Source organism: Trichococcus sp. (genome assembly GCF_049684335.1).
Lineage (GTDB): Bacteria > Bacillota > Bacilli > Lactobacillales > Aerococcaceae > Trichococcus.
In genome coordinates this window covers 1-57,671 of the sequence record NZ_JBAVFV010000020.1, presented here as the reverse complement: position 1 = coordinate 57,671, position 57,671 = coordinate 1, and the positions used below count along the sequence as shown (strand labels likewise).

The 57,671-nt window shown below is 44.0% G+C and carries 57 protein-coding genes (1 of these 57 running past the window's edge); 38 read left to right on the top strand and 19 right to left on the bottom strand.

Annotation, left to right across the window (positions count from 1 at the left end):
• Positions 1-956, bottom strand: partial view of a Y-family DNA polymerase gene (locus WBM30_RS04675; protein WP_424899607.1) — the 5' portion only. 430 nt of this gene lie to the left of the window's left edge; only the first 956 of its 1,386 coding nucleotides appear in the window; it begins with the start codon at positions 954-956; its stop codon lies off the left edge, out of view.
• A 959-nt stretch (positions 957-1,915) separates the two neighbouring features.
• Between WBM30_RS04675 and WBM30_RS04670 the strand changes: the two genes are divergently transcribed.
• From WBM30_RS04670 to map, 3 genes are all read left to right on the top strand, one after another.
• Positions 1,916-2,299, top strand: a complete 384-nt coding sequence (locus WBM30_RS04670) for a hypothetical protein (RefSeq protein WP_424899606.1) — start codon at positions 1,916-1,918, stop codon at positions 2,297-2,299.
• Positions 2,300-2,362: 63 nt separating this feature from the next.
• Positions 2,363-3,163, top strand: a complete 801-nt coding sequence (locus WBM30_RS04665) for a hypothetical protein (RefSeq protein WP_424899605.1) — start codon at positions 2,363-2,365, stop codon at positions 3,161-3,163.
• A 124-nt stretch (positions 3,164-3,287) separates the two neighbouring features.
• Positions 3,288-4,031, top strand: a complete 744-nt coding sequence (map, locus tag WBM30_RS04660) for a type I methionyl aminopeptidase (RefSeq protein ID WP_424899604.1) — start codon at positions 3,288-3,290, stop codon at positions 4,029-4,031.
• Between the two features lie 118 nt (positions 4,032-4,149).
• Here the strand turns inward: map and WBM30_RS04655 are convergent, their stop codons facing one another.
• Complete coding sequence (locus tag WBM30_RS04655) at positions 4,150-5,016, bottom strand: DMT family transporter (protein ID WP_424899603.1); 867 nt, start codon at positions 5,014-5,016, stop codon at positions 4,150-4,152.
• 646 nt (positions 5,017-5,662) lie between these two features.
• Between WBM30_RS04655 and WBM30_RS04650 the strand changes: the two genes are divergently transcribed.
• From WBM30_RS04650 to WBM30_RS04635, 4 genes are all read left to right on the top strand, one after another.
• Entirely contained in the window at positions 5,663-6,508 is an 846-nt protein-coding gene (locus tag WBM30_RS04650) for an FTR1 family iron permease (protein ID WP_424899602.1), read from the top strand.
• Positions 6,509-6,808: 300 nt separating this feature from the next.
• Entirely contained in the window at positions 6,809-7,507 is a 699-nt protein-coding gene (locus WBM30_RS04645; RefSeq protein ID WP_424899601.1) for a triose-phosphate isomerase, read from the top strand.
• 276 nt (positions 7,508-7,783) lie between these two features.
• Positions 7,784-9,169: a M24 family metallopeptidase gene (locus tag WBM30_RS04640; protein WP_424899616.1), complete on the top strand. Its 1,386-nt coding sequence runs from the start codon at positions 7,784-7,786 to the stop codon at positions 9,167-9,169.
• A gap of 79 nt (positions 9,170-9,248) precedes the next feature.
• Positions 9,249-9,554 carry a hypothetical protein gene (locus WBM30_RS04635; RefSeq protein ID WP_424899600.1) on the top strand — a complete coding sequence of 102 codons (306 nt, stop codon included), beginning with the start codon at positions 9,249-9,251 and terminating at the stop codon, positions 9,552-9,554.
• 107 nt (positions 9,555-9,661) lie between these two features.
• Here WBM30_RS04635 and mgtE read toward each other — a convergent pair whose 3' ends face one another.
• The 5 genes from mgtE to WBM30_RS04610 all read right to left on the bottom strand — a co-directional run bounded on the left by mgtE (position 9,662) and on the right by WBM30_RS04610 (position 13,735).
• Positions 9,662-11,014, bottom strand: a complete 1,353-nt coding sequence (mgtE, locus tag WBM30_RS04630) for a magnesium transporter (RefSeq protein WP_424899599.1) — start codon at positions 11,012-11,014, stop codon at positions 9,662-9,664.
• 116 nt (positions 11,015-11,130) lie between these two features.
• The gene (locus tag WBM30_RS04625) at positions 11,131-11,508 is read right to left on the bottom strand and encodes a RidA family protein (RefSeq protein WP_424899598.1); all 378 of its coding nucleotides are present in this window, start codon (positions 11,506-11,508) and stop codon (positions 11,131-11,133) included.
• A gap of 92 nt (positions 11,509-11,600) precedes the next feature.
• The gene (locus tag WBM30_RS04620; RefSeq protein WP_424899597.1) at positions 11,601-11,849 is read right to left on the bottom strand and encodes a helix-turn-helix domain-containing protein; all 249 of its coding nucleotides are present in this window, start codon (positions 11,847-11,849) and stop codon (positions 11,601-11,603) included.
• A gap of 59 nt (positions 11,850-11,908) precedes the next feature.
• A complete protein-coding gene (locus WBM30_RS04615; protein ID WP_424899596.1) occupies positions 11,909-12,304 on the bottom strand; it encodes a hypothetical protein in 396 nt (131 codons plus the stop codon).
• A 183-nt stretch (positions 12,305-12,487) separates the two neighbouring features.
• Positions 12,488-13,735, bottom strand: a complete 1,248-nt coding sequence (locus WBM30_RS04610; RefSeq protein WP_424899595.1) for a helix-turn-helix domain-containing protein — start codon at positions 13,733-13,735, stop codon at positions 12,488-12,490.
• A gap of 199 nt (positions 13,736-13,934) precedes the next feature.
• On the opposite strand from WBM30_RS04610, the gene WBM30_RS04605 reads away from it, so the two are divergent.
• The 3 genes from WBM30_RS04605 (at position 13,935) to WBM30_RS04595 (ending at position 17,995) form a co-directional block, all read left to right on the top strand.
• Positions 13,935-16,241, top strand: coding sequence for a glycoside hydrolase family 2 protein (locus WBM30_RS04605; protein ID WP_424899594.1), 2,307 nt, complete (start codon positions 13,935-13,937; stop codon positions 16,239-16,241).
• Between the two features lie 545 nt (positions 16,242-16,786).
• On the top strand, positions 16,787-17,074 hold the full coding sequence (locus WBM30_RS04600; RefSeq protein WP_424899593.1) for a putative quinol monooxygenase: 288 nt from the start codon (positions 16,787-16,789) through the stop codon (positions 17,072-17,074).
• Positions 17,075-17,722: 648 nt separating this feature from the next.
• Positions 17,723-17,995 carry a winged helix-turn-helix transcriptional regulator gene (locus WBM30_RS04595; RefSeq protein WP_424899592.1) on the top strand — a complete coding sequence of 91 codons (273 nt, stop codon included), beginning with the start codon at positions 17,723-17,725 and terminating at the stop codon, positions 17,993-17,995.
• A 42-nt stretch (positions 17,996-18,037) separates the two neighbouring features.
• On the opposite strand, the gene WBM30_RS04590 is transcribed toward WBM30_RS04595, so the two are convergent.
• Positions 18,038-19,366 carry an FAD-dependent oxidoreductase gene (locus WBM30_RS04590; RefSeq protein ID WP_424899591.1) on the bottom strand — a complete coding sequence of 443 codons (1,329 nt, stop codon included), beginning with the start codon at positions 19,364-19,366 and terminating at the stop codon, positions 18,038-18,040.
• A gap of 211 nt (positions 19,367-19,577) precedes the next feature.
• Between WBM30_RS04590 and WBM30_RS04585 the strand changes: the two genes are divergently transcribed.
• Complete coding sequence (locus WBM30_RS04585) at positions 19,578-19,826, top strand: GlsB/YeaQ/YmgE family stress response membrane protein (protein ID WP_424202106.1); 249 nt, start codon at positions 19,578-19,580, stop codon at positions 19,824-19,826.
• Positions 19,827-20,187: 361 nt separating this feature from the next.
• Positions 20,188-21,456, top strand: a complete 1,269-nt coding sequence (locus WBM30_RS04580; RefSeq protein WP_424899590.1) for a RidA family protein — start codon at positions 20,188-20,190, stop codon at positions 21,454-21,456.
• Between the two features lie 163 nt (positions 21,457-21,619).
• Here WBM30_RS04580 and WBM30_RS04575 read toward each other — a convergent pair whose 3' ends face one another.
• Both WBM30_RS04575 and WBM30_RS04570 read right to left on the bottom strand, forming a co-directional pair.
• Positions 21,620-22,180, bottom strand: a complete 561-nt coding sequence (locus tag WBM30_RS04575) for a TetR/AcrR family transcriptional regulator (RefSeq protein WP_424899589.1) — start codon at positions 22,178-22,180, stop codon at positions 21,620-21,622.
• Positions 22,177-23,388, bottom strand: a complete 1,212-nt coding sequence (locus WBM30_RS04570) for an MFS transporter (RefSeq protein ID WP_424899588.1) — start codon at positions 23,386-23,388, stop codon at positions 22,177-22,179. Before WBM30_RS04570 ends, WBM30_RS04575 begins: the two co-directional genes overlap by 4 nt.
• Before the next feature lie 144 nt (positions 23,389-23,532).
• Between WBM30_RS04570 and WBM30_RS04565 the strand changes: the two genes are divergently transcribed.
• The gene (locus tag WBM30_RS04565; protein WP_424899587.1) at positions 23,533-23,709 is read left to right on the top strand and encodes a hypothetical protein; all 177 of its coding nucleotides are present in this window, start codon (positions 23,533-23,535) and stop codon (positions 23,707-23,709) included.
• A 199-nt stretch (positions 23,710-23,908) separates the two neighbouring features.
• Here the strand turns inward: WBM30_RS04565 and WBM30_RS04560 are convergent, their stop codons facing one another.
• Entirely contained in the window at positions 23,909-25,111 is a 1,203-nt protein-coding gene (locus tag WBM30_RS04560; protein ID WP_424899586.1) for a helix-turn-helix transcriptional regulator, read from the bottom strand.
• Positions 25,112-25,273: 162 nt separating this feature from the next.
• Between WBM30_RS04560 and WBM30_RS04555 the strand changes: the two genes are divergently transcribed.
• From WBM30_RS04555 to WBM30_RS04545, 3 genes are all read left to right on the top strand, one after another.
• Positions 25,274-26,719, top strand: coding sequence for an MFS transporter (locus tag WBM30_RS04555; RefSeq protein WP_424899585.1), 1,446 nt, complete (start codon positions 25,274-25,276; stop codon positions 26,717-26,719).
• Between the two features lie 120 nt (positions 26,720-26,839).
• Positions 26,840-28,579, top strand: coding sequence for a glycoside hydrolase family 3 protein (locus WBM30_RS04550; RefSeq protein ID WP_424899584.1), 1,740 nt, complete (start codon positions 26,840-26,842; stop codon positions 28,577-28,579).
• Between the two features lie 252 nt (positions 28,580-28,831).
• Positions 28,832-30,261, top strand: a protein-coding gene (locus tag WBM30_RS04545; protein WP_424899583.1) for an IS3 family transposase whose coding sequence is annotated in 2 segments (ribosomal slippage) — positions 28,832-29,344 and positions 29,347-30,261 — 1,428 coding nt in all. Because the reading frame shifts where the segments join, the coding sequence is not laid out codon by codon here.
• 222 nt (positions 30,262-30,483) lie between these two features.
• Here WBM30_RS04545 and WBM30_RS04540 read toward each other — a convergent pair.
• Positions 30,484-31,335: a VOC family protein gene (locus WBM30_RS04540; protein ID WP_424899582.1), complete on the bottom strand. Its 852-nt coding sequence runs from the start codon at positions 31,333-31,335 to the stop codon at positions 30,484-30,486.
• A 286-nt stretch (positions 31,336-31,621) separates the two neighbouring features.
• Here WBM30_RS04540 and dnaX point away from each other — a divergent pair, with 286 nt between their 5' ends.
• From dnaX to WBM30_RS04465, 15 genes are all read left to right on the top strand, one after another.
• Positions 31,622-33,565 carry a DNA polymerase III subunit gamma/tau gene (gene dnaX / locus WBM30_RS04535; RefSeq protein WP_424899581.1) on the top strand — a complete coding sequence of 648 codons (1,944 nt, stop codon included), beginning with the start codon at positions 31,622-31,624 and terminating at the stop codon, positions 33,563-33,565.
• A gap of 72 nt (positions 33,566-33,637) precedes the next feature.
• Positions 33,638-33,952 (top strand): YbaB/EbfC family nucleoid-associated protein, encoded by a 315-nt coding sequence (locus tag WBM30_RS04530; protein WP_086986555.1) that lies wholly within the window; start codon positions 33,638-33,640, stop codon positions 33,950-33,952.
• Between the two features lie 118 nt (positions 33,953-34,070).
• The gene (gene recR, locus WBM30_RS04525) at positions 34,071-34,667 is read left to right on the top strand and encodes a recombination mediator RecR (RefSeq protein WP_424899580.1); all 597 of its coding nucleotides are present in this window, start codon (positions 34,071-34,073) and stop codon (positions 34,665-34,667) included.
• 35 nt (positions 34,668-34,702) lie between these two features.
• Positions 34,703-35,014: a YaaL family protein gene (locus tag WBM30_RS04520; protein ID WP_424899579.1), complete on the top strand. Its 312-nt coding sequence runs from the start codon at positions 34,703-34,705 to the stop codon at positions 35,012-35,014.
• A 306-nt stretch (positions 35,015-35,320) separates the two neighbouring features.
• Positions 35,321-35,761, top strand: coding sequence for a MarR family winged helix-turn-helix transcriptional regulator (locus WBM30_RS04515; RefSeq protein WP_424899578.1), 441 nt, complete (start codon positions 35,321-35,323; stop codon positions 35,759-35,761).
• The gene (locus WBM30_RS04510; protein WP_424899577.1) at positions 35,758-37,575 is read left to right on the top strand and encodes an ABC transporter ATP-binding protein; all 1,818 of its coding nucleotides are present in this window, start codon (positions 35,758-35,760) and stop codon (positions 37,573-37,575) included. The genes WBM30_RS04515 and WBM30_RS04510 overlap by 4 nt, the downstream gene beginning before the upstream one ends.
• 435 nt (positions 37,576-38,010) lie before the next feature.
• Positions 38,011-38,652: a dTMP kinase gene (gene tmk, locus WBM30_RS04505; RefSeq protein WP_424899576.1), complete on the top strand. Its 642-nt coding sequence runs from the start codon at positions 38,011-38,013 to the stop codon at positions 38,650-38,652.
• A 64-nt stretch (positions 38,653-38,716) separates the two neighbouring features.
• The gene (locus WBM30_RS04500) at positions 38,717-39,046 is read left to right on the top strand and encodes a cyclic-di-AMP receptor (RefSeq protein ID WP_424899575.1); all 330 of its coding nucleotides are present in this window, start codon (positions 38,717-38,719) and stop codon (positions 39,044-39,046) included.
• Positions 39,047-39,060: 14 nt separating this feature from the next.
• Positions 39,061-40,050, top strand: coding sequence for a DNA polymerase III subunit delta' (holB, locus tag WBM30_RS04495; protein WP_424899574.1), 990 nt, complete (start codon positions 39,061-39,063; stop codon positions 40,048-40,050).
• A gap of 25 nt (positions 40,051-40,075) precedes the next feature.
• Positions 40,076-40,867 (top strand): PSP1 domain-containing protein, encoded by a 792-nt coding sequence (locus WBM30_RS04490; RefSeq protein WP_424899573.1) that lies wholly within the window; start codon positions 40,076-40,078, stop codon positions 40,865-40,867.
• A gap of 59 nt (positions 40,868-40,926) precedes the next feature.
• Positions 40,927-41,277 (top strand): DNA replication initiation control protein YabA, encoded by a 351-nt coding sequence (locus tag WBM30_RS04485; protein ID WP_424899572.1) that lies wholly within the window; start codon positions 40,927-40,929, stop codon positions 41,275-41,277.
• A gap of 169 nt (positions 41,278-41,446) precedes the next feature.
• The gene (locus WBM30_RS04480) at positions 41,447-42,199 is read left to right on the top strand and encodes a tRNA1(Val) (adenine(37)-N6)-methyltransferase (RefSeq protein WP_424198751.1); all 753 of its coding nucleotides are present in this window, start codon (positions 41,447-41,449) and stop codon (positions 42,197-42,199) included.
• Positions 42,186-42,476 (top strand): GIY-YIG nuclease family protein, encoded by a 291-nt coding sequence (locus WBM30_RS04475; protein ID WP_424899571.1) that lies wholly within the window; start codon positions 42,186-42,188, stop codon positions 42,474-42,476. Before WBM30_RS04480 ends, WBM30_RS04475 begins: the two co-directional genes overlap by 14 nt.
• Positions 42,477-42,524: 48 nt before the next feature.
• Positions 42,525-43,397, top strand: coding sequence for a 16S rRNA (cytidine(1402)-2'-O)-methyltransferase (gene rsmI, locus WBM30_RS04470; RefSeq protein ID WP_424899570.1), 873 nt, complete (start codon positions 42,525-42,527; stop codon positions 43,395-43,397).
• A 16-nt stretch (positions 43,398-43,413) separates the two neighbouring features.
• On the top strand, positions 43,414-44,436 hold the full coding sequence (locus WBM30_RS04465) for a YdcF family protein (protein ID WP_424899569.1): 1,023 nt from the start codon (positions 43,414-43,416) through the stop codon (positions 44,434-44,436).
• Between the two features lie 84 nt (positions 44,437-44,520).
• Here WBM30_RS04465 and WBM30_RS04460 read toward each other — a convergent pair whose 3' ends face one another.
• Positions 44,521-45,411: an HAD family hydrolase gene (locus WBM30_RS04460; protein WP_424899568.1), complete on the bottom strand. Its 891-nt coding sequence runs from the start codon at positions 45,409-45,411 to the stop codon at positions 44,521-44,523.
• Positions 45,411-46,286, bottom strand: coding sequence for a MurR/RpiR family transcriptional regulator (locus WBM30_RS04455; protein WP_086630087.1), 876 nt, complete (start codon positions 46,284-46,286; stop codon positions 45,411-45,413). The genes WBM30_RS04460 and WBM30_RS04455 overlap by 1 nt, the downstream gene beginning before the upstream one ends.
• Before the next feature lie 174 nt (positions 46,287-46,460).
• On the opposite strand from WBM30_RS04455, the gene WBM30_RS04450 reads away from it, so the two are divergent.
• The 7 genes from WBM30_RS04450 to WBM30_RS04420 all read left to right on the top strand — a co-directional run bounded on the left by WBM30_RS04450 (position 46,461) and on the right by WBM30_RS04420 (position 52,305).
• A complete protein-coding gene (locus WBM30_RS04450; protein WP_424899567.1) occupies positions 46,461-47,465 on the top strand; it encodes a D-isomer specific 2-hydroxyacid dehydrogenase family protein in 1,005 nt (334 codons plus the stop codon).
• Positions 47,466-47,480: 15 nt separating this feature from the next.
• Positions 47,481-48,584, top strand: coding sequence for an iron-containing alcohol dehydrogenase family protein (locus WBM30_RS04445; protein ID WP_424899566.1), 1,104 nt, complete (start codon positions 47,481-47,483; stop codon positions 48,582-48,584).
• Between the two features lie 3 nt (positions 48,585-48,587).
• A complete protein-coding gene (locus WBM30_RS04440; protein WP_106450980.1) occupies positions 48,588-49,412 on the top strand; it encodes a PTS mannose/fructose/sorbose/N-acetylgalactosamine transporter subunit IIC in 825 nt (274 codons plus the stop codon).
• 31 nt (positions 49,413-49,443) lie between these two features.
• A complete protein-coding gene (locus WBM30_RS04435) occupies positions 49,444-50,313 on the top strand; it encodes a PTS system mannose/fructose/sorbose family transporter subunit IID (RefSeq protein ID WP_424899565.1) in 870 nt (289 codons plus the stop codon).
• A gap of 29 nt (positions 50,314-50,342) precedes the next feature.
• The gene (locus WBM30_RS04430; protein ID WP_424899564.1) at positions 50,343-50,846 is read left to right on the top strand and encodes a PTS system mannose/fructose/N-acetylgalactosamine-transporter subunit IIB; all 504 of its coding nucleotides are present in this window, start codon (positions 50,343-50,345) and stop codon (positions 50,844-50,846) included.
• A gap of 89 nt (positions 50,847-50,935) precedes the next feature.
• The gene (locus WBM30_RS04425) at positions 50,936-51,817 is read left to right on the top strand and encodes a hypothetical protein (RefSeq protein ID WP_424899563.1); all 882 of its coding nucleotides are present in this window, start codon (positions 50,936-50,938) and stop codon (positions 51,815-51,817) included.
• Positions 51,818-51,852: 35 nt separating this feature from the next.
• The gene (locus WBM30_RS04420) at positions 51,853-52,305 is read left to right on the top strand and encodes a PTS sugar transporter subunit IIA (protein ID WP_424899562.1); all 453 of its coding nucleotides are present in this window, start codon (positions 51,853-51,855) and stop codon (positions 52,303-52,305) included.
• A 130-nt stretch (positions 52,306-52,435) separates the two neighbouring features.
• Here WBM30_RS04420 and mscL read toward each other — a convergent pair whose 3' ends face one another.
• The 5 genes from mscL to WBM30_RS04395 all read right to left on the bottom strand — a co-directional run bounded on the left by mscL (position 52,436) and on the right by WBM30_RS04395 (position 57,393).
• Positions 52,436-52,831: a large conductance mechanosensitive channel protein MscL gene (mscL, locus tag WBM30_RS04415; RefSeq protein WP_424899561.1), complete on the bottom strand. Its 396-nt coding sequence runs from the start codon at positions 52,829-52,831 to the stop codon at positions 52,436-52,438.
• A 90-nt stretch (positions 52,832-52,921) separates the two neighbouring features.
• Positions 52,922-54,055, bottom strand: coding sequence for an NAD(P)/FAD-dependent oxidoreductase (locus WBM30_RS04410; RefSeq protein ID WP_424899560.1), 1,134 nt, complete (start codon positions 54,053-54,055; stop codon positions 52,922-52,924).
• A 100-nt stretch (positions 54,056-54,155) separates the two neighbouring features.
• Positions 54,156-55,406, bottom strand: coding sequence for a glutamate-5-semialdehyde dehydrogenase (locus WBM30_RS04405; protein ID WP_424899559.1), 1,251 nt, complete (start codon positions 55,404-55,406; stop codon positions 54,156-54,158).
• 13 nt (positions 55,407-55,419) lie between these two features.
• Positions 55,420-56,226 carry a glutamate 5-kinase gene (gene proB / locus WBM30_RS04400; RefSeq protein ID WP_424899615.1) on the bottom strand — a complete coding sequence of 269 codons (807 nt, stop codon included), beginning with the start codon at positions 56,224-56,226 and terminating at the stop codon, positions 55,420-55,422.
• Positions 56,227-56,547: 321 nt separating this feature from the next.
• A complete protein-coding gene (locus WBM30_RS04395; RefSeq protein ID WP_424899558.1) occupies positions 56,548-57,393 on the bottom strand; it encodes a Cof-type HAD-IIB family hydrolase in 846 nt (281 codons plus the stop codon).
• Positions 57,394-57,671: the final 278 nt, after the last annotated feature.

Below are 57,671 nucleotides of genomic sequence, written 5' to 3'. Positions count from 1 at the left end.
AGACTCACAAGCTGGGTCTTGGCTCCGGATTTACGCAAGCGCGTCGCCACTTGGTCGGCCATTTCGATCAGGACGATTTCTATTTCCGAGCGCACCACATAATCCTTGTTGAGCACCTGTGAATTGCCGATGGATTTGGAGCTGACTTTGACTTTTTCCCCCAGAAAGCTGCGGTCGATGCCCCAACTGTGGGCGTAAAGTTGCGCGCCCATGACGCCTAGCTGGCTCTTCAAGTAATAGTAATTGGTGTGCGCCAAGTCATAGATCGAGGAGATGCCCAACTGGTTGAGCCGCAGTTGGGTCCGTTTGCCGATGCCCCAAAAATCGGTCATGTCGGGGATTTTCCAAACGGTTTCGGGGATATCCGGATAACGCCATTCCGCGATCATGTCCGGTTGGTGCTTGGCCGCGTTATCGAGTGCCAACTTAGCCAACAGCGGGTTATCGCCGATGCCGATCGTCGTGTAGATGCCGGTCGTCTGCAATACGTCCGCCTGGATGAGTTTGGCCATTTCGTAAGCCGAGTTTTTCCCGAAAAGTTTCTGGGCACCGGTGATATCGACAAAACTTTCGTCAACTGAATAGACGTGGTGATTATCTTCATCCGCATACTTCTTGTAGATGTTGTTGATTTCAGTATTTTTCTGCATGTACAGCCGCATTTGCGGCGCCGCAATCACCAACCCCGGCGGATAGGGGAAGGGCAAGTCTCTGGCCCGACTGATGTTCGATATCCCGTAAGCCTTTTTGGCAGCGGGAGAGGAGGCCAGAATCAGGCCGCTGCCGCGTTCTTTCGGATCGGCTGAGGGATAGCTCATGACCACCAATTTTGTTTCGAGCGGATGCAGCCCGCGCCGCACGCATTCCACGCTCGCATAGAAGGATTTGCAGTCGATGCAGAGGATGTCACGACTGGGCTCCTTCGCATAATCAAAAACCAATTCCGTTTCATACATAAAAACCGTCTCCAATCTCTATGTCCTTATTATACGAACGTATGTTTGCGTTTGTAAAGCGAACAAGGAAAGATATTTGGGAAAAATGATAAAATACAGGCTGAAAAGCAAACTTGTATATTTTTATTGGCATAAATTACAATTTTTTGATATATAATTATAGGTGATTAATAGTTCGCGGAAATTGGAAGAATGGTCGAGGAAAAAATGAGGGGTATTGGTAAGGTTGGAATGAGATATCGATTCCTTTTATAATTCTATTTCGTGGTTGATGCTGCTTGAGGTTGAGCATCAACACTACTGGAACAATGAAAGCTATTGCACCAAGTATGGGAAATTAAGAAGAATCAATAATATTCCGCAATCATAAAGGAATCGGATGGATAAAGTTGGTTAATTTGAAAAATTAATTATCAATGAGATAATAGATAGCGTAGGGATACCTAACGATGAAATAGAGGCACGGAGTATTCGGGGTCTAAAATTATAAAACAGGGGATGAACCATTATGTCAGTCACTAACCAACCAGGAGTCTTTTTCCTTTATAAAAAAGTCAAAGCAACACAAAATGTGCAACAAACACGTCTAGTTTTGGTAGCGTTAATTGGTGCCATTATCATAACTACACTATTTTGGATTCCAATATTTTTTATAGTAGTAAATTGAATCAAGCGGTACTTGGGAAAGGATGTCAAAACGAAACTTTTCTTAAAAGGATTGATTAGAGGAACTCTTCCAGTTGCTTTTATGTTGTCAATGTATACATGGAATGATTCTCAGGGGAGAGTAGGCGATGCTGGTTACGGTTTTTCCATGTGTTTCTGCTGTTCAACAAGGTTGGTGTTATTCTCTTTGTAACGACTGCCCTTATTTCCAAAGTGCGCAATAGTCTTATGAATTTGAAGCAAACGGATCTCTAAAACTGAACTTTTGTATTTGAAAGAAAGCAGGTGGATGGATGAGTACGCGAGACAATCAGAAAAAGTACGATGACAAAAGTAATGTGGACAGTTCCATTTATTCCAGAGTCAATATCGGCCAGGGTGCAAGCAACAAGTTCGATAGCCCGAACCTCACGCATTTGGGAGGGAGCATGAACAATCCCGATGAGCAAGTACACCATAGGAACAGCTCCTTGACTACGATTATCTATTACGTGGTCGGCAGTATCATTTCAGCCTTGATAGTATTTGCAGGGATGCAAATCTTTCACGATTACTTCTATGGCGAGGCTCTCAACAAGGTGATTCCTTCTCTGCTCTTATTACTCGGATCTTTGGCGATAGGATTCATCTGCTCAAAACTGATTATGAAAAAATTTGGGCCAATCAAAAAAAAATAACCAACTAAGAATCTAATTTTTATCAACAATAGATATTCCAAACGGATAGGATGGTGTTGGGAAATGATGAAAAAGACAATCGTAACAACAATGTTTTTCCTTTCAAGTATGCTGCTATTGAGTGGGTGTGGCGGTTCCACTTCCACCACGAGTGTCGTGGAGTCAATCGGGAATGCGGCTCAGAAGAATGCGGAACTCGACAATGCCCGTTTTGAGACGCTCTACTCCATGGATAGTGAAGCTGAGCCATTCGACCAAAGCTCGGAAGGGGCCTTCGTGAAAAAAACGGAGTCTGATTATGATTGGTATCAGAAGACTTCCTTCGATGAAACGAATACCACGGAAACGGCTCAAATCAGCGGAAAGCAGTATCAGAAAATCAGTGTACCCGGGCAAGCGGAAACGCAATGGGTGGAGGTTTCATCAACTGGTTTTGCTTTGCAAGACCTCTTGAGATCGCTCTTTGAGAATGAGATAGTGGAAGCGGATATTGCGGATAGCAAGGTTGAGGATAAAGAAGGCGGCAAGGAATACACACTCACCATGAACGACGCTTATGCCGAGAGGATAAAAGCGAAAAATGTGGAAGAGCTCCAGCAGAACATCGACGAATTGAAACAGGACAACGAAGAAGCGCAGGTCATCGAGGGAATAGAAACGCTTCTCCAGGAAATTGAGGAGACCAACTATCAAGGTGTCACCATCACCTATAAAATCAACGAGGAAGGTTTCCTGACGGCTGTCCACTCCGAATCTACTGTGGTGCCTCCGACTGGGGAGGTCTACACCTTGGTTTCCAGTTTCTCTCTGACGGAATATAATCTGAGTGATACAGGGGGCCTACTGCCTCAGGTTGCAGAGTAAGGGAATGCGGGGAAATAAATAACATTCCATAAATAAGCTATGTCGCTGCAGAAAAATCCATTCCATTTGTGATAAAATCTAACTGGAATGAAATTAAAAAAGCTTTAAGAAGTGAGGATACAAAATGATTGCAAAGACAGAAGAAGATTTTAACGGGTTAAAAGAAATTGGCGGCATTTGCGGAGCGATCCGAGATGAAATGGTGAAATCAACGAAACCTGGAATCACCACAAAAGAGCTTGATGACATTGCGAAGGAGCTTTTCGAAGAAGCCGGAGCGCAATCTGCACCAAAAGGCGAATACAATTTCCCAGGGTATACGTGCATCAGCGTAAACGAAGAAGTGGCGCACGGGATTCCGAGCGATCGGATCATTGAGGAAGGGGATCTTGTGAATATCGATGTTTCAGGTTCCAAAAACGGCTATTTTGCGGATACTGGCATTTCCTTTGTTGTTGGGAAGGGCGATATCGTTCTGCAGAAATTATGTGATGTTGCGAAAGAAGCATTCGACGCGGGACTTGCGAAGGTTAAACCGGGCGCGAAAACAAGCAACCTCGGAAAAGCGGTGCACAACGTGGCGAAACGCCATGGCTTGACGGTCATCAAAAACCTGACCGGACACGGCGTCGGACGCGCAATCCACGAAGCGCCAGACCATATCTTCAATTATTACTCGCGCTGGGATGACGAAATTTTGAAAGAGGGCATGGTCATTGCTTTTGAGCCTTTTATCTCAACATTCGAAGAGGAAGTTTTCCAAGTTGAAGATGATGACTGGACCTTCTTTACGGAAGAAAGCATGGTTGCCCAATACGAACATACGATTATTGTCACAAAAGAAGGACCGATCGTTACCACTTTGTAAGGGCGCGAGTGTGGCATGATGAAAACCACTTGTTATGTTATGCAAAAAAGCACAGATTAATTTCTGTGCTTTTTTGCATAACATTTCTGCTCTCAATAATTTCGCGGCTATCAAGTAATCATGCATTTGATTTTTTGAACAACAACAAGCCTGCAAATATCATAAACCCGCCTACACATGTCGCCAATGTAGGGATTTCTCCCATTATGAGAAAACCCATCAAAGCGGCCAACAAGGGGGTAACAAACATGTAATTCGTTACATCGCTTGTTTTTTGCGCAATCGTCAGTGCTTTTGCCCACAACATGTATGCAAGCGCACTTGGGAATACACCCATAAAACCCATCACCAATAATTGCTGAAGAGGGGCATTGCCGAACTGTACTGCCGCATCCGGTAAATACCACAGCAGAAATATCGTTCCAGCAAAAACACTGTAAGCTGTTGATTGCAAAGGAGAATATTTTTTCAGTAAAGAACGTTGCAGCAGATTATAGCCGCTGATGCAGACAGCCGCGCCAAACATCCATAACATACCTGCATTCACAGAAATAATTCCGTTCCATAATGTCAAAACCAGAATGCCGCTGAATTCCACTGCAATCGCAATCCAGCCTAAGGACCTGATTTTTTCTTTGAAAATGATCCGGGCGAACAGAGCAGTCAGGATAGGTGCTGATGCGATGACAACACTTCCCGTTGCTGCTGTCAGCGATTTGGATGCTTGGTTGAAGGTGATCATATATAGCGAAAAGCCTAAAACGCCAGCCAGCAGGAATTTAGGGATGTCCTTTTTTTCCGGAAGTCCAATCTTTGTAAACAGTCCGATCACAATAAACAATAGCGAAGCAATCACATAACGAAGAACACCTATCGCTTCTGATGTGTAGTAAGTCAGAGCGATTTTTGTAAAAACAAATGCCGATGCCCACAGTAGCACTGTAACAAAAGCATATAGTTGAGCCTGATTCTTTGTATTTTGCATTTTTCCCTCGCCATCCTGAATATACAATTCACTCCTGGTGAAAACACATCCATCTCTATAAACTTTTTTGGTATATTTATAGGATAATTTAATTATATGAAAAGTCAATGTTTTTCAAATCGACAGACTTTGATCAGGAAAACAAAAGCCAACACTTGCCGGAGGTTGTTTCAGATGAATCCAGAGTTTACCTTGATTCATCAGTGCCTTAGCAAGTTACGCAATAGAGAATGGGCTGTCTACGAATGAGACCGCCCATTCTCTGTTGTTTCGTTGTCTGGTTGTCTGGGGGTCGAGCTCATAGTGAGATTCCCCGTCAAAATGGTTTTCGCGGGGAAACTCGTGCTGTCCGCGGGCGTTTTTCCCCGCCTAGGTGGTTTTGGCGGGTTTTTTGACTGTGATTTGAAGTTATTTTCCCCGTCAAAGTGGTTTTGACGGGTTATTTCAGCATAAATTCAGTTCCCATACAGCCCCATCTTCTTTGATTTTTTCTGACAACGCCTCAGATATGACGCTATCTTTGAAAATTAGAATTTTCTCATTGACAAGTTAAACAGATGCATCCATAATGATGTAAGTGAGAATCGTTCTCAATTACGCCGAGAAATAATACGGTCTGGACTAATACATTTAAAGGAGAATTAATATGGATACATTTCTACCCGCGTTTATCATGGGTTTTAGGGAAGGCCTGGAAGCATTCCTAATCGTCAGCATCATTCTTCAATACCTGAGGAAAAGCAAAAATGAATCTTTACGGAAATATGTTTACTACGGGACAATTGGTGGCATTGTTGCTTCTCTTGGCATTGGAGGCATTCTTTACATCCTGTCCAAAGCGATCGACAAAATGGATCAAGTGGCAAAACTATGGGAAAGTGGAGCAAGTTTCGTTGCATTGGCATTGGTGACTACGTTCATTTACTGGATGATCAAGCACGGCCGAAACATGGTCTCGACTGTGGAAAGCAGTGTCAGCCAAAATCTGTCTGCCTTCGGAATTGCCAGCGTTGCTTTCATAATGGTGGCGCGTGAGGGCGTAGAGGTTGCGATCTTCACTTTTGCTGGACAGTACGGCATCGCAGCGCTGTTTACAGGTATCGCAGCGGCGTTGGTTTTGGCAGTCCTGATCAATCATTCGCTGGTGAGAGTCAACTTAAGGATTCTGTTCAATATCACCTTGGCCTATCTTATCCTGCAAGCCGGCTTTTTGCTTGGTTACGGTATTCATGAAGGCCTATCTGCGCTTGGCTCAATGAACCTGTTATCCAGTGAAAATCCGCTGTTCATAAAGGCTTTTGATCTATCTGAGACTATTTTCTACCATAAAGAAGGACTGCTTGGCTTGCCTTTGTACGTCCTGTTCGGATGGTACTCCAAACCGGAAATACTTCAATTTATTATGCAATACCTCTACACGGGTTCGGTTTTCTACATTTGGTACAGGGAAATAAAAAAAGAAGCGAGTAAATTAAATTCGCTCGCGCAATAGCATAAATCCGATGGCAACCTATACAGATAAGTAGCCAATTAAAATAGGCCAGGACGAAATCACACAATGATTTCAGTCTTGGCCTTTTTTTGTTGCAGGCCTTGATGGAGATCGACTATATCCATTTGGAAGAGCAAAGTTCTCAAGTGAAGAATAGCAAGTACATATACTATATAGAAGTTAGAATTGGTGTTTAATAATCCAGGGTACTATAATTAGAAACGTAAGGGCGTAGTTCATGGCCCCTTAAACCCAAGCGTATTTCACACCCAAGCATTTGTTAAATGAAAGGAGAAAATCATGGCAAAAACTAATATCCGCACACCATTCTTTGTTTTTAACCCCAAATCCTATTTGTTTGGAGAAAACTTATTGGAACTAGTCAGAGAAGCAGATACATTAGCAGAAGAATTTCCTATTTCAATTTTTGTAACCGCGCCCTTCGCCGATATTGCAGCTGTTTCATCAAATTCCAAAAATATTATTGTGACAGCTCAGCATTTAGATGGCATTTATCCGGATAAAGGAATGGGTCATGTGTTACCCGAATCACTTTATGAAGCAGGTGCACGTGCTGTATTTCTAAATCACGCTGAAAAACCCTTGACGCTGAATGAGTTAGCTAAAGCAATTAAGCGCGCAGCTGAACTTGAAATAATAACAATAGTATGCGCAGATTCCATTGCAGAGGCAAAGGCAATAACGATGCTAAGTCCCGATATTATTCTGTGCGAACCTTCAGATTTAATTGGTACCGGTAAAACAAGCGATGAGAGCTATGTTAAAGAAACAATCGAAGCTGTTAAGAGTCTTAATCCGAATGTATTAGTTATGCAAGCAGCTGGAATCAGCACGGCAGATGATGTCTATAGAACAATTTTGCTGCAAGCAGATGGAGTTGGATGTACCAGTGGTATAGTGAAGGCAAAAGACCCCAAAAAAATGCTAAGGGATATGGTTGAGGCGACTGTAAAAGCATCGAATGAAAATAATAAATAAGGAAAAAAGATCCTATTATTTGAAAGAGCAAAACAATTTCCGACGGGCTTACAGAGTAGTGCCATTGATTATAGAACCCTTTTTCTTAGTGCATAGGTTAGGCAGTAATAGTCATAATCTAAAAGTAGCGATCATCAGAAGAGACAGAAGGATATCCATCAACGATTAAAATTTGGTCCTACAGCCCTGTAAGGCAATCAAAACATCAGGAATGCGGAAGTTGAATCAAAAGTAGCATAGAAGCTATTATCAAAGATGAAAAAGGAGAATAGTATGCTGAACAGAAAAATTACATTAGAATGTATACCCGAGCCGCAAGTGTTCGAGCGTGTCGCTCCAACCTTTTTAAATGCTGAAACGATTACTGAACGAAAACAAAAACTGTTGCAGAGAATGAGTGAAGAAAACGTTGAAGCTTTGGTTATTTACGCGGATAAAGAGCATGCCGGCAATTTTGAGTATTTAACCGGCTTTATTCCCCGTTTTGAAGAGGGCCTGTTAGTTGTCGAAAATCCAGAGAAGTTTACCTTGATTCTTGGCAACGAGAATTTAAAGCTATGTGCGCATTCACGTGTTTCGGCAAATTTGATTCATTACCCACAATTCTCATTACCTAACCAGCCCATGGAGAATGAAAAAACACTCGAATCCATATTCCTTGGTTTGGATATCGGAAAAAAGAAACGGATCGGCGTTATTGGTTGGAAAATGTTTACGACTAAACAAAGCAATCCATCCACACTGTTTGATGTGCCGTACTTTATCGTAGATGCCCTCAAAAATACAATCCCAACAGGATGCGATTTAGTTAATGGTGCGTATTTGATGATTGGGGATAATGGTGCCCGGACCACAAATAACGCTAACGAAATCGCGCATTATGAATATGGCGCTAACCTATCATCGCGCTGTATGTTACGTGCCATGAATGCTATTGAACCGGGCTGCAAAGAAACAGAAATCGGAAATCTATTGAACGCCGATGGACAGTATAATTCAGTTGTGACGATTGCAGCGGCAGGACAGCGTTTTGAATTTGCCAATATATATCCCACTCACAAAGAAGTTCAATTGGGCGATCCTATGTCCTTGACCACTGGATTCAAAGGTGGTTTATCCAGTCGAACCGGGTTTGTGGTTGAGCAAGCAGAGCAACTTCCGGAAAATCAAAAAGATTATTTGGAAGCCGTAGCAAAACCTTATTTCGCAGCTGTAGTAAGTTGGCTGGAAAACATAAAAGTTGGAATGGCCGGAAATGAATTGTACCAGATTATCGAAGCTGTTTTTCCAAAAAATAAATATCACTGGCACCTGAATCCAGGGCACCTGACATCTGATGAAGAATGGATGGCATCCCCAATCTATGCAGATTCTTCTGAAAAACTGAAAAGTGGTATGATTCTGCAAATTGATATCATTCCGTCGGTGCCTGGATATGCAGGGGTGAGTGCCGAAGAGTGCGTAGCTATAGCCGACGAAAACCTCCAGCATGAAATACAAAAATCCTATCCGGAATTATGGGAACGTGTTTCTGTCAGACGGAACTATTTAAAAAATGTATTGAACATTAACCTAAGTGTAGATGTGCTGCCTTTATCCAACACAGTTGCGTATTTGCGACCATTCTATTTAGCGAAAGAAAAAGCTTTAAAGGCGGAATAAGCAAGTAGCTTCAAGCACTATCATTCTTTTTTATGGGATTTCAGCAGATGCTAAGTTTAGATTCAAAATGAACAATTAAATGAAGAATGCCTCTCAGCACGCTAAGCGTATCGGGAGGCTTTTTCTTCATCATTTATCAAAATATTCAGGTGATAAATTGCTTGAAAGAACAGATCATTACACAGCTATGCAAGATTATGAACTCAAAAATAGATTAGCAAAATACATTCTTCAAATTAAAAATAATGGCTATTTTCAAGAAAAACTTACGGAGACAGCGGAATATGTGGGAGTAAGCTACCGACATTTTGATATACCGGCCAAAATTTCCACTAGTGACATAGAAGTCACCACTCGGCAAAATAGACGATTAAATCAACAATAACTCGAATATAATGAATAAGCACACGAGCGGGCTTGTTCATTATATTCGAGGTGTTTTTTGCTTTGTTTTTATCAATTACTCCATGAATAACAATACTATTTCTAACGTTAAATAAGATGGAGCAGGAATGAAGCGATAGAAAAGTAAATATAGAGCCCTAAAATATCATTAATAGTGGTAATGAATGGTCCGGATGCAATGGCGGGATCGAATTTTAACGTATTGATAATGATAGGAACAACCGTCCCGCTGATAGTAGAAAGGCTCAGGGTGATGAAAATGGTTACCCCCAGTATGAGAGCGAGGACAACATTTCTGTAAAAGATGAGAATGACAAGCGATAAAATAATTCCTGCCAAAAGACCGATACACATCCCCACCATAAATTCTTTCCAAATGGTACGCCCGATGCGCTCATCGTGTTCTTTCAAAATCAGGCTCCGAACGGCGACCGCGAGCGATTGGGTTCCTACGTTCCCCGCTGAGTCCATAATGATAGGAATAAAGGCTGCTAAAACGACTACTTGATTAAGGGTTTCCTCAAATGCGCTGATTAGGCTTGCACTAAGCATTCCCATAAAGAGTAAGATGATGATCCATGGTGATCGTGCACGAGCGATTTCCCACACGGTTTCTGGCCGGTCAGAAGTGGTCTTAATGGCTGAGAATTCGTTAAAATCTTCTGTTACTTCGTCTTCCATGATGTCCATGATATCATCCACCGTTACAATCCCTCTGAGGATGTTTTTTTCGTCCAGGATAGGTAGCGCTACTAAGTCATAATCTTGAATCAGTCGGGCTACTTTTTCTTGATCATCACCGAGTCGCGCGTAGATGAATTGTGAGGACATCCTATTTCCGATCGTCACTTCTGCAGGCAGGAGAAATAAATCTCGTATGGACAGAATCCCGAGTAAGACACCTAGCTCATCCAATACATACAGATATTGGATGATTTCTGCGGTTGGGGCTTGTGCGCGTACTTGATTAAAGGCTTGATGTACTGTGGAATTTGGAGACACGCTCACAAATTCTTTTGTCATAATCGAGCCAGCGCTTTGTGACGTGTAAGCCAGCAACTCTTCTAAGTCGGCTCGGTCACGGTCGCTTAATTGATTCAGAATTGCTTTGCCTTCAGATCCCGTCTCAGCCAACATACTCACTGCATCGTCGCGTGACATCTTTTGGAGAATTTCCCGTACATATTCTGGATTAAAATCTTTCAGCAAGTTTGCTTGCTCATCCACATCCATCCAGCTCAGTACATCAGCGAATTCTTTCGCTGTTAAAAAAATTTCGATTTTCTTCTTATTCTCAGGATATAAGCGGCGCAGCACCTCCGCTTGGTCTCTCTCGTGAAGCTTCATCAAAAGGATGCGGAATTGCTCGCGGTCATTCTCTTTTAGAACAGCGGAAATTTCATTGTAATAGGACTCATGTTTGAATACACTTTTTTTCATTATAATCCTCCTCTTGAGAAGACAGAGTGTCTTCCCGGTTTGTTAATTTGAATCGTCTCATCCACCTAATGGGGTCAGGTACCATTCTGCCACCTCCTAAAGAGTAATAATGAACGTTATCTTTTTGCTACAACTTCTATTTCGATATCTGCCTTAAGCGGCAGTTCAAGAACTGCGACGCAAGTCCGTGCAGGATAAGGCTCGGTAAATTTTGTTTTATAAACTTCATTCATCGCCTCGAAATGCTTCATGCTCGTAAGGTAGACATTGACCTTTACGACGTTTGCTTCTGTAAGTTCCACTTCTTTTAAAATTCTGTTGATATTCTTGAAACATTCTTCCGTTTGCTCCTGAATGTTCAAATCCTGTTTTTCCAACGTCAAAGAATTCTTGGCAGTCTGTCCGGATATGTATATGTATTCTCCAGCGTCTATCGCATGGGAATAAGGCCCGGAACTCATGACGTCTTTTGCGGTATAAGCTTGTCTTTTCATGATGATAGTCTCCTTTGGGTTTGTTTTGTCAACGGTTTCTATTTGATTATAGCATATTATATATAAATATATTGAATAGTTGGTGCACCGTGCTATGTGTACTTTGCATATAGCTTCAAAGCTAATTGTAACGACAGGGTATGATTAGTATCGCTGAAGTTATAATCGAGAATATCTTTGATCCTGTCTAATCGGTACAAGAGCGTATTGCGATGAATGAATAAATCCCATTCCTGGTTTTTCCCAGACGGGATTCCTGCGCGTACAACGCTTGCGGTTGCAGCACTGCCTATGGATGCTTTAGTCCAGATCGATGTAGTATAAACTTCTTGAAAAAACACCCGATACGAGTCTAACCAAAATTTGGTTGGGCTCGTATTGGGTGTTTGGGTTGATCATTTTATTTTTCGACTTTTACGATCCCCATGCCGGGAATCTGCGGAGGTATGGACATCGTGGTGGGTGCATGTTCGACTAAGGTGACTGTTACGCTATCTCCTTTTTCTAATGCTGACAGAGGCACATTTTCACCGGAGGATAAGTCGATCAAGGGAACACCTTCCATTAACAGGATGACTTCATCGAAAGAAGCAGCTTCCGAAGACTCTACTGGAACTAAGTCAGCCACGAACAAACCATTTTCATGCGTTTCGCCACTGTCGATAACCGTTCCCGTATATAATATAGTTGCTTCTTCATTTTCCACAACCTCACTATTTATACTCGCCTGTGAACTGGTGGCACTGCAGCCACTCAGCAGAGCCGTAGTGATAAAGCATAAGATTAACTTTTTCAAACGAATTCCTCCTTGTTGTCCAGATAATTCAATTATAGCCCACACGACAGTAAATGTTAAAATATTAACTCAAATGTAAAATAAAGTCTACAGGCTGACCGTCAAAAATGCCAGTGCATATTTTGAACAGGAAAAAATACATGGCTTAGCAGCTCTCCTACCACGTAGACAACAGAAATTTATCTATCGATTAGTGTTATAGTGCTTACTATATTGCGAAGGAGAAATGGAAGTAGTTTTTTTAAATACCCTACTAAAATAATTTAAATCATTGAATCCTACCATAAGAGAAACCTCTGTAATCGATACATTCCCCCTTTGTAAGTAGAGTTTCGCCTCTTCTACTCTCTTTTTATTAATATAATCAATGATGCTCATGTTAGTTTCTGCTTTGAATTTACGTGAAAGATGTGAGGCATTCACGTAAATCTCATCAGCAATTATAGATAATGATAAATCCTCTTCTAGATGCATATGGATGTAATACACGGCCTTTTTAACAAGAAGACTATAATGACGGGTAGAAAAGTCTCTTACAGCTGTACAGTATTCATAAACCATCGTTTCCCCCAACTGTTTTAAGACGGAAATACTGGAGGCTCTTTCAATCAAAATAGCAAATTTTTCGGAAATATTATGAATGTAAAGGGGATGAACACCGCCTCTTTCAGCTGCGGTTCTGGAAATCGTGTTCATAACCAATGCGATATTCTTTGCAGATCTAATGGTGCTTTCAGGTATTCGATTAAAAAAGCTTAATAAAATATCTTTGTTGTAGTCGTTTAAAATGCGTCCAATTTCATCTGTATTTCCTTTGGCGATGGCGTCCACAATCTCTTTTTCTAATCGGAACCGCTCCTCTATCTGATCTTTACTCTCGGACATTGCTAGCTTTAATTCTTCTCTATTGAGAGGGGAGGCAACCCGTTCTGTCGCTAGCGATTGCGCTTCAATATAAGTATGCGCAAATAAATTTACTAATAATCCACCTATGCTTTGGGCGTTTTTTCTGCTAACGACGGATAAAGATTGATAAAATTCTTCGAGTAATTTTCGTTCGCTTATGGGTGCTTTGTTTTTCGTAACAATATCGCTGATAAATCCAATGCCAGGTATACTCGAAACAAAAGGACCCATTAAAACAGCCCCGCAACATTCGCCTTTTATCCAAATTCCAGTTGCAATGTATTCAAGGTTAAAAGAATTGACATGATAGTAATAACGATTTGTTTCACCCTTTCTAAGTTGCTTGATTATGCTAGGGTACTCTTTGTCTAAACTTTGAAGTGTGACAGGGATAAGGTAATCCAGGAGATGGAAAAGAACATTGCCATCTTGATCCATTAACCGAACGTCCATTTTAGTCACGTCATGTAAGATGCGGCATTTCTTCTTAAAGTCGTCTATATTATTTTCCCAATTTTCAATCATATCTTTTCCTCCATGCTTCCTTATATTTTTAATTATACAGATAAAGTATAAAAAAAAGCAGATATGTGCTAATTTAGGCAAGAAAATGCGAGTGTATTTCGTGATGCCTTGCTAATATAGAGGGGTAAAGCTAGGATGTACGATAGGAATTCAGCAGGCGTGGCAGTCAGGTTGCTTAGCTAATTTAGGAGGAAAATAAATGAGAAAAGTCATTCATTTCAATCAAGACTGGAAGTTTATCAAACAAGATGAAGATCAAGCGATGGGTATCGACTTTGATGATAGAAACTGGAAAGTTGTTCAGATTCCCCATACATGGAACGCTATTGATGGAGCAAACGGGTTTGCTTATCATCAAGGCGCATGTTGGTATAGAAAAGAATTTACGATAGATGATTCGGCACAGGGGAACAAAGTGTATGTTGAGTTCGAGGGAGCGAATAGTATAACTGATGTCTACCTGAATGGTCAACATTTGGGTCAACATAGAGGTGGCTATTCTACTTTTAGATTCGATCTTACGGAAGTGATTGATTTTGATGCAAAGAACACGTTGGCTGTGAAGGTAGATAATACGGTTGTGGATGATGTCTATCCGCAAATGGCCGACTTCACCTTTTACGGTGGTATTTATCGTGATGTGAACTTAGTCATTGCCAATCCTGTTCATTTTGACTTAATGGATCATGGTTCAAAAGGTGTTTACGTTATTCAAGAGGAAGTAAACGAAGAGAATGCTGCCTTAACGATCAAATCACTGATTGCGAACGATAGTGAGGAAGATAAAAAAGTGCGGCTTTGGGTTGATTTGCTAGATGCAGAAGGGAAAAATATTGCCTATGCTGCCAAAGAAGTGACATTAGTTGCGGGAGAACTGAAAGTAGTAGAAATTCCGCTTGTCATAGAAAATCCCATATTATGGAATGGCAGAAAAAATGCCTACATGTATGAAGCAAAGGTTTCTATGGAGAGTTTTAACGACGTTCTTGATGAACTCACGATTCCGTTCGGTGTCAGATACTATGAAGTAGATGCTGAAAAAGGTTTCTTCTTGAATGGGGAACACCTTGCTTTGCATGGTGTGGCAAGACACCAGGATCGAAAGGATATGGGCTGGGCAATCACGGAAAAAGAGCAAGATGAGGATATGGCATTGATAAAAGAAATCGGGGCAACTTCTATCAGATTAGCTCACTATCAACACAATCAATATTTCTATGATTTATGTGATCAAGAAGGCATGGTTGTCTGGGCTGAAATACCCTTTATCTCTTTGATGTCAAAAACAGAGTTAGAAGGCATTAATGCCAAAAAACAGATGGTTGAACTAATTAGACAAAACTTTAATCATCCTTCTATCATTTTCTGGGGAATCCAGAATGAAATTCAAATTAGTGGGGAAAGACCCGAGCTAAGAAAACTCGTGAATGAATTAAATGAGTTAACGAAAAAGGAAGACCCTACCCGATTGACTACAATGGCAAACGTCATGTTCGTTGAAGATGAAGATGACTATAATTATGTGACGGATACGATTGGATACAATAAATATTTTGGCTGGTATAACGGTGAAGCAGGAGACTTTGCAGGATGGATAGATGGCTTTCATAAGAAAAATCCGACTGTAAAACTGGCGATTTCAGAATACGGTGCAGAAGGAATTTTACAATACCACAGCAGTGATCCAAAAATAAAAGACTATTCTGAAGAATACCATGCGCTTTATCATGAAACCGTTTGGAAGATTTTTGAAAAACGCCCCTTCCTTTGGGCAACGTATGCATGGAACATGTTTGACTTCGGTGCGAACATCAGAAATGAGGGCGGTGTAAAGGGAAGAAATAACAAAGGGCTCACCACCTATGATAGAAAGATTAAGAAGGATGCTTTTTATCTGTATAAGGCACATTGGAATGATGAAAAATTTGTGCATATTACAGGAAAACGCTTTGTAGATCGAACGGATGATACGATCACTATCAAGGTCTATTCTAACTGTAATGAAGTGAACCTGTCTGTAAACGGAGGGGAAACGACTACCCTTACAAGTGAGGATAAAGTCTTTGTCTTTGAAAACATTTCCCTGAAAGAGGGAATAAATGAAGTCAAGATACTCGCCAATGATGGTAACAATAGCCTACAAGATGTAGCCCTGTTCAATAAAGTGGCTAATCCAAACGAAAGCTATTTTGCCCCTGAAGAAGAGGGGGGAATCGTCGCCAACTGGTTCGATATGCCAGAATTAGGCGATGTGGACGTTGAAGAACTTGAAATAACGGATGATGTCTACTCTACCCGTTGCACAGTGGGAGAACTTGTTAAAAATGAAGAAACAAAAGCAATAGTAACGACATACTTAGGTGACGTGGAAGAACATCCGATGTTCGATATGATGCAAGGTGTTACAATCGATGCCCTGTCTCAAATTGCGTCAGATCAATTTAGTGAAAAAATGATGTATACCCTCAACAAGGAATTATCCCAAATTAGAAAAAGTGAACAGTAAGAATGTAACTCTAACTGCCCCACTTTCTATCAAATGTAATCACGACCATAATAAAAAAAGCTAGTTGCTTACATTTTAGAAAAAGCTGTGGAACTTGGTAATAAAATAGAAGATATGCTTTATGACTATATTCATTATTGGGATAACGACAAATAGTCATGGGAAAAAATTTAAAGTTTGTGGATTAAAGATTTAGATGGAAAACTGATAATTCTGACTCCTAAACAAATAGTTTCGGATAAATATGGTTTTTCCATCGACAATTATATCCGAAGTTCAATATTTGTTTGGAGAAAATCTTATCATGTATTCCCACCAACACGTAACTAGGAACAAGTGAAAAAACCGTCAAATCAACGTTTGGATAGTATTTCAAGGCTTAATCCGCCTAGTTATGTATTTTACACATAACTAGGCGAAAACACAGTGATATCAAGGGTTTACCCGACCTAGTTACAACTTTTCCGGGAATGCAGGATGGAAGAAGGATACGAATCCGTACGGTTTGCGCCAGAGAAAACAACTAATTTTAAGTAGGTGGAGAAATGATAGTAATCAATGCAGAATTTTATATTATACCCGAGCAAAAACAACAATTTTTAAATGAAATTTCAGAACTAATTCAATCATCTAGAAAAGAAGAAGGCTGTTTATCTTATCAACTTTACCAAGCAGTTACAGATGAAAATAATTTTGTAATGGTTGAAAAATGGGAAACCCCACAAGCGATTGAGTTGCATAATAAAATGTCTCATTTACAAAATTTCGCTAAGAAAATTCCTAATTATAGTCGCAATGCGCCTCAAATTACGGTTAGTCTTGTAAAAGAGTAATTAAAATCTTCTCCATAACCAAATTAAAAAAGATGCTTGATACAATTTTGGTCCTTTAAAATAAGTATACTCAGTTTTAGCCAAAAAAAGACTTCATTGCCTGTTTGGGCTAGTGAAAGATGCTGAACCGCAGGAAATACACTGCCCGTGAAGCCCTCCTTGGGAGAGTAACCGCACTAAAATCCTCAAAAAAGGTTCCAACCACCAAAATCTGGTGATTGGAACCTTTTCTCATTCATTTCAGCTAGTTATGTCCCAGCCTCAAATGAAAGAGTGTGATGATTCGCGTTCAGAAGGTGAGCACTAAGAGGACAATCACTAAACGGTCTGTTCTTGGCCGTGTGGGATTGTCAGCTTAGGCGGAACATTCTGCGAATCAGAACACGTTTGAGAGGTCATTTTTTTAAAGAAATGTCGGTATAACGGCATTCCTGAGTTGGCTGCGGTAAAGGTCTGGAAAAAGAGAATAGAATCGATAAAGCGGAAATCCTATCAGTGACGAGCTTCCCGCTTTGTTTTTGCTTTCCGGATCATCGTGCAAAGAAATTACTTAAGCACCGGAGTTTAGGATTTATTTCCCAATACCGTTAAGGAAATACTTTTAATAATACAAAATATTCATATTGGCATAGTTTGATGTATTTTTTATTGGGTAAAAAATGGATTCCGCAAATTATCGAACTTTTGAACCAACAGGATATGCGCTTTGGCCAATTGCATCAAGCGATGGATGGGAGCACACCTAAAATGATCAAACAACAACTGATACTTCTGGAACAAAATAAGATAGTGGGAAATGAGAAAGTAACAGAAAATAATATGCTGCAGTCCACTTACCATTTAACCGCCAAGGGCAAAAAATTAGCAGTAATAGTTGAGCAAATGAAAATGTGGGGACAAAGAGAACTGGTTTGTCCTTAATGAAAAAAGGAGATGAGCAACTAGACGCATCTCCTTTATCATTTATTTCAAGACATCATTCAAAGCTTCCGCCATTGTAGGGTGGGTAAATATTTGATCTCTCAAAACTTTATAAGAGATGCCCACCTTCATCGCTAATGAAATGATATTAATGGTTTCATGGGACTCGATGCCATATAGAGAAGCGCCTAAAATATTCTCGGTTTCTGTGTCCACGATAATTTTATACATGCCACGTGCATCTTCTGCTACTTGTGCTTTTGGAATCGCGGCAACGGGTTGTTTGAACACCTGATACTTAAAACCTTCTGCCTGCACTTGCCGCTCTGTAAGTCCCACATTGGATAGCGGCGGAGTTAAGAAAACCGTATAAGGTACTACAGTCCGGTCATTAGTCGATCGGCTGCCATCTCCGAATAATTGATCCGCAATGATACGGTAATCATCCAACGAGATATAGGTGAACTGCAGTCCGCCTTTTACATCCCCGATGGCCCAGATATTCTCAGTGGTTGTCTGCAATTTTTCATCAACCACAACAGCTCCATTCGCCGACACTTCAATAGAAGTATTTTCTAAACCCAAGCCTTCTGTGTTTGGCTTTCGGCCCGTTGCAACTAACACCATATCGGCTTCGATCACTTGGGTTTCATTGTTTCCGTAGTGGATTTCAACAGCCTCTTGATCCTCTACGACTTTGACCAACTTTTGGCCTAACTCAAATTTTATACCTTGATTGCTCATGTCCTTGTAAACCATAGCTGCAATATCCTCGTCTTCTCGAGGAATAAATTCTGCACGGCCATCAATCACCGTAACTTCCGAACCAAAATTCGCAAACATTGAAGCGTATTCCAGTCCAATATAGCCTGCTCCGATGATGACCAACCGATCAGGGCGCCGGTCCAAGGACATGATTTCTTTAGAAGTAACAACGCGCTTTCCTAAAGTAAGCCCACCAATCGAAGGGATAATTGATGTGGCGCCGGTATTGATAAAAATTCTTTCCGCTTTGATTGTCCGTTCTGATCCATCCATCATTTTGACAAGCAGCTCATGGTCATTTAAAAAAGAAGCTTTTCCTGTCCAGACGGTAGCCGATTCTTCATCCTGAATCATATGATAGTTCTTGTCTCTTAGTTTTCCTATCAAGGCATCTTTCTTCAGGACAGCCTGCTCAAAAGGCTCTCCTTTTTCGCCTTGAAGAATCAAAAATTTAGAGGGAATGCAGCCGATATTGATGCAGGTTCCTCCGTACATTTGGTCGGACTCTTCAATTACCAGTACCTCTTCATTATGCTGTGCTAACAGCTTCGCCAGGGTTTTGCCGCCTTTGCCAAACCCGATAATCACATTTTTATAAGTTTCCATCTGAATCCTCCTCAAGTGATTTGTTCTATACAAAGTATACCAATAATTTCCAAAAGCTAACAATTAGGTACTTTGAAGTAACCGGGTAGGGTAACCTTCCAAGTGCAAATACTTTATAATATAGGTCATTCCTTATATAATTGCAGTGTAACGAGCAAGGTATAGACACATGGTTACTGCGGGCTTCTTTATTAAGAAGGAGGAGTAAAAAATGGACTTTCTTTGGTCTCTAATTGTCGGTGGGGTCTTAGGCGCACTTGCTGGAGCTTTTTTGGGTAAAGATGTTCCTGGTGGCATTATCGGAAATATCATTGCGGGTTTCGTTGGTTCATGGTTAGGAGTAACATTATTCGGAGCTTGGGGACCTGCAATTGGGGGATTCTACATTGCACCTGCATTAATAGGAGCCATCATCCTGATCCTCATCCTTTCCATTGTTATGAAATCGATGAGAAAATAAGCTTGTTCTGCACATCAACCAAACGTGTAGTGTCCGAACGGATTCAAAAACGCATAATACTAGCCAACCGTACTTATGGTTGGCTAGTATTATGTTTTTTTTATAGTTAAGAGATTGGATGCCTAAGGTTGTTGGAGGAAATCACCCTTAGCATAGCCAAAAACGCCACTTTCTTCCGGGTGTTCAGTTCGTTATTATTAGTATCCATACTTGTTTTTGTGCCCATTGTACAGATTAGGGAGAAAAAACCACAAGGTGTACATACTCAAAATGAAGCTAGCTTGCTATAGTTGCTTTTATGGTAACCGCTTTAATGGTTGCTGCCATAATAAAAAAATTTCTAAAAGGGGATACAAATATAATGATTGGCTACAACGCAGTATTAGCAAGAAACACAGAAAACGCACCAAAAAGTTCTCTAGCTACACAATCGGTAGCTTTTTCTCATTACAATCATCTTTCCGCTCAATTACCGCTAGATCCAAGAACAGGCGAAGTGGTAGCTGGTGGAGTGAACGAGCAGGCTGAACAATGCCTAAAAAATATCAAGGCAATCGTAGAGAGTGTTGCCCATGTTATGGACGATGTGGTTGCAGTCACGGTATTCCTTAAAAACACTGCCGATATGGCTGCTGTAGATGAAGTTTACACAACATTTTTCCCAGGCACTATTCCTGCACGGACAACCGTTGCAGTTTCAGCTTTGCCTATGGATGCTTTGGTGCAAATGGAGGCGCTTGTTTCACATGGTGAAGGTACAATACCAAACGCACCGCAAGCAGGTGACCTCATCAAGGTTACAAATAACATGTCTAATGCGCCAGTAAGTCCGCTATCTGCGCAATCGGTAGCTTTTTCGCACTACAATCACCTTTCCGCTCAATTACCGCTGGATCCGGGAACAGGCGAAGTGGTAGCCGGTGGAGTGAAAGAGCAGGCTGGACAGTGCTTAAAGAACATAAAGGCAATTTTAGAAAGTATCGATGTTCCTTTTGATGATATCGTCAAAATAAACATCTTCCTTAAAGACCTCTCGGATATGGAAGCTGTAAATGAAGTTTACACAACATTTTTCCCAGACTCGGCTATCGCCAGAGCCGTAGCCTATGTCCCAGCACGGACAATCGTTGCGGCTTCAGGGTTACCTATGGATGCTTTGATACAAATCGAAGCGGTGGTGTCACACGGAGATGGTACACCTCCGCAAGCAGTAGAAGACAGACATGGACTTATCATAGAAGCAAGAAATACGGAAAATGCGCCAAAAAACGCACTATCTACACAAACTGTAGCTTTCTCTCATTACAATCATCTTTCTGCTCAATTACCACTGGATCCAAGAACAGGCGAAGTGGTAGCTGGTGGCGTAAAAGAGCAAGCTGATCAGTGCTTGAAAAATATCAAGGCAATTGTAGAAAGTGTCGATCACGCTATGGACGATGTGGTCAAAGTAACGGTATTCCTTAAAAACAGTGTCGATATGGATGCTGTAGATGAAGTTTACACAATATTTTTCCCAAACGGTATTCCTGCAAGGACAACTGTTGCAGTTGCAGCGCTGCCTATGGATGCTTTAGTCCAGATTGATGCGGTTGTATCGAACGCTGAAGGAACCCCTCCAGTAGCGTAAAGGCATTTATTTGCAAATACAGGAACTATCAAAGTAACTTATAATGCGAAATTGCATAATTCAATCATAAAGAGCTGTCTCAATTTTCATTTGAGACAGCTCTCGTTTTTTAAGTCATGAGGCTTATTTGATTGTTATAAATGAGAAAGTTGGCTGCAGTTGTTTATAAACAGATGCCTGTCCAGAAGATATCCCAGGTTATTTCTTGTAATTTTTCATACCTTTGGCTATCTTCATAGACTAATTGAACGTCCAGACCATCTAACAATGTGACAAAAGCTAGCGCACACTCTTTGGCGCCTATGCGGAATGTTTGTTTTGCAAAGCAAGATTCTAACGCAGCAGTCAATACATCTATATATCTATATGGTTTTTGGATAACGTCTTCATGCATCTCATCCGGCACAAGGAAAGAAATAGTCAGCATCAGTTTTGTATTTGGATTTTTTTGAAATCGTTCCTTATGTTCCGTTAAAAACTGATACAGCTGCTGCTCAACCAATTTCTCTCCATGCTGTTGAAAATACTGCTGAATAAATTGTACCTCGTCGTCTACCGCTTCTTTATAAACTTCTTGAAATAACACGCGTTTATTGGGGAAATGGTAGGCAAGTGATTGTTTGCGGATGCCTACTTCTTCTGCAATTTGGGAGAGTTTTGTGCCTTCATAACCAAATTCATTGAAATGAGAAGTAGCAATTGTTTTGATTTTTTCTTTACTCAAAAGGTAGAGCTCCTTTCCTTGACATAAGACAGAGGTTTTTTGGCGTAAAAAATACAGAGCAACAGGAATAGGGCATAGGCACCAATGGAAACATAAAAGACTGCCGCATAGGTATCAAACACTTGCGCCAGTACACCAAGCGCCATCGCGCCCACACCAATGCCGATATCGAAAAAGTTAAAAAAAGAGGCAACGGCATTCTCATGTTCATGTTCCTCTACCAGGCTGATGCACCAAGATTGAAGGGCAGGGAAAATCGCACCAAAACCAAGCCCATAAAGGAATGCTGCAATCAAAAACTGCACATTATTTTGCACAAACACAAGTAGAACAAGCCCAGCCAAAGCAACTAAACCAAATGGAATTAACACGAAACTTGGTCCTAAATGGTCATAGATTCTGCCAGAGAAAAAACGGACAACAAGTCCTGCCAATGCTACTACGGTAAAGAACATAGCCGTTTGATCGAGACCTTTTTCAACAGCAAATAATGCGATAAAGGACATGATTCCACCTGCAGAAATTCCGGTCAAGGCACTAAGCATCGACTGAAATAGTACCCGTTTTTCAATTAATTTGAACTGAATAGCCGGCATTGGCTTCTTCTCCGAGCCTTTTGAATTATTTGGTTTACGCGATATAAATAAGGTAACGAGCAACGCCAACAACATGAACGCCATTCCGCTCAAGAAAAGTCCCTTGAAATCCCATATTTCCAGAATCATGACACCGATTAGCGGTCCAACGGAAACCATGGTCGTTTCTCCAACACCAAAATATCCGATCCCTTCTCCCAGCCGTTCTCCGGGAGTGTTTTCAGCTGCAATGGTTGTGAAATAGGTCGTCGTAATGCCAAAACCGAATCCATGGAGAATACGAACCAATACTAATGCCCAGACTTCTGTCGCTAAATAGTAGCTGCCTGTTGCAAGTGCTCCAATCGCTACGCCTATCACTAATAAATATTTCTTGTCCATTTTCATTGCCATGACGCCTGTAAAGGGCCGGATCAAAATGGCCGAGATCACAAAAATTCCTGTCACGAGGCCAATCTGTGTTGCCTCGCCTCCGATACTGGACACATAGAGTGGCAATGTGGGCGCCATCATTTCGAATCCTAAAAATACTAATGCATTTGCTAACAAAGCAGAAATAAAGGAACGGCTCCATAATTTTTGTTTTGGTTGTCGATTCGCAATCGTAGTCAATCATATCCCCCACTTTCAAAATGATGAAAAATTTCTCTAACAAGCACGCTATCTGACTCGCGTCAGTTTATTCTATCTGACTGACGTCAGTTTGTAAAGCATTAAAATAACTGTGACAGTTTTTAGTAAAAAAGTTCATTAAACTTGGAACAAGTGGATACAGATACGGATGCCCTCAAAAACATCCTTCAAGATGTACCAGAGACAGATTCCCATCCCGATGCCGAGACAGCGGAAGATGAGTTGGAACAGGAAACAACCTATGTTCCCGGAGATGAAGACAAGGCCGAATCTGAAAGATACGCTTTCACCATAAGGTAATTTCCGAAGCGATCAACCACACAAAGTCGGAGCGCATATCAAAAAACACCCGATAGCGGCCTGGCCAAAATTTGGTTGGGCTGGTAGCGGGTGCTGGGGTTGATCATTTTATTTTTTCGACTTTTACTATCCCCATTCCGGGAATCATATCCATGAAATCTATTCGTAATTGCTGTCATGACAAGGTTAGGGCATGTCCTTAAAGATTTGCATTCCTGTATTCACGTGGAGATAAACCAAGCGTATCTTTGAATACTTTGCAAAAATAACTATAGTTATTGTATCCAACCAAAACGCTGATATCTATAAAAGAAAGCTGGTTTTGCTCTATAAGAAATACAGCTTTGTCAATGCGTACCTTGTTGATGTATTCTACTACACTCATGTTCGTTTCACGCCTAAAGCTCTTTGCTAAATAGGTTCTGTCAAAGCGAATGGAATCAGCTACAATTTGCAGATTCAATGGTTCATCATAGTTGAATTTAATGTACGTTACTGCTTGTTTCACAATGTTGCTGAATTCTTTTGTGGATAGTTCTTTGACAGCGTCGCAATAAATAGCAATCATGGAATATTCAACTGTGGCGATAGAAGCTTGATCCTTACATTCTTCCACTTTATACGCAAGATTTTCAGAAATTTGATGCAGGTATATAGGATTCACACCACCTTTCTCAGCTGCTAGCCGTAACATTGTTCCGAATACATAGGCAACATTTTTCGAGGAACGCAAATGGTCATTAGGGGTACGGTAAGAAAAGTCAGCAAAGAATTCGGAATAGAGACGTTTCACCTCCTGGGTATCACCGATTGTGACCGCGGACATGATTTTCTTTTCCAGTTCATATCTGATTAAAATGTTGGCGTCGTACATTTTTGTGTTACTTCGGGAGTGACGGGAGACTTCATTTTTCATCGGGAGGTCTAATGCGACAAAGCTGGAAGAGATAGTGTCATATCTACAGAGATTTACAACTATATTACCTACAGACAGATATTCAATTTTAAGTTTGGATAGGTTTTTATAAAAATTCTCCAGATATCTGTAAGTAGGCAACGGGAGATTATTTTCGCGAATGACCTGAGAGAGAAAACCGCCAGAAAAATCTTCACTCAGATAAGGGCCTACTACGACAATACCCTTGAATTCATCGTTTTTATGAAGAGTTGTGACAAGATAGCTGAGTTTAAATTTATCTGTATAAATGCTGAAGGTATCCTGATCCATACTAAGGCATTCGTTAAGCAGATAAGGATACATTGATTTTTTTTCATCTTCGATAATAGCGGGATAGTTAAAGCTTGAAATCTGAGTTTGTATATTAAGCTTTTCATCAATAACGGTAATATCCAAATCAAATGCATTTTTGATGCACCAGCATCCTTTCGTCAAACCATCCATAAGTCACCTCTCTGTTATTGGTTGAGTGTAAATTTTTTTGAAATCACACCCCAATAATATAATTAATAGCACAATAATTGATTTCGTGCAAACGTTTTCGTGTTAGTATTAGCCAAGTTAAGAAGTGCTTTAAAAATAATTTCGAAATAAGGAGAATGCGTTATGCCCAGTCTAAAAGAAAAAGAAGTTCAGTACAACAGTGCTAAGCCTTGGCAATTAGTGGCCTTTGCATTTAACAATTCTGTTTCCAACGTGCAATATTTTATGTTTCTAATGTTTTTCATCTACTACGCCACTGACAGTTTAGGGCTGTCGGCAGTGATAGTTGGAGCAATCATGACATTTTCCAGAATTTTTGATGCGATTACTGACCCTATAATAGGTTTGCTAGTCGACAAGACGAACTCAAGGTTTGGTAAGTTTAGACCATTTATTTTTGTGGGCACACTTATCATGGATATCTGTATCATTGCACTTTTCTGGGGGGCTGATTTCCAGAGCACAACATCTGAATATCTTTGGATTGGCGGATGGTACGCTTTATGGGTATTAGGTTATACGTGCGTCACAATCACTACTAAGGGTGCACAAACCATTTTGACCAATAATCCAAAACAAAGACCCCTTGTAGGAGGTATAGATCAGGTTATCATGACGGGTATTGATATTTTGATCTTCTCTTTCGGAATGATTGTACTCGAGTATTTTGGCGGCATTGGAAGCATCGATTCATTCAGAAAATTTGCATTTTTGGTAGCGGGTCTTTCTACATTATTTGCAGCAATCTCTATCGCAGGTATTTGGGAAAAAGATAATGTTAACTATTATGGTTTAAATGCCGTCAAGGATAAAAAGGAAGAAAAAGTATCCTTTAAAGATTACTGGGACATAACGAAAAGCAATAAAGCCTTACAAATGTTAATATTGGCTGCAAGTACAAACAAGATCGCTATTGTAATGCAAGCTTCAGCGACTGCCTATTTTTTCATCATTGTAATGGGCGATCCAGCCTTACAAGCAGTAATAAATGCGCCGGCAACCTTAATCAGCATTTTCGGTTCTTTTGCCGCTATCGCTATGGCAGTTCGTTGGGGGTTAAAGAAATCTTTTGTTATCGGAACCGTGTTGAGTGCGCTATCCATCGTCATATTATTGATATTTAGACCTTTCGGTAGTGCAACTTTGCCTTTAACAATCGTATTGATGTCTTTCATGCGTTTTTCAGAAAGAATTACAGACACAAATATTATTCCGATGATTGCAGATATAACGGATTATGAAGTTTGGAAAAATAATCGGTATGCACCTGGCATTATTTCTACCATTTTCTCAGGTATCGATAAGTTAGTCAGTTCTTTTGCCGGATTACTCTTGGGCGGTATTCTTACTGGTGCTGGCTATACAGCTGGTATGGAAGTTACACCAAAGTTATATTGGTCCATTTTATTTTTATATCTAGGGATGCCGTTGATTGGACACTTGTTTTCGCTCTTAGGAATGAAATTCTATCCAATCAACAAGGAATTCTATGCAAAAATGATCAGTGATATCAACAAGAAAAAAGAAGTCGCTGCAGAGCCAGTTCTAGAAGCAGTTTTGGAAGTTTAACATATGAAAATATGTGCTCGCTCAATTAAGTAAAGTGGCTACATATTTTTCAATCACAGAAAAAATGAATAGTAAAAAAATAATGCCGAAATTTGGTAGCGCTTAAAGGAGACTTATTCAGTGGTAAATTTAAAAGCAAAACCATTTTATTTATCTGATGAGGACATAAAATGGGTACATGGTACGTTAGAAGACATGACGATAGAAGAAAAAATCGGTCAACTTTTTATTGCTATCGACGAAAATCCTGATGTTAATGCAATGTTGGATACAATAAAAAAATATCATATTGGAGGGGCGAGATATGAGCCTAACACTGCCAAAGGGGTCTATGATAATGCTAAGCTGTATCAGGAAACAAGCAAAATACCTTTGCTTGTTGCATGCAATTGCGATTCTGGCGGGAATGGCGCCTGTACTGACGGAACGTTAATCGCCTCATCAGCGGCCTGTGGAGCTACTCCTGACACAAAGACAGCCTATGATGTTGGCTATGTGAGTGGCCGAGAAGGAACAGCGATTGGCTGCAATTGGACCTTTGGACCTTGTGCGGATATATTATTAAACTGGAGAAACACGATCATAAATACAAGATCCTATGGTGATGATGTGAATACAGTCATAGCTAATTCAAAGGCTTATATCAAGGGAGTGCATCATAGTAACATGGCTGCCTGCGCAAAGCATTTTCCTGGAGATGGTGTTGAAGAGCTAGATCAGCACTTAGTTACAGGCATAAATGATTTAAGCTGTGAAAAATGGGATGAAACTTTCGGTAAAGTATACCAGTCTTTGATTGACGATGATTTACAAAGCATAATGGTGGGGCATATTGCCCTGCCTGAATACTCAAGAAAATTAAGTCCCGGCATCAAAGACATTGACATCATGCCTGCCACACTTGCACCAGAACTGCTTCAGGACTTGCTCCGTGAACAATTAGACTTCAATGGTTTGATTTTAACGGATGCATCGCATATGGCCGGAATGACTTCTGCCAAGCCAAGGAAAGACCAGCTTCCGTATGCCATCGCGGCAGGTTGTGATATGTTCTTGTTCTTTAATGATCCGGAAGAAGATTATAACTATATGATGGAAGGCTATAAGAACAACATCATCACTGAAGAACGTCTTCACGAGGCGCTTACAAGAATACTTGGTTTTAAAGCATCGCTTAGACTTCATGAAATGAAAGCAAATAATACTTTAACGCCGCCTGAAGAAGGCTTAAGCACGGTTGGCTGCAAAGAGCATAAAGAGCTTGCTGAGGTAGCCGCATCCAAATATATGACACTCGTAAAAGACACGGAAAATAACTTGCCGATTAAACCAAGCACCCATAAGCGCGTAAAGCTATATGTACTTAGTGCTGCGCCAACCTCAAGGAACGCTGGACCGGATCCAGCCAAGGCAATCATCGCCGAGGAATTGGAAGCAGCCGGCTTTACAGTTGATGTGCATGAATCGTTTTACGATTTGGATAGAATCGAAAGTAAGGATGAAAATTTTATTACTGCTACAACCTGCGGAAGCTCTGAAGATTTTAAAGAAAAGTATGATGCCGCTTTTGTATTTGTTAACATGAAGGGTTATGCACAGGAAAATGTCATGAGAGTGAGATACTCTACAGGGCATTCCAACGAAATACCTTGGTTTGTAAGAGAGGTACCCACTGTATGTGTATCCTTGAATTATACAACCCACCTGATCGATCTTCCTATGATGAGAACCTTCATCAATGCCTATGCTCCTACAAGGACAGCCATAAAAGAAGTAATCAAAAAGATTACAGGGGAATCCGCGTTTATGGGGGAATGCAACGACACCGTGTTCTGCGGAAGATGGGATACGAGGTTATAATAGTATAGTCTCTTCATAACAACTATTTACAACAGGGTGAGAATCCATTGCTACCAAGCGTTACAGTCATTCTCGTTACACAGTTCGGGAATGCAGGATAACATATGGCGTTGATGAACTAACAGTCATCAACGCCATTTTTTTGTATTATACTCTAAAAGATTTTCGATCTTAACAACAAAAAAACACCCGGGTCCTGAGCTGACCCCCAAAAGTTAGACCTAAAAAATCTAATTTTTGGGGGTATTTTTTATGGCTAAATATAGCTTCGAATTCAAATGTAAGATCGTTCAAGAATATTTGAACGGAAAAGGCGGCTACACATTCCTTTCCAAAAAATATGGACTTCCTGACCATACGCAATTAATGAAATGGGTGGCAAATTACAAGGCGTTCGGTGAAAAAGGCTTATTACGTAACAAAAAAATTAATGATTACTCTGTTCAATTTAAGATGGGTGCGATAGAGTTATACCTAACAACAGAGATTTCCTATCGCGAACTTGCATTGGAGCTCGGAATGACCACCCCATCACTCATCACAAGTTGGGTTCAAGTATTTCGAGCCGAAGGCATCGAAGGTCTCTCTAAACCGAAGGGACGTCCACCTCAAATGAAGAACGATATAAAGAAGATTAAAGCCTCTAAAAAGAGTTCTCTGCCTTCTGAGAACAAGGATTTAGAACGGATCAAAGAACTAGAAAACCAAGTCCTATCTTTACAAATTCAAAATGCCTTTTTAAAAGAATGGCGGAGTCTGCAGGTCAAGGAAAACCAAGGTCAAACGAACAAACAGCGCGAATCATCTACAGACTCCGACAACAATTCAAACTAAAAGATATTCTAAGCACAATCGGTTTTCCTAAATCAACCTACATGTATTGGCAGAAACGCTTTGACCGGGATGATCCTGATTCAGAAATCAAACAGGCCCTGTTGAGCATACGGGAAAAGCATAAAAATTATGGCTACCGCTATATGTATGAAGAATTAAAAAAATATGGGTTTCTTGTGAACAAAAAGAAAATCCAACGGATTATGCGAGAATTAAATATACGCGTCACCGCTTTTACGCGGAAGTCACGGAAATACAGTTCTTATAAAGGGAATGTAGGAATAGTAGCGCCCAACCGAATCAACCGCAGGTTCGATTCGACTATCCCCCATCAAAAAATAACAACGGATACCACGGAATTTAAATACTATGAAACGGATCTGGCTGGAAACCTCCAGACAAAGAAACTGTATTTCGATCCGTTTCTGGACATGTATAACAGGGAGATTATTAGCTACAACATTTCAAAACAACCCAATGGGGAAACCATCATGAAAGCTTTAAATGAAGCGATTGAAGCCACTAACGATTGCCTCTATAGACGAACGTTTCACTCTGATCAAGGGTGGGCTTATCAGATGAAAGCCTATGGTGCAAAGCTTAAAGAAAATAAAATATTCCAAAGCATGTCTCGAAAAGGGAATTGTCTTGATAATTCACCGATGGAGAATTTTTTCGGAATCATGAAACAAGAGATGTATCACGGAAGAATCTTCCGTAGTTATGAAGAATTAGAACAAGAGATTATGGCCTACGTTCATTACTATAACCATGAACGGATGAAACAGAAACTGGATTGGCAGAGCCCAGTAGAATATCGCATAACCATGATGAGCCACGCTGCCTAGTTCCACACAATCAGGCCGAAGGATTGTCTTATGTTTGAATTACAGCGTCAAGAGCCGCTCCGCTTTTCCTCTTGACCCTGCACTCCAAACACAAGGTCTTGTCGGCAAGCCTGATTGGGGATGATTTGCGAACACAAAAAAGGAGAGAAAAAATTTCTCTCCTAAAAAGTCCAACTTTTGGGGGTCACTATAGTCCTTGGGTGCGTTTTTAACATGTTGTGATTACTCACCGTGATGAATGACAGCATGAATCTCGATGCCGCTGTTGTCTTTGAAGATGAGTGTGTTATTCGCTTCTTCAAACGAAATTCCTTCATTATTCAATCTGCCTTTCAGCGCTTCATAAGCAGCACCATCAGCAACTACCCAAGTGAAATACGCCAATCCTGGTTGGTGCTCTTCAGCCGCCGGCAGGTGTTTTCCAGCCCACATATTCGAACCGATGTGGTGATGGTAGTTTCCGGCTGCGAAGAATTTTGCTTGTCCGAAGAAGTCCGACTTCAGGGAGATACCGAGCACATTTTCGTAAAATTGTTGGGTTTCTACCAAGTCATGAACTGTCAAATGGACGTGTCCCATTATGGAACCGGAAGGGATGCCATCATAAATTTTGACCATTGCGCCGATCACGCCATCCGCATCCATCGCTTCGGTAACGCCCTCGATTTTGCCATCCGGACGGACATCCCAAGCCGAAATATCTTTGTCGTGGTAGATTTCGATGCCGTTGCCTTCCGGGTCGTTGAAGTAAATGGCTTCGCTGTAGCCATGATCACTAGCGCCATCAATGCCGTATTTCTTCGTCAGCAAATGATAGAGGATGGATCCCAAGTCTGCTCGAGTCGGCAAAAGGATCGCCAAGTGGAAAAGTCCAGTCGTTCTTTTGCGGACAGCAGGAGATTTGAGCTCAATCAATTCGACCAATGGCGTCCCATCTGCAGCGACTCCCAAGACAACCGAATTTTCCTTTGCTTCCATTAAATCTAAGCCAAGCGCTTCCTGATAGAATTGCGTCATTTTCTTCAGATCATTGACTTTCAAGGCAACCTTGCCCAAATCCCAAAATGCTGTCATATTAATTTTCCCCTTTATTGTCGTTTTTATTTGAAGTTCAGTTTTGCCGGAATAGTATCACAAATTTAATTAATACGAATTCGAACTATTCGATAGATTTACTATAATGCCTAGCTTACTTTTTGTCAACTGTTATTATTTCATCATTTTATCGGAGCTGAATGCCCTCCAAAATAAGCAAAATACAAGCTTATATTACACACGAAAGCCACAGAGCGATGCCTTTCTATTTTACTGTTTTTCCCTTATAATAGATGGACGAAGCAAAAGTGAAAGAGGGAAAAGGATGAGCTATCAAGCACTATATCGGGTTTGGCGCCCGCAGCGGTTCGGAGACATCGCAGGTCAGGAAGCGGTCACGCAGACGCTGAAGAATGCCTTAATACAGGGGAAAACGAGCCATGCTTACCTTTTTACCGGACCGCGCGGAACGGGTAAGACGAGTGCAGCCAAGATTTTTGCGAAAGCCATCAACTGTCACCATCGCGTCGACGGGGAACCGTGCAACGAATGTGAAACGTGCAAGGCAATCACCGAAGGACGCTTGAACGACGTCATCGAAATCGATGCCGCCAGCAACAACGGCGTGGAGGAAATCCGGGACATCCGCGACAAAGCGCGTTATGCGCCGACCCAAGCCGATTACAAAGTCTACATTATCGATGAGGTGCACATGCTCTCGACCGGAGCCTTCAACGCGCTCCTGAAGACGCTGGAGGAGCCGCCCGAAAATGTCATCTTCATTTTGGCGACGACGGAGCCCCACAAGATTCCGTTGACGATCATTTCCAGGACGCAGCGGTTCGACTTCAAGCGGATTTCCTATCAGGACATCATCAACCGGATGGCCTATATCCTGCAGGAGGAGAAAATCGGTTATGATGATCAGGCGCTGCATGTCATCGCGCGCTCCGCGAACGGCGGGATGCGGGATGCGCTCAGTCTGCTCGACCAGATCATTTCCTACGGTTCGGATGCGGTCACTTTCGAAAATGCAGTGAAAGTTTCCGGCAGTCTGACGGAAGAAATGATGATTTCCTTCTCGAGCGCATTGCTGCACGAAGAGACGGAATCGGCGCTGCAATTGCTACAGGAAATCCTGAGTGCAGGCAAAGAAGCCGGTCGTTTCCTTGAGGAGATGATCCTGTTTGCGCGGGATGTGCTGGTCTATCAGCAGACAAAAGGCAAGGCCTTTGCGGACAATACGCAACAATACAGCGAAGCTTTCCAGACTTTCTCGCAAGAGGCACCGGCAACGTTCCTCTACGAGATGATCGAGGCTTTCAACGAGACCCAAGGGGAGATGCGCTTTTCGACGCAACCGGACATCTATCTGGAAGTGTTGGCGGTGAAGCTATCCCAATCCAAGGCGCACACACAGGTGGCAACTCCGAACGCACAAGCTGTGCCGAACGGAGAAATCCAGCGGCTGGCTAACGAATTGGAGCTCGTCAAAAAGGAACTTGCGAAGCTGCAGGAACTGATCGCTTCCGGGAATCTTACCGTTTCCCAGGAAGGTACTAAAGCGGCACCCGCCAAAAAAGAAACGGTCCGTCAGTCGAACTCGTCAGCCGGTTTCAAGCCCAACATGGGGCGTACTTACCAGATTTTGGGTGAGGCTACGAAGCAGGATCTTGCCCGGGTCCGTGATTTTTGGACGGATATTCTGGACGTACTCTCGGTCACCCAACGTGCCGTGCTGAAACAGGCTAATCCGGTGGCAGCGAGTCCGACCAGTTTCATCCTGTCATTCCAGTATGATATCCTTTGCCAGAAAGCGACGGAAGATGCTGAGCTGCAGGCGGCTGTGGATGCAGCAACGCAGCGGATGCTGCAGCGTCCCGGCGAATTGGTGTGCTTGACGGAAGAGCAGTGGACTTCGGTACGACGCAACTACATCCAGAACCGGAACGACAGCCCAGCTGCTGAATCCGAAGGCGAACCGAGAAAAGCCGCGCCAAAACAGGCTGTGGTACAATCGGTGGCCCCTAAACAGCAGACTTCGGCAACTGTCGATAAGGATAAGCCGGTCGACTTGGATCTGCCGCCTGAACCGCCGATGCCGGAAATGGAAGACGGTTACCGCGGTGATTATCACCCCGGGAATTTCGCCGATGATTTTTCGGTCGAGACCGATCCGATCGTTATCGAGGAACAAAAGGAGCAGGAAGTCATCGATCAGGCGCTAAGCCTTTTCGGGGATGGAATCGTGACCGTCGTCAATGACTGACGGACGCAATCAAGCAGTAAAGGGAAATAAATACAATAAACTATAGTACACAAACAGAGAGGGAGTTATACAATGCGAGGCGGAATGGGAAATATGCAAGGCATGATGAAACAAATGCAAAAAATGCAGAAAGAAATGGAGCAGACACAAGCAGAACTCAACATAACGGAGTTTGTTGGTGCGGCTTCAAATGATTTGGTCAAAATCACGATGACCGGCAACAAGAAGGTGACCGATGTTGTCATCGCACCTGAAGCGGTCGATCCGGAAGATGTGGAAATGTTGCAGGATTTGATCCTGATGGCGACAAACGATGTGCTAAGCAAGATCGATGAAGCAACGAAAGCGAAATTGGGCAAGTTTGCCAGTGCGATTCCGGGATTCTAAGTCAGGCTGCAGACACTAACCGAAATGAATGAGGGGAGCGAGGGTGAGACAAGTCGTGCAGTGTTGACTTTAGTCCCAGCCTCCTTTCTTTTGATAGAAGAAAAGGGGATTTATTTACATGCAATACCCAGAACCGATAGCAAAATTAATCGAAAGTTTCATGAAACTGCCGGGCATCGGGCAAAAGACGGCTGCCCGACTAGCCTTTTTCTGTCTGGATATGGATGAGGAGGCTGTGCTGGCATTCGCTGATGCGCTGATCCGCTCCAAAAGGGATCTACACCAGTGCGCCATCTGCGGTAATATTACCGAGACAGATCCGTGCAACATCTGTGCGGACACTACGCGGGACGCGTCCATCATCCTGGTGGTCGAAAATCCCCGTGATGTGATGTCGATGGAGAAAATCCGGGAATACCACGGCCGGTACCATGTGTTGAATGGGGTGCTTTCGCCGATGGAAGGGACCGGACCAGAAGATTTGAACATCGCCAGTCTGATCAAGCGCCTTCAGGATGAGACAGTCAAGGAAATCATCATCGCGACGAATGCGACAGCCGAAGGGGAAGCGACGGCCATGTACCTTTCGCGTCTGATCAAGCCTGCGGGCATTAAAGTGACGCGTCTGGCTTACGGTCTGGCGGTCGGCAGCGACATCGAATACGCGGATGAGATGACCCTCTTCCGTGCCATCGATGGACGCCGAGAATTGTAACAAGGGTAGGAACAACGGGGGGAACGGAAAACAAAATGGCATTCCATTTGAACAGCGCAAGCAAGAAGCAGGGACAATTAAAGCAGCAATACGACGAAAAGTTGATCGACTTGATCAGCGATGTCCATCAACAGTACACTACCTTGGCTCAACTGCAGCAGAATGCCTATGATTTGCCGGAAGAGTTGCGTATCTTCGAGAAGATAGCAGAAGCGAAATATCTGTTCCTGCTGCGTGAAGCCAAAGAACGACAGCTCCAAGCGGATATTTCCGCGCCGAAAAAAGCCAAACAGTTCCGTTGGCGCAAGCGCACGAACCGCGCGGAAGACATTTTCCATTCGGAATGACAAAGAACCGGACCGGTGGCGGTCTGGTTTTTTGCGTTCTTTGAACATTCTTGAATCAGGAGAAAACATGGATAAATCGAAAGAATCCATGTTTACAGGTCGGAATGTGGTCGGAAAGATGAATAAATCGAAAGAATTCATGTTTAGAGACCGAAATGTTGTCGAGAACATGGATAATCAACAGATATCCATGTTTTCCGCTTGTCGGAACACCTAGCGCAGGCATTTTTGTTGCAAATTAGTTAGGTACCTACTATAATAGAGGTGCATAGATAGGTACCTAACTATCTGGAGGAGGAAATTATTATGGAAGAACAAAATAAAGATGTCATCGGCAGCGCGATGAAGCTGATGCGCACGTTGCGGCGCAAGGAGAATCCCGCCAAGCACGAATCGCGCGGAGCAGGAAGGCTGTTGCGGATATTACAGGAAAACGACGGGATGAGTTCGCGGGAATTGGCTGACCGGATGGGGATCCGGCCGGCTTCCTTGACGGAGATGCTGAACCGGCTCGAGGCTGACGGGATCTTGACGCGCCAGCCAGACCCGGCCGATCAGCGCAGAAACAGGATTTTTATCCAGGAAAAGGGGTCTGTTTTATTGAAGAAAATGAAGGCAGTGCGCCAAACGGAAAGGGAGCACATCAATCAAAGTTTGACGCTGGCTGAGCAGGAACAATTTGTTGCGCTCTGCGAAAAACTGACAAAATCCTTGGAGGACTTCAGAAACCAAGCGGGTGAGCAATGATGGGCGGCAACGGGTTCAAGGGTGGCCGAGGGGGTTTCCTGACGGACGAAGAAAAAAAGAACAGCCCTAAAATCACATCACAATTATTGAAACGGATGTTCAGTTATCTCGTTCCTTATTGGAAGCAACTCATCGTTTCCGTGTTGGCGATCATCACCTCATCGGTATTCGGTGTATTTCCGACGATCCTGACGGGCCGCATCATCGACGAAGGCCTGTTGCAGCAGGACCTTCCTGTGCTGATCCGTCTGATCGGCCTCTCGTTCGGGGTGTTGATCATCGCCAATCTGATCAGTGTCGTGGAGAGCTATGTCAATGTCTGGATGGCGGAAAATATCACCTATGATATGCGCAATAAGATGTATAGCCATCTGCAGCGGATGTCGCACCGGTTCTTCACGATCAGCAAGCAGGGCGACATCATCACCCGCATGACCAGCGATATCGGCGGCGTGCAGAGTGTACTGACGGGTACTTGGACGAGCATCCTGCAGAATTTTGCGACGTTGACGGTTGCGCTTGTCACGATGTACACGAAAAGCCCTTTGCTGGCGACAATCGGCATCGTGGTGGTGCCTTTGTTCATATTGCCGACGAAGCGCGTGGGCAAAAGGCGTTGGGAAATCACCCTGGCTTCGCGGAAGCACAATGACGACATCAACCAAATTTTGAATGAAACCCTCAGCGTCAGCGGGCAATTGCTTTCGAAGCTTTTCGTCACGGAAAACTACGAGTTCGACCGCTATCAGGAAGCCAACAAACAGATGATCCGCTTGAACATCAAGGAAAGCATGGCGGGCAAATGGTTCAGGGTCGTGATCAACGTCTTCACGAACATCGGCCCGATGCTGATCTATCTGGTCGGCGGGATCCTAATCATCGAATACGGCAACACGGATCTGACGATCGGGGACATCACCGTCATGGTGGCGCTCCTGGGCAGAATGTACGGGCCGGTCAATTCCTTGCTGAACATCCAGGTCGATATGATCCGTTCGATGGCGCTTTTCGACCGCATCTTCGAGTATTTCGATCTGCCTGTGGAAATTGACAATGATCCGGAGGCGCTTAAGCCTGAGTCGTTTACAGGCGAGCTGGCTTTTGAAGAGGTTTCCTTCCACTATGATCCGGAACAGCCGATCTTGAATAACGTCAGCTTCGAACTGAAGCCGGGATCTTCCGTCGCCATCGTCGGGCCTTCGGGAGCGGGCAAGTCCACCATCATCAACCTGATTCCGCGCCTCTATGATGTGACGGGCGGAAGGATCCTGTTGGACGGTGTCGACATCCGCAAGCTTGATTTGGCCTATCTGCGCCAGCACATCGGAGTGGTGACGCAGGATACGTATTTGTTCAACGGCACGATCAGAGAGAATCTGCTTTATGCCAAGACTGATGCCACGCAGGCCGAAATCGAGAAAGCTTGTAGCGAGGCCAATATCCACGCGTTCATCAGCAGCTTGCCGAAAGGCTATGACACCATTGTGGGCAACCGCGGCATGAAGCTTTCCGGCGGCGAAAAGCAGCGGATTTCGATCGCTCGGATCATTCTCCGGAAACCGGGCCTGATTATCTTCGACGAAGCCACTTCCTCCTTGGATTCCATCTCCGAGCATGCCATCCAGGAAGCGATCGAGCCGATCCTTGCCAAGAGCACGAGTCTGATCATTGCGCACCGTCTTTCTACGATCCTGTCGGCTGATGAAATTTTGGTGCTGGAGAAAGGCAAAATCGTTGAAAGAGGCGATCACGAGACACTTGTCAAAAAAGGCGGCATCTACACGACGCTGTACGAAACGCAGATGAGAGTATGATGCAAGATAAGGAGGGCAGCCCATGTGGAATGGAGCTGTCCTTTTCTGTTGGGGATCGCCGGATGGGAAACCGAAGCGGATAATCGAAAGAATCCATGCTCGGAGGCGGAAATGTTGGTCGAAAATATGAATTAATCGAAATAATTCATGTTTATGGGCCGAAATGTGGTCGAAAACATGGATAAATCTCAAGTATTCATGTTTAGAGTCCGGAATGTGATCGAAAACATGAATAAGCAACGGGTATTCATCTTTTCGGCACACGCAATCCAGGTGCACCCGGAGCAGGAAACAGTTTCCTGGTTCTATTTTCGGAAAAAGCCGATAAAGGCAATTAATTGTTGCAAAATTGATAAAGCTATATCAGTTTCATCTGTATAAAAAATCTTTCATTTAGCGTATAATGGAAGTATTAGAATCGTAGGAGTGTGCAAAGTGAGAGGGATTTTCATCACAATCGAAGGGCCGGATGGCTCAGGGAAGACAACCGCGTTGCAGCAAGTAGTACCGCGTCTGCAACAAGAGATGAACCGCAAAGTAGTAGCGACGAGAGAACCGGGTGGAAGCCCGATCGCGGAAAAGATCCGCTCGTTGATACTGGATCCTTCGCATACGGACATGGATTCTAGGACAGAAGCTTTATTGTATGCGGCAAGCCGCCGCCAGCATCTGATCGAAAAGGTGTTGCCCGTTTTGGAAAGTGGAGACGTCATTTTTTGTGATCGTTTTGTTGATAGTTCAATCGCTTATCAAGGCTACGCAAGAGGCATCGGTGAAGAGGGTATCCGTGAAATCAACCAATTCGCAACAGAAGGCCTCGAACCGGATGTGACGTTGTACATCGATGTCCCGGCGGAAGTGGGCATTCAAAGGATCCATGCGAATTTGGACGAACGGGAATATAACCGTTTGGACCAGGAAAAGCTCGATTTCCATGAAAAAGTCCGAGTTGGCTATCAGCAACTGGCGAAGGCTAATCCGGAACGAATAGTGGTCGTCGATGGGACGATGAGCCGTGAAGCTGTGGCGGAAGCTTGCTATCACATCATCAAAAACAAATATCCAAGCTATTTTTAAAGCAAGATCATTTGCCAAGCATCACTGATGAACCTTTTCAACATACAGAAAGTGGGGATTTGTTATGAAATTAATTATGGCTATAATTCAAGATAAAGACAGTGCTATCCTGTCCGATGAGTTGGTGGAAGCAAATGTCCGCGCTACGAAATTGCCTTCTACAGGCGGATTTTTACGCGCCGGTAATACCACCTTTATGATTGGTGTCGAGGACGAGCGGGTCGACGAAGTATTGAGTATCATCAAAACCAATTGTGAAGCGCGCGAGCAGTTCATAGCGACTCCAGTAAGCATGGATGTGTCGTTGGATAACGCGATTGCCTACCCGATGGAAGTGCATGTAGGCGGAGCGACCGTGTTTGTTTTACCGGTAGATAGTTTTTACAGATTCTGATGACGAAGGAAAGGATGGATGGTGTGACACAGCTTTTGATGAGGCAGCAGCCAGAACTGCTCGAAAGGTTCCAACGTACGATTCGTGAGAAACGACTGGTCCACGCCTACTTGTTTGAAGGAGCGCGGGGGACCGGCAAAGAAGAATTGGCGCGTTGGATAACTCAGATGCTCTTTTGCGAGGAGTTGCAGGATGATCGGCCTTGCGGGCACTGCAATCATTGCCTTAGGATTGCGGCGGGGGGATTTCCCGATATGACGGAAATCAGGCCGGATGGCAACACCATCAAAGTCAACCAAGTACGCGAACTGAAGGCGGAACTTTCCAAAAGCGGGATGGAAGGCAGCCGCAAGGTCTATCTGATTTATGACGCCGAAAAAATGACGGTCAGCGCTTCGAACAGTCTGCTGACGTTCTTGGAGGAGCCGCAAAAAGATACGTACCTGATTCTGATGACCACGGCCAAGGAAAATATCCTGCCGACCATCCGCTCGCGTTGCCAAATCGTCCATTTCCAGGTCGTCAATAAGCAGGCATTGGGAGAAACCTTGGAGGCGCAAGGGATACAGCATGAAAATGCGGCGTTGCTGGCGGCCATCACCAATAACCAGGAAGCAGCCTTGTTGCTGAACCAAGAGGAAAGCTTCCATGAATCCAAGAAGCGGACATGGGCTTGGTTCCAGCTGATGACCGATAAAAATCCCCACTCATTTGTGTTTGTGCAGACCGACTTGATGGACGGTCTGAAGGACAAAAATGATGGGCACTTCTTTTTGGACTTGCTATTATTCTATTACCGTGATTTACTGTATACCAAGTACAGCAATAAGCAAGCTATCGTCAACAAAAATCACGGAAAAGAGTACGAGCGCATTGCAGAAAAACTGCATCCTCAGGAAATCACCCGGCATATGGAAAATATCCTCAATGGAAAGAAACGTCTGGAAGCAAATGTTCAGCTCCAAGGGGTACTGGAAGAAATCGCGCTCGGGAATAGCCTATAGATAAAGCTTCTGGAGGAGAAAGAAAATGAAAAACGTAATTGGTGTTCGTTTTATGCCTGTCGGGCCCATCTCTTATTATGAAGCAGGCCAGACAAAGTACCGAATGGACGAAAAATTGATCATAAATAATGGGAATGCTGTCGACATTGGCCAAATCGTCATTGTCGATAAAAAAAGCAATGACGACGGCGGCATCCTTTCGCATAAAAACATCATCCGCGTTGCGACCGAAAAAGATCTCGAGCAGGATGAAAAGAATCGCGCGGAGGCGAAAGAAGCCTTTGCCGTGTGCAAGACGAAAATGAAGCAGCTGAAATTGGAGATGAAGCTGATCAAAGCGGAATACACTTTCGATCGCAGTCGTTTGACTTTCCATTTCAGTTCGGAAGGCCGGATCGATTTCCGGGAATTGGTCCGCGAGTTGGCGGCTGTTTTCCGCACGAGGATCGAACTGCATCAGATCGGCGTCCGCGATGAGGCCAAGATTCTTGGAGGAATCGGACCTTGTGGCAGAACGCTCTGCTGTTCAACCTTCTTAGGCGACTTTGTGCCGGTTTCGATCAAGATGGCGAAGGACCAAGGGTTGTCCTTGAATCCTACCAAAATATCTGGTTTGTGCGGTCGGTTGATGTGCTGCCTGAATTATGAGAACGATACGTACGTTTCCCTCAGAAAGGCGATGCCTGATTATGGGCAGGAAGTAATGACGCCGGAGGGCAAGGGGAAAGTTGTGGAATTGAATGTGCTCAGTCAAGTCGTCAAAGTGCGTCTATTCGAGCACAATAAAACGGTTGAGTTTGCCAGTTCAGAGTTATAGGATTTAAGGATCTGCACGATAAGATTGAAAAATAAGTATGGAAAATGCGAGTGGATAAAATGGATAAACGTACCTTGTATGACCAATTCCATCGGGTAGAAAGCCGTATTTCATCGATGGGAGCAGATGTTAAAGAGATTCAAGAGAAGATGGATGACCTGATAGAAGAGAACGCAAATCTTCAAATCGAGAACCAGCATCTGCGTGATCGGATCGATTTCCTTACGAAGGAAAAAGAGGACGCGCAGAAGCAAGAGCCAGAAATGTCGAAGTCCCGTCTGAACTTACAGAAGCTGTACGAGGACGGTTTTCATGTCTGCAATGTTTATTATGGTTCCCGCCGTTTGAATGATGAACCCTGTGTTTTCTGTATCGATGTCATCTACGGCGAAAGAGATCGGAAAAATTGAGAAGTATCCCGCGCTGTGGGTACATGTCGACAAATGATGGATGCATGACTGGCAGAGGCGGGGACAGAAGTCCTGGCCTCTGTTTTGAGGATAAATGTAAGGGATATGCGGGCTGAAGCTTATTTCGGTTGCTGTATGTTTGATGATATATATACAAAGGGGAATAGGAATGGAAAATGTATTGAAGGAAGGCGAACGGTTGGATGTGCTGAAACGGGAAAACATCCAGATCATCCAAAGTTCAGCCGTGTTCTCTTTTTCGCTGGATGCGGTCCTGTTGGCGGATTTCGCGGAATTGCCGCGCGTGAAGCCGGCAAAGATAGTCGATCTCTGTGCCGGGAACGGGGCAGTCTCGTTCTTGTTGACAGGAAAAACCAAGAACCCGATCGTCGGAGTGGAACTGCAGGACCGTTTGGTGGATATGGCCCGCAGGACAGTCCAGCTGAATCAGTTGGAGGAGAAGGTTTCCTTCCTGCATGCGGATGTGAATGAGGTAACCCGCTTCATCAAACCGGATTCCGTCGATGTCATCACCTGCAATCCGCCCTACTTCAAGTTGACCGAATCCAGTTTCACGAATGAATTGGATGCTTTTGCGATCGCGCGGCACGAAATTCATTTGACGCTGGACCAATTGATGAAACAGACGAGCCATCTGCTGAAGATGAAGGGCAAGGCCTATTTCGTACATCGGCCGGATCGTTTGATGGAAATCCTGGAAACGATGCGAAACAACCGGATCGCGCCCAAAAAACTGCAGTTCATCTATCCAAAACAGAACAAGGAAGCGAACATGATTCTGATTGAAGGCATCAAGGACGGCAAGGAAGATGGCTTCCGTGTGCTGCCGCCGCTCGTTGTGTACAATGAAGAAGGGGAATACAGCCAGAAGGTAAAGGATGTCCTCTATGGCGAGCAGTGAGCACTACTTTTATGTGCTGCATTGCGCAGATGACTCTTTTTATGCCGGCTACACGACGGACACGCTTCGGCGCGAACAGGAGCACAATAAAGGCATCGGCAGCAAATATACCAAGGCGCGCCGCCCTATACAAATGATATATAATGAAGTCTTCGGTTCCAGAACAGAAGCGACCAAAGCGGAGGCGGCATTCAAGAAGCTGAGCCGAAAGCAGAAAGAGAATTTTTTGAAGGTGCACGGCACCCATCTGCCAGGTTCTGAACCAGGCGGGATTTAGCAGGTCGCCAGAATTGCCAAAATGAATCGAAATCAGAGGAGAACAAAGATGCAACTGCAAAAAAGTTATGAACAGCACGAGAGCGGCACGCTTTATTTAGTGCCGACTCCCATCGGAAATCTGGAAGATATGACCTTCCGTGCCATAAAGATACTGCGCGAAGTGGATCTGATTGCGGCTGAAGACACGCGCAATACGCGGAAACTGTTGACGCATTTCGAAGTAGACACTCCCCAAATCAGCTTCCACGAGCACAATACCCAAGAGCGCATTCCGCAATTGGTGGAAAGACTACTCGGGGGCCAATCCATTGCCCAAGTGAGCGATGCGGGGATGCCTTCGATCAGCGATCCAGGCCATGATTTGGTGCGCGCCTGCATCAACGCAAACGTGCCGGTTGTGCCGTTGCCTGGAGCCAATGCCGGTGTGACTGCATTGATCGCTTCCGGATTGGCGCCGCAGCCATTTTACTTTTTCGGCTTTCTGGAGCGCAAGAAGAAAGACCAAGTGGCCCAGTTGGAGTCGCTGAAGAACAGGGAAGAGACGATGATTTTCTATGAGTCGCCTTACCGGCTGAAGGAGTTGCTCAAAAATATCGCAACCGTGATGGGTGAAGGGCGCCAAGTCGTCATCTGCCGCGAATTAACGAAACGTTTTGAAGAATTCATCCGGGGTTCGGCAGAAGAATTGGCTGCTTGGGCCGAAGAAACGGAAATCAGAGGGGAAATCTGCCTGATGATAGCCGGTAATGATAACCCGGAAATGCCTGTTGAACAGACATTTGATGACCTCAGCGTCGCCGAATTGGTGGAAAAGCTGATGACGGAACAGGGGCTTTCTTCCAAAGATGCGATCAAAGAGACCGCAAAAATCAGGGATCTGAAGAAACAGGAAGTTTATCAAGCTTTCCACGGCTTCTAGACAGGAGGGATGACCGTTGCTGTTCTATTTATTGAGTATCTTCTCGTTAGGCGGGGTCATGACGCTCCGGAGGATGGGAAAAAACCGACAATTTCAAAGCTATTTGCTGGTTGCGGTGTTGCTGTTCCTATTCGTGGGAATGCTGCAGGGCAACGACTCGCCCCAAGTGGCGTGGATCCGTTATGCGGTGATGCTCTTCCGTGTCCTGTTTGGCTTGATTTCACCGTTCGCGTTCCTGTTTTTTGGCCTGGCGCTTGTCTTCAATGGGGTGCTGTTGCTCAAAAAAGAGGGCTGGGCCAAACGGTACGGCCTGTTGGTCGCGGTGGGCGCCTTCATTTTGTTGATGGACCTGTTGTTCTTGCTGAATTATTTTGTGTTCCATCATTACCTTATTTGGCGCTTCATGCGCTTGATGGGCTACTTCATCATCTACTTTGGTGTGATATTGATTTTGTTTTTTATCGCGACAGCCTTTTATGGCCTCGTTCCGGTTTCCTTGGATAAAGATTTCATCATTGTCCTGGGAGCGGGATTGCTGCCGAATGGTGGTATCAGTCCGCTGTTGCAGAGACGCTTGGACAGAGCGATCCGCTTTTTCAGGCATCAGACAGAGCGCACGCAAAAGCGGCCTTGCCGTCTGATTGTGAGCGGAGGGACAGGGGAAGACGAACCATTTTCCGAAGCCTTCGCCATGAAACGCTATCTGATGGAGAATGGCATCCCGGAAGAACTGATTCTTGAGGAAGACAAGTCCGTCAACACGTACCAGAACTTCCTTTACTCGAAGGGCATCATGGATGCGTACAAAGAAAGCTACAAGTGCCTCTTCATCACGAACAATTTTCATGTTGTCCGCAGCAGTCTTTACGCCCACCGAGTGGGATTGAAAACGGACGGCTTAGGAGCCTGGACGCCGCTTTATTTTTTGCCTTATGCTCTTCTGCGCGAATTCATCGCACTTATCTTTCTGCAGATCAAAGGGCATACACTGTTGCTGGCGCTCGTGCTGATGTTTGGATTGTGGAGAATCTATTTATAAAATCATAAGCACTGATTCTGGTGCCAAAAAAGCCGTATATTTGCGAAATATCGCATGGTATACGGCTTTTTTATGTTCTCTCGTTTAAAACAGTCCTTCTGATATCAATTGGGTCAAGCCGTGATAGACACCTTCGTCATCATTGGAAGGCGTTGTGTAGTTTGCCACGCTCTTGGCTTTGGGCAACGCGTTAGCCATTGCGAAGGAATAGGGTCTGTCGGAAAGCATCGATATATCATTCTCGCTGTCGCCAAAAACTGCCACTTCCTCATTTGAAATGCCCAGTTTTTCCAATAAGGTATCCAAGGCTTTGCCTTTGTTGATGCCTTTTTTTGTGATTTCAAGTTTCCGTTCATCAGAAAAGACCAGCTCGTACTCATCATACAGACCTAAATGAGGCAATGACTGCGTCACGGCCTCCATAAAATGCGGGTCTTGGCTGATCGAAATTTTATTGCAAGAAGCTGGCGCTTCGTTTAGATCAAGAATCAGTTTTTGTTCAGGATAGCCATCGCGCATATCGCATAACCAACTGTACATGCCGCTAGCCCAAGGATAATCGTCGGGCAGTCTCATTTCGCCGCGGATCTTCTTCTTTAAGGCATACAGCGAATCCGGCAAATAGGTGTACAGGCCGGCATCCTGGGAGAATTGGATCTCAACATTGAATGTGCGGAATACCGATGTGACTCTTTGGATGTCTTCTGAATCCATTATCCCCAATCTTTCCCTGGTCTGAGAGTTGAAATCATAAATGGAACTGCCGTTTACATCAATCAAATAACCTTGATGGGAATCCATCTTCAGTTTCAGGGCATCTGGCATCAGCCGCAAGTAACTTCTTCCGCTTGCCAATACCAGCGTGATGCCTTTTTGCTGGAGCGACAGGAGGAGTTCCTGGGTTTTGGGGCTGATGCCGTGATCAGCAGTCAGTAGTGTGCCGTCCATGTCGCAAACGATTGCTTTAATGGGCATTATCTATCCACCTCTATTTTTGTTGTCGAAAGGATTTCGCGTATCGTGTCGATTGATTCTATATTTGTATGCTCATCATGATAGAGATACGACAAGTAGATGATGTCCACTACTGTGATATAAAGTAATCGGGCTGAAAGTGCCTCGGACTGAAAAATGGATTCTTCCGTTTCGACTACGATGCTGACATCACTCAATCGGTTCAAAGCGCCTGGCGGATTCCCTGTCAGACAGATGATCTTAGCTTTATTATGTGCCGCTACTTCCGCAATCTTGATTGTTTCTGCGGTCTTTCCTGAGTGCGAGAAAAGGAAGACGCAATCGTTTTCCGTTAATTTGGAAGTGTGCATCAGCTGCATATGATAATCCGAAACATAGTTTACTGGGATCGCGGTTCTCAAGAATTTGTGGTAGGCGTCGAGCGCAATGACCGCGGAGGAACCAAGTCCAAAAAAGTGAAGCGCTTTCGAATTTACGATTATATCAAGAGCTTGTTGCAGTGCTTCCCCTGATAGTTTGCTCATCAGGCTTTGCAGCATAATTTGTGAGGATTGAATGACTTTTTTAGAAATATCGCTCGGCGTGTCCGAAGCGGTAATGTCGGTAAATACGGCTAACTGGTGCGTGCGTTCTTCAGACATACGATAGTTTGATGCGACGCTGATTTTGAAATCCTGGAAACCTTTGAAGCCTATTCTTTTCACGAATTTAAAAATCGTTGATTCTGAAAAATCCGTTTCTTCGGCAAGATTGGATAATGTTTTGTTCACTAGGTCCATGCCCAAGCTCACGAAATAGTCGGCAATCTTTAATTCAGTGGCTGAAAAAGTTTCGTAGTGTGGTTTCAGGATCATTTGGATATAATTTTTTGACATATATGAGCACCTCCTTGGGAATAGTATAGCATATTCGCGTTTAGTAATAAATATTTTTTATTTTAGCTTTACAAAGTAAAAAATATTTATTATAATCAGAATATAAATTAAGAAAACGATTACAAAGAAGTGTTTGGCGGAGATAACGTTTTACAAGTGGAGGGGTAAAGAAAAATGACTCAAGAAAATAAGATAGCCATTGTCAATTCAAGCAGTTTTGGGAAGATGTTTGACACGCATGTGGAAAGACTGGGAAAAATCGGGCAGGTCGATCGTTTCGATTTTGATAGTTCTATTGAAGGAAAGCAACTAGCTGAATCCTTAATAGGGTATAATATTATTATCGCGAGTGTAACACCATTTTTCACTAGCGAATTTTTTGAGCATAAGGATGAACTGAAGTTGATCACGCGTCATGGAATCGGGTACAACAATATAGATCTGGAAGCTGCCAAGGCACATGGTACGATTGTCGCGATTGTTCCTCCTCTGATTGAGCGCGACGCAGTTGCAGAAAATAATGTTACCAATTTACTTGCGTTGATGCGGCGCACAACTGAGTCGGCGCAGGAAGTCAAAAATGATGGCTGGGAAAATCGAGCGCGGTTTATTGGAAACGGTTTATGCGGAAAAACGGTAGGCGTCATTGGTGTTGGCAATATCGGCAGCCGAGCCGTCGAAATCCTGCATTATGGATTCAGGTGTGAAGTGTTGGGGGTCGATCCGAACAAGACCGCGTTGGAAATCGAGATTTTCGGCGGCAAGAAAGTCGAATTGGACGAACTTCTGGAGCGGGCCGAGGTCATTTGCCTCTGCGCAAGTCTGAATGAAACGAACTACCATCTGGTTTCCAAAGAAACCATTGCGAAAATGAGGGACGGTGTCTACATATCCAACTCAGCTCGTGGGGCACTGGTAGACGAAGCGGCAATCATCGAAGCGATCCAAACCGGGAAACTGCGCGGATATGCAACAGATGTACTGGAAGTTGAACCGGGACACAGTGACCATCCTTTCCTGGCGTATCCGAATATCATTGTGACCCCTCACACGTCCGCATACACAATGGAGTGCCTGGAAGGAATGGGAGACAAATGTGTTTCTGACTGTGAATCGATAGTGGAAGGGAGGATGCCTCGACGGGTAGTGCAACCAGTAAGTCCTTATATTACAGCATGAGGGAGGTGAATAAAGTTGGATACAGTTGTAAATGTAAAAGTTGGCCCGCAATTTTATAAGTATGGGCAAGGCGCTATGGAAGTGATTCCTGACATAGTGAAGGAATACGGTGCGAAACGGGTGCTGCTAGTTCATGGCACGATTTCATGGGCGAAAGCAAGTCCGTATTTGGAATTTCTGGATGAGGACTTCACAATCCAGTACGAGAAATACAACGGTGAGTGCAGCTATAATGAAGCAAACCGATTGGCCAAACTAGTCGGCGATGGCAACTTTGACTTTATCATCGGCGTTGGCGGAGGGAAATTGTGTGATCTGGTTTACTACGTCGCTTCCTTGACGAAAAAACCTTTCGGTGTCGTTCCGACATTGGCCAGTAATTGTGCACCATGGGCGCCCTTATCCGTTATGTACAAAGATAACGGACTCGCTGAAGGCAAAACGGAACATTACAAAAGACAGGCAGCATTTCTGATCACTGATCCAACGTTGGTCATCGATGCGCCGATAAAATTCTTTATTGCAGGAATCGCGGATACTATAGCTAAGTGGTATGAATCCGATATGATATTGGAGCAGCCGCAGTTTGAAGCGAATAATTTCTTGATGCTCGCACGGCATTCGGCGCGGATCTGCAAAGATGTCATCGCTGAAGATGGTTTGAAGGCTATCGAGGATATGCGCAATGGAACGGTATCTGCAGCGTTTATCAAGGTGTCTGAAGTAATATTCGGGGTTGCGGGACTGGTTGGGGGATTTGGCGACAAATATGCCCGTAATACAGCCGCTCATGCCATTCATGATGCGATTTCAGCTTATCTGCCGGGAGTCCACAACTACTTGCATGGTGAGAAAGTGGCATATGGCATTTTCTATCAATTGGCTCTGGAAGGCAAATGGCAAGTAATTGACGAATTGATTCCGATGTATGAAGCTTTAAGTTTACCGAAATCATTAACCGAAATGGGCGAGTATCCTTTGGCAGAAGAGGAACTCAACAACATAGTCGAACTGGTCAACAAAAAGCAAAAAGTGCATTTGTTGCCGATGACGATCAATGAAGCAGTCTTGAAAAAAGCAATAATAGATTTAGAAAAATACATAAATACGGAGGTATAGGCAATGGAAAATATTACCGCAATGCAAAGTTTGTTAATTGCACTTTGGGTAGGGGCAGTCATGTCACGTGCATTTTTAGGTGGAGCGACATTAACATTACGTTTTTCCCCTTTGATGACGGGTTTGATCGCAGGTATTGTAATGGGTGACGTTCCACAAGCAATGATTATCACAGCAGCAATTCAGCTGATTTACATGGGGGTTTTCTCTCCAGGGGGAACGATGCCTTCTGAACCATCAATCGCAGCAGCGATCGCGGTGCCGGTTGCTTTAATGGGTAACCTGCAGCCTGAAGCAGCGATAGCTGTAGCTGTACCGGTAGGTTTATTGGGTGCTTATCTGTACCAATTCAGATTTTTCATCAATACATTTTTGGGTAAATACACCGATAAAGCCGTCGAAGACTTGAATGACGGTGCAATCGTAAGATCGATCATCCTTTATCCAACAATCGCTTCTTTCCTTTTGTTTGTGCCATTAGTATTCGTTGCTTTGTACTTCGGAGCACCAGTTATTGCTGATGTCATCACCGCACTTGAAGGTACAGTTGTGTTCCATATTCTTACTGTTGTCGGTGGCGGTCTAGCGGCTATCGGTATTGCAACAACGATTTATGTTATCGGCCGTAAAGACTACATGGTTTTCTTCCTGTTAGCATACTTGATGAGCGTTGTGCTGGCTTCCTTATCAATCACGATGGTAACCTATGCCATTGTCGGAGCTTTAATAGCAGCCATTTTCGTGTTAAGCAAGGGACAAGCTGCAAAAACATCTTCTGCTTCCGCTGGTAGTGCAGCGCTTGAAGATGACGATGACGACGATTTCTAAAAAGTATGCAAATTGAAAGGAAGATGAAAAAATGATAAACGCTAATCTAGATGCTAAAGAACAAAACATGTTAGCACCAGAAGAAATAACCGCTAAAGATGTTACGAAAACCTATTTACGCTGGCACTTTGCAAACGAAATTCCTCACTCATTCGAACGTTATTTGGCTCCATCGCTTCTTTATGCGATGATGCCGATTCTGCGCAAACTGTACAAAGATGAGGATCAATTAAGAGCCGCCTACAAACGCCAATTGCTGTTCTTCAATACGCAACTGTCATGGGGTGGCGGAGTCATCACAGGGCTGATGTCTTCGATGGAACAAGAACGCGCCAAAGAAGTGGTAAACGGCGAAGAAGTCACCATGACTGATGATCTGATGTACAATACTAAAGCAGGTTTAATGGGAGCTTTGGCTGGGATCGGTGATTCGATCGACTCAGGAACTGTACAATACATTTTTATCGCTATCGCTGTTCCTTGGGCACAAATGGGTAGCCCGATCGGCGCCTTGTTCCCATTCATCGCTTTTGCTCTTTACCAAGCAGTGTTAGGTGTATTCTTTGCACGAAGCGCATTCAAGACAGGTAAAAATGCAACGGGTGTGATGCATAGCGCTGGGATTCAGACTGTTATCGAAATGTTGTCTATCCTAGGGATGTTTATGATGGGGATTTTAGCCGGAAATTATGTTAAAGTTTCATCAAGCTTAGAATTTGAGATTTCTGGACGTCCATTTATTATTCAGGAAATACTGGATAAGATCATGCCTGGCATGTTGCCATTGGCCGTTGTTCTGGGTGTATACTTCTTCTACATCAAAAAAGGTCTGAAGGTAACGCGTGCATTAGTAGGCTTGACGTTGATTTTGATTGTTCTGGCTGGCATAGGTATTCTATAAAAAAGGCATAAGAAAGGAAAGTGTAAAAAATGGGAGTTGTAAATTTAGCGCGTGTAGACGAGAGACTGATCCATGGTCAAGTCATGTTGACATTGTCCCAAAGAGATGGCGTCAATTCGATCTTTGTAGTGGATGATGTTGTTGCCAAAGATAAATTCATGAAGGATCTGTACAAGAGTGCGGGTAGCCGTACCGGACAAAAAACAATTGTCATGACTGAAGAAAAGTGCAAATTCTATTGGGATGAGTTCAAATTTAAAGAGTACAGTGCTATCCTGATCACGAAAACAGTGACCGGAATTTATAATCTGGTTAAATATGGTGTTCCGATCAAAGATCTGAATATCGGCGGAATCGCCAAAAAAGGCGACGACGATATTTTGGTCACAAAATCAGTTTATCTGAACAAAGCAGATGCATTGAAATTGAAAGAATTAAATGAAGACTATGGAGTTGAAAACATCTATTTCCAAGCAACACCATCTTCGTCAAGCTCTAGCTTAGCGGATGTATTAAAGCAATTCGGTTTATAAAATAATTCCTGGTGGGAAAGCAGTTATTGCGAAATAGCTGCTTTTCTCAATCGGGAAAATAGTGACCAAAATGACAGGTGGCAAATACTATGCAGCAAAATGAAAAATTTAAAGATTGGCTATTTCGATATCAGTCTTTTTATCGTGTACGCCGTACTGATAAAAGCAAACGGCGGTTTATCTCGGCATTGGTGGCGGATATTTCTGACATGCGAGAGGATGTGCAGGTGATCGAATACAATCGCCATAAAAAATATGCATCAAGGAACGTGTACGTTGGCGATATCGGAAAAGCGGATCAGATCATTTGCACGTATTATGACACGCCAATCCAGCATTTTGGTCCTTATGTTTTATTTGATCGGGAAGTACAGGAAAAGCGGACAACCAGTTTCATTATAGTCAGTTCTGTCCTGTTACTCCTGGCGGGTATTGCCGGAACGCTCTTTTATATGCAGAATGCATCTGGTGCGGTTGACCTGATTTCTGTTCGCACCTTGTTTATCGCGCTAGCTTATGGTGTCTATTTCTACTTGTTCGGCAAGATCGCGAAGGGGTCGGCAAACCGAAAGACGTTGATTCGAAATACTTCGTCCATCCTTGCTATGTTGGCAATGATGAGTGAGGCAAAAGGGGAGAAAACAGCTTTCGCTTTTGTGGATGAAGGCAGTTTTGGAGAAAGTGGTCTGGAAGCAATGCGTACACCTGGAAATAAGAAAGCGAAGATTTTCTTTTTGGATTGCGTGGGTGCAGATGCTCCGCTGCATGTTATCGGCAATGACGTTTCCAAAGCGAAATTGTCGGAATTAGGCATTGATCATCAGTCGTCAGACGAAAGGGTCACTTATATCTTCAGTGCAAAAACTTTGGAAAAAGAACAAAAAACGCAATTTTATCTGGATAAGTCGGATTTGAGCCAAAAGAATTTAAATATGGAAAATATTACAAAAGTTGTGGAATTGTGCAGATAGGAACTGGACCTTTCTGTAACTAAGGAGGATTATCAATGTTAGGAATCGTTATTGCAACACATGGTTCGTTAAGCAACGGACTTAAAGATTCAGCGGAAGTGATCTTTGGCCCGACCAATAATATCGCAACAGCAAACTTGAATCTGGGGGACGACGTACAGGCGTTGGGCGCAACAATTAAAGAATCCATCCTTGAAGTCAATCAAGGTGACGGGGTCATCGTATTGGTGGATCTGGTGAGCGCCAGCCCATACAACCAATCAGTACTTGTGACGAATAGTCTGGAGAAACCGTTGCAAGATTCTGTTTACATCATTGGCGGGGTAAACCTTCCGATGCTGTTGGAAGGGATCAACCATCAATTGATCGGGACGCCTGTGGAAGAAGCTGCCGAAGCTGTGATCGCTCAAGGAAAAAACAGTATCAGTGATTGGCATGTATCCATGATTGCAGACGACGATGATGATGAGGACGACGACGCTTTTTAAGAAAAATAAAATGGACCCTATAGAATGGACACTAAAAAAGTGCCCTCTATAGGGTTCATTTTTGTATACTTATAAGTGGAGTCTAAAAACCTGCTCCCTGTATATTACAGGGAGCAGGTTTTGCTGAGCATTATTCGACTTTTTTGTTCTGGTTCACCATCAAATCACGGATCTCTTTCAGGTAAAGTTCAACAACCGGTACTTCGGCTTCCACTTCCACTGGTTCTTCAGCAGGCATTCTGCTTTTAAGTTTGTTGATTACCTTGATCATCAGGAAGAGGACAAGTGCGATCAGCAAGAAGTTCAGTAAGGCCTGCAGGAAATTACCGTAAGTGAAGTCTGCCTGCCCGATTTTGAAGGAAAGACCGGTCAAATCTGCATTTCCGGTCAAGGCTACGATGATCGGTGTGATGATATCTTTAACTAATGAATTGACGATTGCTGTAAATGCACCCCCGATGACAACCCCGACGGCAAGATCAAGCACGTTTCCTCGCATGATGAATAATTTAAATTCTTTCCACATATTTTTCACCTCCGTTTAAGATAATTATATTTCAATTGCATTGAGATAGCAAAAAATACATGCTTCGGCGGATGATATTTTTATGTTTTTCTAGCGACCGACCGGTTTGACGTAGGCGGCGACCGGATAATTCTCGGTAGGTAAGCTACTTTCTTTTCCCTGCGCCAATTCGGCCAACAGATAACCGATCAGTGGGCCGGAAGTCAGTCCGGATGAGCCGAGCCCGCTTGCCGCGAAGCAATTTTGCAGGCCAGGCACACTGCCGAAGAAGGGGCTGAAGTCGGAAGTGTAGGCCCTTGTGCCGACACGGATATCCGCGTTTACTACATCTTTCAGGTGTGGGAGCCAAGTGTAGGCTTGTTCCAACATCGGATCCGTAACGGAAGCATCGGGCTGCAGATCATAACCCCTGTCGTTCTCATGGCTTGCGCCGACGACTGTTTTTCCATTGTCGAACGGAAGTAGGTCGATTTCGCCTTGGGGCATGATGACCGGGTAATTTTGCGGATCGGTGTCTTCATTTTGTTGGAGGACGACCAGTTGCCCCTTTTGCCCCCTGACATCGACCGTGTACCCGAGTGGTTTGAGGAGCTGAGGCAGCCAAGCGCCGGCCGCCAGGATGACCGCATCGAATCTTTGCGGTGGTCCGTCCAACGTCAGGAGGGACAAGGTGCCGTCTTTATCCTTGGCAAGGGAGACGGTTTCTTTGTGGATGCTGCCTCCGTACAGGGTTGTCGCCTTCAGCAATGTCTTCGTCAACGCCCGACCGTCCACGCGGGCACCACCGCCTACGTAAAGGGCTTGCTCAACGTTGGCGAGGGTCGGGAAGGCTTTTTGGAGTTCGCTGCCTTTCAGGATAGCGACGTTCCCGATCAAAGGCGCCTGCTCGCGGCGTTCCAGTGCGCGATCATGGACCTCATGGAGGTAGTCGACGGATTGTCCTAGGATCAGGGCGCCGCAGCGTGCGTAAGCATCCGTCTTTAAGCCGTCGGAAGCCAAGTCAGCCAACAGCTGGTCATAAAAAGCCGCGCCTTCGGAGACGAGGCGGTACCAATTTTTGTTGCGGCGCCTGGATAGCCATGGGCAAATGATACCTGCCGCCGCGGCTGTTGCTTGGCCGTTGCCGCTGTCGAATACGCTGACGCTGTGGCCGGCTCTTGCCAAATAATAACTTGCGGTGGCGCCGACGATTCCGCCACCGATGACTGCAATCTTCTTTTGCATTTGTGGAACCCTTCTTTCTCCGGTAGCCGGTTGTTGCATTGTGGACAGAAAAAGCCGGGAACGGTGTCCCGGCTCTAAGCGTTTTTGAGGAGGATCCTTCTTAGGATCTGATTTGGCCTTCGCCGTAGATGATGTATTTGTAGGAAGTCAATTCCTTCAATCCCATCGGTCCACGGGCATGGAGTTTTTGCGTGCTGATGCCGATTTCTCCACCGAATCCGAAACAACCGCCGTCCGTGAAGCGAGAAGAGGCGTTGATGTAGACTGCCGCTGCATCGATATCGTTCAGGAAGTTCTGTGCCGTTTGGTAATGATCGGTGACAATCACTTCGGAATGGCCCGTGCTGTATTTTTGGATATGTGCGATGGCATCGTCATAGGAAGAAACCACTTTTACCGCCAAAATGAAATCCGAGAATTCGGCAGCGAAATCTTCTTCTGTTGCTGGCACAGCTTCAGGCAGGATGCTGCAAGTCTTCACATCGCCGCGCAATTCCACTTTATAAGGCGCCAAAGCTTCCGCGAAAACGGGCAGAAAGGCATCAGCGACTGCTTCGTGGACAACAAGCGTTTCGATGGAATTGCAGACGGAAGGGCGGGAACATTTCGCATTGACCAGAATACGCGTAGCCATCTCCAATTCGGCCTCCTTATCGATGTACAGGTGGCAATTTCCGACACCTGTTTCGATGACCGGCACAGTCGCGTTTTTCAACACGTTCTGGATCAGTCCGGCTCCACCACGAGGGATTAGGCAATCCAGATAGCCATTCAGTTTCATGAATTCATTGGCCAGTTCGCGGGACGGATCAGGGATCAGTTGCAGCGTTTCCTTGGCGAAACCGGCGTCCGCGAGTCCGGCCTGCAATGCAGTCATGATGGCTTTGTTGGATTCCAAAGCCTCTTTTCCGCCGCGCAGGATGACGGCATTCCCCGATTTGAAGCAAAGGGCACTCGCATCCGCTGTGACGTTTGGACGTGATTCATAAATGATTCCGATGACGCCAAGCGGAACACGCTGCTTGCCGATCATCAAACCATCGGCTGATTTCGTCATTTCCTCAACGTAACCGATCGGATCAGGCAGTTGAGCGATTTCCTTGAAACTGTCCGCCATCCCTTTGATCCGTTGCGGATTCAAAGTCAAACGTTCGATCATCGGCGTTGCCAATCCATTAGCCTCGGCTGCTGCGATGTCATTCGCATTGGCTGCCAGGATGGCATTCTGATGTGTGTAAAGGGCAGCTTCCATGGCCAAAAGCCCCTCATTCTTTTGTTTGGTTGATGCTTTCCTCAGGCTGTTGGCTGCGGCTTTCGCGGCAATGCCCATTTCTTGCAATAAACTGTTCATCGAATATCCTCCTCTATTTGTCTTCCCTCACAAAATAGGTTCCAATTTCTTTGCCGGCCAGTATATCGAACAGTACGGTCGGGTCGGTGGCTTGCGTCAAAACCATTTGTTGCTTGTTCTTCAGGATTTGTTTAGCAGCTTTCAATTTTGTTGCCATGCCACCGGTCCCGAATTTCGAACCGTTCCCGCCAGCCAAAGCCATTTCCTTTGCCGTGACGACATGGATGGTATGGAAGAGGACGGCATCCGGATGGGACATCGGATTTTTATCATAAAAACCTGGGACATCGGACAGCATGATCAGCAGGTCGGCGGAGATGATCTCTGCAACGGTTGCGGAAAGGCGATCGTTATCCCCGAATTTTGTCAGGTGATCCAATTCTTCAACAGAGACAGCGTCATTTTCATTCACGATCGGGATGATGCCCATTTTCAACAACTGCTCGAAGGCGTTTACGGCATTCCTGCGGCTTTCCGGGAACTGCACGATATCCAGGGTCATGAGTATTTGCCCCACGATTTGGTTATAGTGCGAGAAAAAGCGGGTGTAGAGGTTCATCAGTTCGGATTGCCCGACAGAAGCGACGGCTTGTTGCTCCGGGATGGTTTTCGGACGATGCGGGAGGTTCAGGCGGTTGAGCCCGACTCCGATCGCGCCGGAAGACACCAAGACGATTTCTTTGCCTTGATTGCGCAGGACGGTCAAGACATAAGCAAGCCGGTCGAACGTCTGGTAGTTGACGGATCCGTCCGCCAGCATCAAAGAACTTGTGCCGATTTTGATGACGATCCTTTTGCAGTCCAATATTTTATTGCGAATAGGTTCCATGTGCACATCCCCGTTTACGATTTGATTTTTTTCATCTATAAGAGAGTCGTTTTTTTTATGTATTGCAGAGCTCGCATTCAGCGAGGTATTACTTCATATAGTATCATGGAATGGCGAAAAAATTAAGATATAGCAAAAAAAAGCTGCCTGAAGTTATCAGGCAGCCCTAAAGGAGTTGCTCTTTACTTTGGAGGAGTAAAGAAATTGAAAAAAAAGATTGTTTGTGATTGGCCTACAGTCATGATAAATCTCAAGTATGAAGAAACTATGAAGATAGTTTTATGAAATGGATAAGATTCTTAGCTGCCATTATCAGATGAGCCCGAAAGTGAGGAATGCCTGATGAAGGCCATCCTCGTCCACTGAACCAGTGACATGATCCGCGACAGCCTTCAATTCTTCCTTGGCATTCCCCATAGCGATGCCGATCTCGCAATAGTCGAACATCTCCAAGTCATTCAAGCCGTCTCCGATCGCAATCGTCCGTTCTTTGGAGAGTCCAAGGTGTGCCAACAACGCTTCAATGGCGGTCGCCTTGTGTATGCCCGGAACCATCAGCTCGCCGCTCTCGTCCCCAAACGAAGGCACAGTGCATTGAATCGTATCAAAGGCGTTTTCGAATTCCGCTTTGATCTGTGCGAAAGAAAGTTTGTCGCTCTGAAGGAAGCAAGCCTTATTGACATCTGTCTTATACAGATCCTCTTCGCCGTAAATCAGTCCCTCTATGAAGGGGTGCGGCTGTTCTTCTTTGCGTCTGCTGGCATCCGGATCGTTTTCGAGATCACCATAAATGCAACGTTCCACATGCGGCAGAAAATTTTTGCTGGCAAACAGGCCGCCGTTTGACTCCAAGTAAAAATCAACGCCATGCTGATCAAAGAAATCCACCATCCGTCTGACTTCGCTGGCCGGGACCGTCTTATGGTAAAGCATTCCGTCATGCAACTCAACGAAGCCGCCGCCAGCGCCAATGATGCCGTCGAAGCCGATTTCCATGATGAAGTCATAGATCTCCGGTTTTGAGCGGCCGGTGCACAAATAAATCTCATGACCATTCAGTCGGGCCTGTCTGCATGCGTCCGCAGCGGATGCGGGAACCCAACCGTCATCTGCAACCAAAGTACCATCAATATCCAAAAAAATGATTTTTTTATCCAATCTATATCCTCGCTCTCTTCCCTTAAACGGGGCTGTCCGATTTTCAAGTCTACTATATAATGGAATGGGAATTATTGCCAGTAGAAGAGACCGCTCAGAGCCAGGCTTTTTGAAGAATTGGCAATCTTTCAGAAAAAAATTAAAAGAATCATTGACAGCGTTCGGCTACGATGATAGTATATAGAAGTTGTCCGCCAGAATCGGCTTTGAAATGATTTGAAAAAATTGTTGACATGCGATTTAGAGCGTGATATTATATAAAAGTTGCTGATCCAAGC

Excerpts from the sequence above, each read along its gene's own strand:
- WBM30_RS04435 (WP_424899565.1), top strand. The coding sequence starts at position 49,444 with ATGATAAACGCTAATCTAGATGCTAAAGAACAAAACATGTTAGCACCA.
- WBM30_RS04450 (WP_424899567.1), top strand. The coding sequence starts at position 46,461 with ATGACTCAAGAAAATAAGATAGCCATTGTCAATTCAAGCAGTTTTGGG.
- WBM30_RS04600 (WP_424899593.1), top strand. The coding sequence starts at position 16,787 with ATGATAGTAATCAATGCAGAATTTTATATTATACCCGAGCAAAAACAA.
- WBM30_RS04485 (WP_424899572.1), top strand. The coding sequence starts at position 40,927 with ATGGATAAACGTACCTTGTATGACCAATTCCATCGGGTAGAAAGCCGT.
- WBM30_RS04635 (WP_424899600.1), top strand. The coding sequence starts at position 9,249 with ATGAAGAATGCCTCTCAGCACGCTAAGCGTATCGGGAGGCTTTTTCTT.
- WBM30_RS04440 (WP_106450980.1), top strand. The coding sequence starts at position 48,588 with ATGGAAAATATTACCGCAATGCAAAGTTTGTTAATTGCACTTTGGGTA.
- WBM30_RS04480 (WP_424198751.1), top strand. The coding sequence starts at position 41,447 with ATGGAAAATGTATTGAAGGAAGGCGAACGGTTGGATGTGCTGAAACGG.
- WBM30_RS04540 (WP_424899582.1), bottom strand. The coding sequence starts at position 31,335 with ATGACAGCATTTTGGGATTTGGGCAAGGTTGCCTTGAAAGTCAATGAT.
- WBM30_RS04430 (WP_424899564.1), top strand. The coding sequence starts at position 50,343 with ATGGGAGTTGTAAATTTAGCGCGTGTAGACGAGAGACTGATCCATGGT.
- WBM30_RS04405 (WP_424899559.1), bottom strand. The coding sequence starts at position 55,406 with ATGAACAGTTTATTGCAAGAAATGGGCATTGCCGCGAAAGCCGCAGCC.
- WBM30_RS04645 (WP_424899601.1), top strand. The coding sequence starts at position 6,809 with ATGGCAAAAACTAATATCCGCACACCATTCTTTGTTTTTAACCCCAAA.
- WBM30_RS04560 (WP_424899586.1), bottom strand. The coding sequence starts at position 25,111 with ATGGATGGTTTGACGAAAGGATGCTGGTGCATCAAAAATGCATTTGAT.
- mscL (WP_424899561.1), bottom strand. The coding sequence starts at position 52,831 with ATGTGGAAAGAATTTAAATTATTCATCATGCGAGGAAACGTGCTTGAT.
- WBM30_RS04515 (WP_424899578.1), top strand. The coding sequence starts at position 35,321 with ATGGAAGAACAAAATAAAGATGTCATCGGCAGCGCGATGAAGCTGATG.
- rsmI (WP_424899570.1), top strand. The coding sequence starts at position 42,525 with ATGCAACTGCAAAAAAGTTATGAACAGCACGAGAGCGGCACGCTTTAT.
- WBM30_RS04665 (WP_424899605.1), top strand. The coding sequence starts at position 2,363 with ATGATGAAAAAGACAATCGTAACAACAATGTTTTTCCTTTCAAGTATG.
- WBM30_RS04420 (WP_424899562.1), top strand. The coding sequence starts at position 51,853 with ATGTTAGGAATCGTTATTGCAACACATGGTTCGTTAAGCAACGGACTT.
- holB (WP_424899574.1), top strand. The coding sequence starts at position 39,061 with ATGGATGGTGTGACACAGCTTTTGATGAGGCAGCAGCCAGAACTGCTC.
- dnaX (WP_424899581.1), top strand. The coding sequence starts at position 31,622 with ATGAGCTATCAAGCACTATATCGGGTTTGGCGCCCGCAGCGGTTCGGA.
- WBM30_RS04475 (WP_424899571.1), top strand. The coding sequence starts at position 42,186 with ATGGCGAGCAGTGAGCACTACTTTTATGTGCTGCATTGCGCAGATGAC.
- WBM30_RS04585 (WP_424202106.1), top strand. The coding sequence starts at position 19,578 with ATGGACTTTCTTTGGTCTCTAATTGTCGGTGGGGTCTTAGGCGCACTT.
- WBM30_RS04520 (WP_424899579.1), top strand. The coding sequence starts at position 34,703 with ATGGCATTCCATTTGAACAGCGCAAGCAAGAAGCAGGGACAATTAAAG.
- WBM30_RS04410 (WP_424899560.1), bottom strand. The coding sequence starts at position 54,055 with ATGCAAAAGAAGATTGCAGTCATCGGTGGCGGAATCGTCGGCGCCACC.
- WBM30_RS04625 (WP_424899598.1), bottom strand. The coding sequence starts at position 11,508 with ATGAAAAGACAAGCTTATACCGCAAAAGACGTCATGAGTTCCGGGCCT.
- WBM30_RS04605 (WP_424899594.1), top strand. The coding sequence starts at position 13,935 with ATGAGAAAAGTCATTCATTTCAATCAAGACTGGAAGTTTATCAAACAA.
- WBM30_RS04425 (WP_424899563.1), top strand. The coding sequence starts at position 50,936 with ATGCAGCAAAATGAAAAATTTAAAGATTGGCTATTTCGATATCAGTCT.
- WBM30_RS04670 (WP_424899606.1), top strand. The coding sequence starts at position 1,916 with ATGAGTACGCGAGACAATCAGAAAAAGTACGATGACAAAAGTAATGTG.
- WBM30_RS04610 (WP_424899595.1), bottom strand. The coding sequence starts at position 13,735 with ATGATTGAAAATTGGGAAAATAATATAGACGACTTTAAGAAGAAATGC.
- WBM30_RS04655 (WP_424899603.1), bottom strand. The coding sequence starts at position 5,016 with ATGCAAAATACAAAGAATCAGGCTCAACTATATGCTTTTGTTACAGTG.
- WBM30_RS04590 (WP_424899591.1), bottom strand. The coding sequence starts at position 19,366 with ATGGAAACTTATAAAAATGTGATTATCGGGTTTGGCAAAGGCGGCAAA.
- WBM30_RS04490 (WP_424899573.1), top strand. The coding sequence starts at position 40,076 with ATGAAAAACGTAATTGGTGTTCGTTTTATGCCTGTCGGGCCCATCTCT.
- WBM30_RS04500 (WP_424899575.1), top strand. The coding sequence starts at position 38,717 with ATGAAATTAATTATGGCTATAATTCAAGATAAAGACAGTGCTATCCTG.
- WBM30_RS04530 (WP_086986555.1), top strand. The coding sequence starts at position 33,638 with ATGCGAGGCGGAATGGGAAATATGCAAGGCATGATGAAACAAATGCAA.
- map (WP_424899604.1), top strand. The coding sequence starts at position 3,288 with ATGATTGCAAAGACAGAAGAAGATTTTAACGGGTTAAAAGAAATTGGC.
- mgtE (WP_424899599.1), bottom strand. The coding sequence starts at position 11,014 with ATGAAAAAAAGTGTATTCAAACATGAGTCCTATTACAATGAAATTTCC.
- WBM30_RS04555 (WP_424899585.1), top strand. The coding sequence starts at position 25,274 with ATGCCCAGTCTAAAAGAAAAAGAAGTTCAGTACAACAGTGCTAAGCCT.
- WBM30_RS04460 (WP_424899568.1), bottom strand. The coding sequence starts at position 45,411 with ATGCCCATTAAAGCAATCGTTTGCGACATGGACGGCACACTACTGACT.
- WBM30_RS04580 (WP_424899590.1), top strand. The coding sequence starts at position 20,188 with ATGATTGGCTACAACGCAGTATTAGCAAGAAACACAGAAAACGCACCA.
- recR (WP_424899580.1), top strand. The coding sequence starts at position 34,071 with ATGCAATACCCAGAACCGATAGCAAAATTAATCGAAAGTTTCATGAAA.
- WBM30_RS04455 (WP_086630087.1), bottom strand. The coding sequence starts at position 46,286 with ATGTCAAAAAATTATATCCAAATGATCCTGAAACCACACTACGAAACT.
- WBM30_RS04510 (WP_424899577.1), top strand. The coding sequence starts at position 35,758 with ATGATGGGCGGCAACGGGTTCAAGGGTGGCCGAGGGGGTTTCCTGACG.
- WBM30_RS04650 (WP_424899602.1), top strand. The coding sequence starts at position 5,663 with ATGGATACATTTCTACCCGCGTTTATCATGGGTTTTAGGGAAGGCCTG.